41 protein-coding genes (1 of these 41 running past the window's edge) are annotated in these 57671 nt (G+C 72.9%); 20 read left to right on the top strand and 21 right to left on the bottom strand.

The window, feature by feature from the left end:
- Window positions 1-100: 100 nt before the first annotated feature.
- Complete coding sequence (locus tag WMF33_RS29370; RefSeq protein ID WP_437331733.1) at window positions 101-565, bottom strand: cupin domain-containing protein; 465 nt, start codon at window positions 563-565, stop codon at window positions 101-103.
- Here WMF33_RS29370 and WMF33_RS29365 point away from each other — a divergent pair.
- Window positions 564-1334, top strand: a complete 771-nt coding sequence (locus tag WMF33_RS29365) for a TetR/AcrR family transcriptional regulator (protein ID WP_437331732.1) — start codon at window positions 564-566, stop codon at window positions 1332-1334. The genes WMF33_RS29370 and WMF33_RS29365 overlap by 2 nt on opposite strands.
- 88 nt (window positions 1335-1422) lie before the next feature.
- Here the strand turns inward: WMF33_RS29365 and WMF33_RS29360 are convergent, their stop codons facing one another.
- Both WMF33_RS29360 and WMF33_RS29355 read right to left on the bottom strand, forming a co-directional pair.
- On the bottom strand, window positions 1423-2262 hold the full coding sequence (locus WMF33_RS29360) for an inositol oxygenase family protein (protein ID WP_437331731.1): 840 nt from the start codon (window positions 2260-2262) through the stop codon (window positions 1423-1425).
- Window positions 2263-2349: 87 nt separating this feature from the next.
- Window positions 2350-3168 carry an aminoglycoside N(3)-acetyltransferase gene (locus tag WMF33_RS29355; protein ID WP_437331730.1) on the bottom strand — a complete coding sequence of 273 codons (819 nt, stop codon included), beginning with the start codon at window positions 3166-3168 and terminating at the stop codon, window positions 2350-2352.
- Window positions 3169-3482: 314 nt separating this feature from the next.
- On the opposite strand from WMF33_RS29355, the gene WMF33_RS29350 reads away from it, so the two are divergent.
- Entirely contained in the window at window positions 3483-5684 is a 2202-nt protein-coding gene (locus WMF33_RS29350; RefSeq protein WP_437339532.1) for a 5'-nucleotidase C-terminal domain-containing protein, read from the top strand.
- Between the two features lie 9 nt (window positions 5685-5693).
- On the opposite strand, the gene WMF33_RS29345 is transcribed toward WMF33_RS29350, so the two are convergent.
- Window positions 5694-6683: a hypothetical protein gene (locus tag WMF33_RS29345; RefSeq protein WP_437331729.1), complete on the bottom strand. Its 990-nt coding sequence runs from the start codon at window positions 6681-6683 to the stop codon at window positions 5694-5696.
- Complete coding sequence (locus WMF33_RS29340) at window positions 6680-7234, bottom strand: hypothetical protein (RefSeq protein ID WP_437331728.1); 555 nt, start codon at window positions 7232-7234, stop codon at window positions 6680-6682. The genes WMF33_RS29345 and WMF33_RS29340 overlap by 4 nt, the downstream gene beginning before the upstream one ends.
- Window positions 7235-7433: 199 nt before the next feature.
- Between WMF33_RS29340 and WMF33_RS29335 the strand changes: the two genes are divergently transcribed.
- Window positions 7434-7838, top strand: coding sequence for a hypothetical protein (locus WMF33_RS29335; RefSeq protein WP_437331727.1), 405 nt, complete (start codon window positions 7434-7436; stop codon window positions 7836-7838).
- A gap of 168 nt (window positions 7839-8006) precedes the next feature.
- On the opposite strand, the gene WMF33_RS29330 is transcribed toward WMF33_RS29335, so the two are convergent.
- Together WMF33_RS29330 and WMF33_RS29325 are read right to left on the bottom strand one after the other, a co-directional pair.
- Entirely contained in the window at window positions 8007-9191 is a 1185-nt protein-coding gene (locus tag WMF33_RS29330) for a serine hydrolase domain-containing protein (RefSeq protein ID WP_437331726.1), read from the bottom strand.
- A gap of 256 nt (window positions 9192-9447) precedes the next feature.
- Window positions 9448-10530 (bottom strand): phosphotransferase, encoded by a 1083-nt coding sequence (locus WMF33_RS29325; RefSeq protein WP_437331725.1) that lies wholly within the window; start codon window positions 10528-10530, stop codon window positions 9448-9450.
- 49 nt (window positions 10531-10579) lie between these two features.
- On the opposite strand from WMF33_RS29325, the gene WMF33_RS29320 reads away from it, so the two are divergent.
- Window positions 10580-11779 carry an acyl-CoA dehydrogenase family protein gene (locus WMF33_RS29320; protein WP_437331724.1) on the top strand — a complete coding sequence of 400 codons (1200 nt, stop codon included), beginning with the start codon at window positions 10580-10582 and terminating at the stop codon, window positions 11777-11779.
- Window positions 11780-11864: 85 nt separating this feature from the next.
- Here the strand turns inward: WMF33_RS29320 and WMF33_RS29315 are convergent, their stop codons facing one another.
- Both WMF33_RS29315 and WMF33_RS29310 read right to left on the bottom strand, forming a co-directional pair.
- Window positions 11865-12728 (bottom strand): N-acyl homoserine lactonase family protein, encoded by an 864-nt coding sequence (locus WMF33_RS29315; RefSeq protein WP_437331723.1) that lies wholly within the window; start codon window positions 12726-12728, stop codon window positions 11865-11867.
- 58 nt (window positions 12729-12786) lie between these two features.
- Entirely contained in the window at window positions 12787-13776 is a 990-nt protein-coding gene (locus WMF33_RS29310; protein WP_437331722.1) for an AraC family transcriptional regulator, read from the bottom strand.
- A gap of 69 nt (window positions 13777-13845) precedes the next feature.
- On the opposite strand from WMF33_RS29310, the gene WMF33_RS29305 reads away from it, so the two are divergent.
- From WMF33_RS29305 to WMF33_RS29290, 4 genes are all read left to right on the top strand, one after another.
- Entirely contained in the window at window positions 13846-14772 is a 927-nt protein-coding gene (locus WMF33_RS29305) for a zinc-binding dehydrogenase (protein ID WP_437331721.1), read from the top strand.
- Window positions 14769-15485: an SDR family oxidoreductase gene (locus WMF33_RS29300; protein WP_437331720.1), complete on the top strand. Its 717-nt coding sequence runs from the start codon at window positions 14769-14771 to the stop codon at window positions 15483-15485. Before WMF33_RS29305 ends, WMF33_RS29300 begins: the two co-directional genes overlap by 4 nt.
- 8 nt (window positions 15486-15493) lie before the next feature.
- Entirely contained in the window at window positions 15494-16246 is a 753-nt protein-coding gene (locus WMF33_RS29295; RefSeq protein ID WP_437331719.1) for an SDR family oxidoreductase, read from the top strand.
- A 473-nt stretch (window positions 16247-16719) separates the two neighbouring features.
- A complete protein-coding gene (locus WMF33_RS29290) occupies window positions 16720-17154 on the top strand; it encodes a YciI family protein (RefSeq protein ID WP_437331718.1) in 435 nt (144 codons plus the stop codon).
- A gap of 154 nt (window positions 17155-17308) precedes the next feature.
- Here WMF33_RS29290 and WMF33_RS29285 read toward each other — a convergent pair whose 3' ends face one another.
- The 5 genes from WMF33_RS29285 to WMF33_RS29265 form a co-directional block, all read right to left on the bottom strand.
- Window positions 17309-18880, bottom strand: coding sequence for a glycoside hydrolase family 5 protein (locus tag WMF33_RS29285; RefSeq protein ID WP_437331717.1), 1572 nt, complete (start codon window positions 18878-18880; stop codon window positions 17309-17311).
- A 367-nt stretch (window positions 18881-19247) separates the two neighbouring features.
- On the bottom strand, window positions 19248-19445 hold the full coding sequence (locus tag WMF33_RS29280) for a hypothetical protein (RefSeq protein ID WP_437331716.1): 198 nt from the start codon (window positions 19443-19445) through the stop codon (window positions 19248-19250).
- Window positions 19442-20416 carry a GAF domain-containing protein gene (locus WMF33_RS29275; RefSeq protein ID WP_437331715.1) on the bottom strand — a complete coding sequence of 325 codons (975 nt, stop codon included), beginning with the start codon at window positions 20414-20416 and terminating at the stop codon, window positions 19442-19444. Before WMF33_RS29275 ends, WMF33_RS29280 begins: the two co-directional genes overlap by 4 nt.
- A gap of 212 nt (window positions 20417-20628) precedes the next feature.
- Window positions 20629-22200 (bottom strand): PAS domain-containing protein, encoded by a 1572-nt coding sequence (locus tag WMF33_RS29270; RefSeq protein WP_437331714.1) that lies wholly within the window; start codon window positions 22198-22200, stop codon window positions 20629-20631.
- Window positions 22201-22569: 369 nt separating this feature from the next.
- Window positions 22570-23157 carry a superoxide dismutase gene (locus tag WMF33_RS29265; protein ID WP_437331713.1) on the bottom strand — a complete coding sequence of 196 codons (588 nt, stop codon included), beginning with the start codon at window positions 23155-23157 and terminating at the stop codon, window positions 22570-22572.
- 446 nt (window positions 23158-23603) lie between these two features.
- On the opposite strand from WMF33_RS29265, the gene WMF33_RS29260 reads away from it, so the two are divergent.
- Complete coding sequence (locus WMF33_RS29260; RefSeq protein ID WP_437331712.1) at window positions 23604-25439, top strand: sialidase family protein; 1836 nt, start codon at window positions 23604-23606, stop codon at window positions 25437-25439.
- A 39-nt stretch (window positions 25440-25478) separates the two neighbouring features.
- Here the strand turns inward: WMF33_RS29260 and WMF33_RS29255 are convergent, their stop codons facing one another.
- On the bottom strand, window positions 25479-26048 hold the full coding sequence (locus WMF33_RS29255; protein WP_437331711.1) for a MarR family winged helix-turn-helix transcriptional regulator: 570 nt from the start codon (window positions 26046-26048) through the stop codon (window positions 25479-25481).
- A gap of 401 nt (window positions 26049-26449) precedes the next feature.
- Between WMF33_RS29255 and WMF33_RS29250 the strand changes: the two genes are divergently transcribed.
- The 4 genes from WMF33_RS29250 (at window position 26450) to WMF33_RS29235 (ending at window position 37168) form a co-directional block, all read left to right on the top strand.
- Entirely contained in the window at window positions 26450-33277 is a 6828-nt protein-coding gene (locus WMF33_RS29250; protein ID WP_437331710.1) for an SDR family NAD(P)-dependent oxidoreductase, read from the top strand.
- A complete protein-coding gene (locus tag WMF33_RS29245; protein ID WP_437331709.1) occupies window positions 33274-34008 on the top strand; it encodes a 4'-phosphopantetheinyl transferase superfamily protein in 735 nt (244 codons plus the stop codon). Before WMF33_RS29250 ends, WMF33_RS29245 begins: the two co-directional genes overlap by 4 nt.
- Before the next feature lie 30 nt (window positions 34009-34038).
- On the top strand, window positions 34039-35607 hold the full coding sequence (locus WMF33_RS29240) for an SDR family oxidoreductase (RefSeq protein WP_437331708.1): 1569 nt from the start codon (window positions 34039-34041) through the stop codon (window positions 35605-35607).
- An 85-nt stretch (window positions 35608-35692) separates the two neighbouring features.
- Window positions 35693-37168, top strand: coding sequence for a cytochrome P450 (locus WMF33_RS29235; protein ID WP_437331707.1), 1476 nt, complete (start codon window positions 35693-35695; stop codon window positions 37166-37168).
- Between the two features lie 52 nt (window positions 37169-37220).
- Here the strand turns inward: WMF33_RS29235 and WMF33_RS29230 are convergent, their stop codons facing one another.
- The 3 genes from WMF33_RS29230 to WMF33_RS29220 form a co-directional block, all read right to left on the bottom strand.
- A complete protein-coding gene (locus WMF33_RS29230; RefSeq protein WP_437331706.1) occupies window positions 37221-38060 on the bottom strand; it encodes a GNAT family N-acetyltransferase in 840 nt (279 codons plus the stop codon).
- A 157-nt stretch (window positions 38061-38217) separates the two neighbouring features.
- Window positions 38218-38658: a hypothetical protein gene (locus tag WMF33_RS29225; RefSeq protein ID WP_437331705.1), complete on the bottom strand. Its 441-nt coding sequence runs from the start codon at window positions 38656-38658 to the stop codon at window positions 38218-38220.
- Window positions 38659-38864: 206 nt separating this feature from the next.
- Window positions 38865-39806 carry an AraC family transcriptional regulator N-terminal domain-containing protein gene (locus WMF33_RS29220; protein ID WP_437331704.1) on the bottom strand — a complete coding sequence of 314 codons (942 nt, stop codon included), beginning with the start codon at window positions 39804-39806 and terminating at the stop codon, window positions 38865-38867.
- Between the two features lie 172 nt (window positions 39807-39978).
- Between WMF33_RS29220 and WMF33_RS29215 the strand changes: the two genes are divergently transcribed.
- From WMF33_RS29215 to WMF33_RS29205, 3 genes are all read left to right on the top strand, one after another.
- Window positions 39979-40752, top strand: a complete 774-nt coding sequence (locus WMF33_RS29215) for an SDR family oxidoreductase (protein ID WP_437331703.1) — start codon at window positions 39979-39981, stop codon at window positions 40750-40752.
- Between the two features lie 156 nt (window positions 40753-40908).
- Complete coding sequence (locus WMF33_RS29210) at window positions 40909-42720, top strand: hypothetical protein (RefSeq protein WP_437331702.1); 1812 nt, start codon at window positions 40909-40911, stop codon at window positions 42718-42720.
- Window positions 42721-42956: 236 nt separating this feature from the next.
- Window positions 42957-44780, top strand: a complete 1824-nt coding sequence (locus WMF33_RS29205; protein ID WP_437331701.1) for a hybrid sensor histidine kinase/response regulator — start codon at window positions 42957-42959, stop codon at window positions 44778-44780.
- 61 nt (window positions 44781-44841) lie between these two features.
- Here WMF33_RS29205 and WMF33_RS29200 read toward each other — a convergent pair whose 3' ends face one another.
- A complete protein-coding gene (locus WMF33_RS29200) occupies window positions 44842-46389 on the bottom strand; it encodes an ATP-binding protein (protein ID WP_437331700.1) in 1548 nt (515 codons plus the stop codon).
- Between the two features lie 112 nt (window positions 46390-46501).
- Between WMF33_RS29200 and WMF33_RS29195 the strand changes: the two genes are divergently transcribed.
- Window positions 46502-47530: a LamG-like jellyroll fold domain-containing protein gene (locus WMF33_RS29195; RefSeq protein ID WP_437331699.1), complete on the top strand. Its 1029-nt coding sequence runs from the start codon at window positions 46502-46504 to the stop codon at window positions 47528-47530.
- Between the two features lie 112 nt (window positions 47531-47642).
- Here WMF33_RS29195 and leuA read toward each other — a convergent pair whose 3' ends face one another.
- Window positions 47643-49334, bottom strand: coding sequence for a 2-isopropylmalate synthase (gene leuA / locus WMF33_RS29190; RefSeq protein WP_437331698.1), 1692 nt, complete (start codon window positions 49332-49334; stop codon window positions 47643-47645).
- A gap of 250 nt (window positions 49335-49584) precedes the next feature.
- On the opposite strand from leuA, the gene WMF33_RS29185 reads away from it, so the two are divergent.
- From WMF33_RS29185 to WMF33_RS29175, 3 genes are all read left to right on the top strand, one after another.
- Window positions 49585-54573 (top strand): SIR2 family protein, encoded by a 4989-nt coding sequence (locus tag WMF33_RS29185; protein WP_437331697.1) that lies wholly within the window; start codon window positions 49585-49587, stop codon window positions 54571-54573.
- Window positions 54574-54917: 344 nt separating this feature from the next.
- A complete protein-coding gene (locus WMF33_RS29180; RefSeq protein WP_437331696.1) occupies window positions 54918-55478 on the top strand; it encodes a hypothetical protein in 561 nt (186 codons plus the stop codon).
- A 216-nt stretch (window positions 55479-55694) separates the two neighbouring features.
- Entirely contained in the window at window positions 55695-56423 is a 729-nt protein-coding gene (locus WMF33_RS29175; RefSeq protein ID WP_437339531.1) for an SGNH/GDSL hydrolase family protein, read from the top strand.
- 12 nt (window positions 56424-56435) lie between these two features.
- Here WMF33_RS29175 and WMF33_RS29170 read toward each other — a convergent pair whose 3' ends face one another.
- Window positions 56436-57671, bottom strand: the 3' portion of a protein-coding gene (locus WMF33_RS29170; RefSeq protein WP_437331695.1) for an alpha/beta hydrolase family protein. It continues 525 nt past the right edge of the window; 1236 of the gene's 1761 nt are visible here — the last part of the coding sequence; its start codon lies off the right edge, out of view — the gene reads right to left on this strand; it ends in the stop codon at window positions 56436-56438.

Raw genomic sequence — 57671 nt, 5'->3', positions numbered from 1 at the left:
TCCACGGCGTCGCCGTGGGCGACGAGCTCGGCGCCGTGGCTCCCGTCCCGCCCGTAGCCGTAGCGGCGCCGGCCATCCGATGTGCCGGCCAGCGAATCGCTCAACGTCGGCGGGCGCCTGCCTCCACGTCGCTCCAGACGGCGTTGCCGTCGCTCGGCGTCACGAAGAGCACGCACACATCGTCGGCGATGTGCCCCGAGTGCGCCGCGCCGCGCGGGATCAGCAGCGCTTGACCCGGACCGACCTCGGTCACCTCCGTCGTGCCGTCAGGCAGGTTGACCGTGAACGTCGCGCGCCCGCGGATGATCACGAGGAGCTCGTCGCCGCCGTCGTGTCGCTCCCAGGAGCCGTCGGTGCTGCCCGCCGCCTTCGTCACGACGCCGACCATGCAGGGGCCGCTGGCCGCGTACGACCCGAGGATGCGCGGCGCGCCTGGATGCGTCAGAGGGTCGATGGCGCCGGCGAGCTCGAAGGCGATCACGCCGCGCTTCCGCGCGCCGTCGCCGGCGTGAGCGCCGGTGACCGGCGCGGCGGGGCCGTGGGTCTCGAGAGTCGTGGTCTTCATGATGAACGTTGCCTCCTGCGTGGGGTTGAGTCAGTCTACGAATGTCGATTCGTGTTCGCTATTCGCGTTAATGGAGGCGCGCGCTGCGATGGGCACATACGAGACAAACCCGCGTAAGACACCGCGTCAGACGCGGTCGCGGGCGACCGTGGACGCGATCGTCGAGGCGACGATTCGCGTTCTGCTCGCCCGTGGGTACGACGGGACGACGACGATCGCGGTGGCGGCGCGCGCCGGCGTCAGCGTCGGGTCGCTCTATCAGTATTTCCCGAACAAGGAGGCGCTGGTCGCGACGCTCGTCGAGCGGCACGCCGCCGCGATCGTGGCGCGCGTCGAGGGCGCGCTGGCCGAGGCGGATCCGGCGGACCCGGAGGCGGCCGTGCGCGCCTTCGTGCGCGCCGGCCTCGATGCACAGCGGATCTCACCGGCGCTGCACAAGATCCTGATCGAGCAGGTGCCGCGCGTCGGCCGGCTCGCCGAGGCGGCGGAGACGAGCCGCAGGCTCGCGGTGTTGCTCGAACGCCACCTGGCGCCCCACCGCGCGCGCCTCGCGGTGCCCGACGTGCGGCTCGCTGCGTTCGTGGTGGAGACCGCTCTCGAGGCGCTCGGGCACCGCGTGATCATCGAGGAACCTCATCTGATCGGCACGGCCCGGCTCGAGGCAGAGGCCACGACCCTGGCGCTCGCCTACCTCTTCGGGCCCCGCGCACCGCGTCGGACGTCGGGCGCCCTGGCGGCGACGCGACCCAGGTCGACACGGCCTGTCTGACCCGGCTGAAGGGCGCGGCCCAGGTCGGAATCGCGCGCGATCCGACCCAGGTTGGGGGGCGCGGCGGTGGGGGACCTCGACCGCGCCCTTACCAGCGGAGCTCGGCCGGCAAGAACTCTGCGATCAGGTCCTTGTAGAAGGGCTTCAGCCGCTCCACGTCCGGCGGGGCGTCGGCCTTCGAGTAGAGATCGTACGGGTTGAACCGCCGCACCCACTCCATCATCCGCCGATCTTGCTCGTTCATCAGGTGCCCGTACGCGCCCTCGCGGTGCGCCGCGTAGAACGAGTGATAGCGGATCATGGTTAGCGCCTCGAGCGGCAGGTGGTCCTTCACCACATGATACAGATACTCATCGTGCCCCCACGACATGTGCACCCGGGAGAGCCCCGCGCCCTCCTCGTAAATCCCGCACGGCGTCTGGTACGCCGGGCTCGCCATGTCCGGGTTCCGCGCGAACAGCTCGGGGAAGACGACCCGGTCCGAGTACGCGCAGCCCACCGGGAAGGTGTCGCCCACCACGGCCCACTGAGGCTCGCCCCACGTGCACAGGATCTTCCCGGCGTCGTGGATCAGCGCGGTCAGCACGAACCACCGCGGCTGCCCGTCCCGCCGCGCCGCCTCCGCGGACTGGAGCGCATGCGCGATCTGCGACAGCTCCGTGTCCGGATCGCTGTCGTCGACCAGCCGATCGAGCAGCTCGAGCGCCTCCCACATGCCCATCCGGCGCCGGTCCAGGCCGAGGTACTGCCGCTGTTTTTCCTGCACGAAGGCGAGGGTCTGCCCCTCGTGGTTCAGCCGGTAAAGCTCCTTCACGCTCGGCCGCACCTCGGCGCGGTAATCGCGGAACGCCGACGCCCCCTGCTCTCCCGCTGGTCCGCGCGCGGCGCTCCCCTCCACCCCCGACGCCTGCTCCCGCTGCTCGCCCATCGCTCCGGCCATAGCGTACCACCCCGTCCAGCGCCAGCGGCCTCATCACCAGGGCCGCGCAGCGCGCTGGCCCATGCATGAGCTCGCCTACCCGCGATTCCGCGGCAGCCACCCGACCGCGTAATCCACGAGCGGCCGCTGCGGCATCAGCAGGGCGGTGGCGGCGCCCGCGCGGCCGCGGCGCACGAGGCCGGTATCCCGGTCGAAATCGGCGCCGAGGCGGTCGAAATCGCCGCTGTCGGTCGCCACGTCGTCGAAGCTGACCCGCCTTCGCGCGCCGTCGACGAGGATGGGCGCGTGGCGCACCTCAATCCGTTTGCCCGGGAAGTCGGTGCGGTACTCGGCGAGGTGGATCGAGGTGTTGTTGCCGTGGCCGACGCCGAGCAGCAGCACCCAGCCGTCGAGATCGTAGATGCGGGCCAGCGGCGAGCCCTCACCGAGGTCGTACGAGAGGCCGTGGTTCGCCGTGACCGTCTCGGCGTGCCGGCCCCAGGCGGCGAAGGACACGAGCGGGTGGGCGCTCCGCCGGACGCCGCGCTGCTTGCGGAACGCCTCGGGGATGGCGCCCATCTGCCGCGTCGGCGTCAGATCCGGATCGTAGGCCGGCATCGTCTCCCGGATCGTCTCCCACCACGCCTCGGGCACGGGCGGATCCTGCCAGAGCGCCGGATCGGACAGGCCTTCCGACTGCGTCGGCATCACCAGCGTGCCCTCGGGCGTCAAGACCTCTTCCAGGGCCAGGATCACCGCGACAGGACCGCCGCAGACCCAGCCGAGCTTGCTGAGCGACGAGTGGACCAGCAAGGTCATGCCGGGCCGAACGCCGAGGGCCGTGAGCTCCGCGACAAGCGATGGAACGGTCACGAGGGTGTCCGGGTGCGTCTTCAAGACCTGATGTTCGCTCATGCTGCGATCTCGGCCGCACCCGCGCCCGCGATTCCGTCCCATACCGCACGGACCGAGCGGGGGTGCGGCGCCGGGGTCATCCCAGAGGTGGTATCACGGGCGCGCCGAGCCGGTCCAGGCGAGCTCGCTGGTGGGACCCGTGGGGCGCATCGAGCCCTTGATCCGAGCGCGCAGCGATGCGACAACGTTGCTACACACATCCAATGGAACTGTAACCGCGCGAAGAGGCATCCGCCGCAGCAGCGCTCGACGAGGAGCTCACGATGAAAGATCGATTCGGACGGCATGCGGCGATTTCCTCGGTGATCCTGGCCATGAGCGCGCTCTTCGCGTTCGCGTGCGGGGATGACGAGGGCGGCCCGAGCTCGCCCTCCTCCAGCGCCTCGGGTTCGGGCGGCGCGGGGGGAGCGCCCGCGACCAGCGCCTCGGGTTCGGGCGGCGCGGGGGGAGCGCCCGAGACCCCGAGCGGGGCCACGGCCGAGCTCGCGTTGCTGGAGACCACCGATCTCCACAGCAACGTCCTCAGCTTCGATTACTTCAAGCTGGTCGCGGAGCCATCCATCGGCTTCGAGCGCACCGCGACGCTCATCCACCAGGCGCGGGCCGAGATCCCGAACCACCTCCTGATCGACAACGGCGACACCATCCAGGGCACCGTGCTCGCCGACTACCAGGCGCTGGTGGATCCGATCGCGTGCGGCGAGACGCTGGCCATCTACAAGGCCATGAACCACCTGCGGTTCGACGTCGCCGGGATCGGCAATCACGAGTTCAACTACGGTCTCCCGTTCCTCTCGCAGGTGACCCACACCCCGTTCGACGTCGAGGGGCTCGATCTCGCAGGCTCCGCGGCCTGCGAGGGCCCCGACTTCCCGCAGGTGAACTCCAACGTCTTCAGCCTCGAGACGAACGAGACGATCTTCCCGCCGTCCGTGCTCATCGCGAAGACCATCACGGCGACGGCGCCGGACGGCGGCACCATCGAGAGCACGCTCCACGTTGGCTTCATCGACATCACGCCGCCGACGATCATGAGCTGGGACAAGAAATGGCTCGACGGCAAGGTCTTCGCCAAGGGCGTGCAGGAGGTCGCGGCCCCGCTGATCGACGATCTCCGCGCGCGGGGGGCCGAGATCGTCGTCGCCATCGTCCACGGCGGCCTCGACGACGCGCCTTATGCGCCCACCCTCGAGAACCAGGCGTGGCACGTCGCCCATGTGCCCGGCGTCGACGCCATGCTCATGGGCCACTCGCACCAGATCTTCCCGAACGCGAGCAGCACCGTGCCCCAGTTCGACCTGCCGGAGGTCGACAAGGACGCGGGCACGGTCGCGGGCGTTCCCGCGGTCATGCCGGGCTTCTGGGGCCAGCACCTCGGCGTCATCAAGATGGGGCTCACCCACGACGGCGCGCGCTGGACGGTCGACACGGCGAAGACGGTCGTCGAGGCTCGGCCGATCTCCACGACCTGCCAGGGCGGGCTCCCCGCCGCGTGCGACGCGATGGAGCGCTGGCGCACGGGGGCGCCCTGCGCGTTCGCGACCCGCTGCGACGCGCAGCCGGACGCGACGAAGATCGTCGTCGAGGCCGATCCCGAGATCGCGTCGCTCCTCGACGCCGAGCACCAGGCGACGGTCGCCTATGTCCAGACGCCCATCGGGACCACCGATTTCGAGATGTCGTCGATGTTCGCCGACGTGGGGGATGTCAGCGCCATCCAGATCGTCAACCAGGCCCAGGCGGACTACGTCGCCCGTTACATCGAGGAGAACCTGCCGGAGCTCGCGCCGCTCCCGGTGCTCTCGGTGAGCGCGCCGTTCAAGTCCGGCTTCCAGGGAGGCAACGATTACACCGATGTGCCGGCGGGGGGCATCGCGATCAACAACGCGGCCGATCTCTACCTCTACGCGAACACGATCCAGGCGGTGAAGGTGACCGGCGCGGACATCCTCGACTGGCTGGAGCGGGCGGCGACGCGCTTCAACCAGATCGACCCGAGCGAGACGGCCCCGCAGCCGCTCATCAACACCTCGATGCCCGGGTACAACTTCGATATGTTCACGGACGAGCGGATCTCGTACGAGATCGACGTCACGCAGCCGCTCCCGCCGGCGGGGGTGAAGGCCAGCGGCCGCATCAAGAACCTGACGTGGAACGGGGAGCCGATGGATCCGGCCGCGGAGTTCATCGTGGCGACGAACAACTACCGCGCGAGCGGCGGCGGCGGGTTCCCCGGCCTCGACGGCTCGAAGACGATCTACGCCGCGCCGGACACGAACCGCGACGTGCTCATCGCCTACATCAAGGAGATCGAGGATCTCACGCGCGCCACGCACGGCTCGGACCGCAGCTGGCGCTTCGCCAGGGTCTCGACCATGGGCCTCGTGACCTTCACCTCGGCGCAGAACGCGCTGCCGAAGGCGGAGGCCGCCGGGCTAAACAACATCTCGCTCGTGGAGCAGGACGACGGCAGCGGGAAGATGCTGTCGGTGTACGCGATCGACCTGAGCCGGTGATGAACGCATTCACCCCGCGTTCGGATGAGCACACGCGCGCTCCAGCGCGGGATGCTCGCGCGGGCACGTCGCCGGGGCTGCGCGGTCCGCGCTCACCCCGAAGGCCGCGACCGTGAGCACCGCCATGAGGGCGCCGAACACCACGAGCCCCATGAAGACGGCGATGCCGAGGTGGAGCGCCAGCGTGGCCGCCACCCAGATCCGGCGGCTGCGCCGCGGCCAGATCAAGAACGCGTAGCCGGCCTCGACCAGGACCACGAGCCAGCCGGCGATCACCGCGATCCAGGGGTGGTCTGCGAGCCAGGAGAAATCGACCTGGCGATAGGCGGGCAGCATGACCGACCGCCAGATCGCCTCGCCGTTCCACCATTGCTCGCCGGAGGCCTTCCAGAGCCCGCTCGCGAGATAGGAGATACAGAGGTGCAGCTGGACGACGCGCAGCGAGAGCCGCGTGGTCGCCGGCGGGCCTATGGGCACGCGGGCGAGCCGACGGTCCAGCGAGAGCGCCGCCCCCGAGGGCATCCAGATGAGGTAGAAGAGAAAGATGTTGGCGTAGTTGTCCGCCCCGTAGTTCGTGCTGTCCGCCGTCATCATCAGCATCAGATGGGCGAGCCAGGCCAGCGCCGCCGCCGCCCTCGCCCGCCACCCGAGGAGGAGCGCGACGAGGGCGAGCGTGTAGAGCGCGCCGGCGCCCGTGACGATGGCCGCCTCGCCGACGCCCAGCGGGGCGAGGCGGTCGATGAGCGAGCCGATGCGGACGAGGTCGGTCCTGGCGAGGAGGTCGTTGAGCGGCCCCTGGAGGATGCCAGACCGCCCGTACAGCTCGAGGAGCGCGGGGCCGACCATCGCGGCCTGGACGAGGAGCACCGACGCGAGCCCGATCCGCAGCACCGCGAGGGGCACGGCGGAGGCAGGGGCCAGGGCGAAGCGATCGAGCCAGAGCCACGCGCGCGCGAGCGCCGCCCGGGCGGCGCGCCGAGGACCCGCGCGGCCGTTCACGGCGCCTCCTGGTCCGCCGCCCGGGCGGCGCGGAGCTTGGCCTGGGGGACGAGCTTCGCTTGATAGTGCAGATCGCACGTGAGCTCGTCCTGCCGGCGATACTCCCGCATCGGAGCGACCTCGCATTCCTCCACGCGCACGACGACGCTGGCGGCCGCAGGGTGCCTGGCGAACATCTTGCCTGCCCAGGAAGCGGCCATGATGCGCTTCAACGCCTGATCCTCCTCCAGCCAGAATCTATCGACGATGTTCCCGGCCCGCAGCCTCGCTTCTGCGTTTGCCCCAGACATGAGGCGGTCGATGGTCACCGCCCCCGTCGCGTCCATGACCTCGAACGTGGCCATGGGTGGCGAGCCGACGCCGGGAGCGAAGAAGGCATACCCGCTGTCGGCGCCGGAGAGCGTCCCGTAGGCGGCGACGGCGGCCGCCAGAGGGCCTCGGTCCCGGAGGTCGACTTGCAACGCTCCGACGATGATCACGAGGCCGAGGTGCCCCGCGGCCGCGGCCAGGAGGACGAGAGCGCGTCCCCGGCCGATCGTCTCTGTTCCCATGGCTTCTCCCTCACACCCGATTCCGGTCGCCGCACACGCCCTCCGGCGAGCTCGGGCGCGGCGGCCGGAGGAAGACGAGGAACCCGGGGCCCGCGTCCCGAGCCGCCGGCCCGTGAACGATCGGTCAGCGATTGTCCGCGAGGATCACGACGGGAGCCTGCACTGCTCCGTACGGAGCCGCTCCGGACAGCGAACGCCCGTGATGGTTGCCATGGTGATGGTGGCCGTGATGATGATGGCCGTGATGATGGTGGCCGTGATGATGGTGGCCGTGATGATGGTGGCCGTGATGATGGTGGCCGTGATGATGATGGCCGTGATGATGATGGCCATGGTGATGGTGGCCGTGGTGCGATTGGCGTCCCTTCACCCCCTCGGCGGGGACCTGGACGGGCACTTCCTCGACCAGCGCGAGATCCTCGACAGGCGTGGTGGTATCCGCCGCGGCGAGCTGCGCGCTGCCGAGCACCGCCGCGGCTGCCGCGAGGATGGCGATCAGGTCTATGTGCTTCATCGTCGACTCCTTCTACATGGCGCGCCCGAAGGGGGGCCACCGAGCCTGGCGATGCAAGCGGTACGCCGGTTTGGTCGGAACATTGGGTGACAGCGGCGCTGTCGGCATCAGGTTGACCCCGAGGCCGCTGACCCCGCGACAAGGCGTCCTGTTCGACCAGCGATTGCCCCCCCGCGTGGACAGCGAGGGGAATCTGGCGGGAGAGGGGCGCGCGGAACTCCTGGTGAACGACGGCGTCGTCGTGGAGTGCCGATCGACTCACGGCATCGTCAGGATGCGGGATAGATCGTCGACGATCTTCTCTGCGTCGCCGTCTTCGTGGTTGACCAGCACGGTGATGGCAGCATCGCGCTCGACCGCGTGGTACGACGCAGACACGAAGCCCCACATGCTGCCGCCATGCCCGTAGGTCGCGCCGGCCGGCGACGAGCGCTGGGCCAGCCCGAGGCCGTATTCCAGCAGGTCAGCCGACAGGGCGTCGACCCCGGTGGTCATCTCCGCGAGCTCGGCCGGGCCGAGCAGCCCGCCGTCGAGGAGCTGGACGAAGAACGCGGTGAGGTCGTCCGTGTTCGACACGAGGCCACCGGACGTCCACGCGGACGACGGATCCACGGCGGACGTCGTATCGACGAGCTCGCCGTCATACGACCCGTAGCCGCGCACGAGCCCCGGCACGGCGGGCTCCGCGCCGTCGAGGTAGGTGTGGGCGAGGCCCGCGGGCTCCAGGATGCGGGTGTGCAGCAGCTCGACGACGGGCTTCCCGGATACCGCCTCGAGGAGGAGGCCAGCGACGATGTAGTTGGTGTTGGAGTACTCGAAACCCCGCCCCGGCTCGAAGCACGGCGGCTCTCTGGCCGAGAAGGCGATGAGCTCCTCGGGGGCCCACACGCGGGTCGGGTCGGCCTCGACGGCGCTCAGGAAGCCGTGGGTTTCCGTGTAATTGAACAGACCGCTGGTGTGGTTCAGGATCTGACGTATCGTGATCCGATCGCCGCCGGGGACACCCGGCACGTACCTCGATACGTCATCATCGAGCGACAGGTCGCCGTCGGCGCGGAGCATCAAGACCAGCGTCGAGACGAACGTCTTGGTGATGCTCCCGGCGCGAAAGAGATCCCCTGGCTTCATCGGCGTCCCCGTCGCGACGTCCGCCATGCCCGCCGCGCCGCGAAAGGAGCATCCTCCGACGTCCACGGCCGCGGCGGCGCCGGGGAGCCGTTGCGCGCCGATCGCCGCGTCGAGCGCCGCCTGAAGCCTGACGGCGAGCCCGTCGCAGTCCGCCGCGCCGCTCCCCGAGCCCGGTGCGCCTCCGACTCCGCCGCTGTGGTCGCCGTCGACGCCGGCGAGAGCCACCGTGGAGCCGGAGGGGCCGGCCGCACAACCAGCGAGCGACGGGAGGATCGAACAAGCGATCCAGGTAAGCGGGTAACGGATACGACGCATCGACCAGATCTCCAGACCCCCCGCGGACGTTGGATACGGGACACCGAGGAGGCGTGACCCGGACAGGCACGGATGCTTCGCGCGTCGGGCGGCGGCAAAAGACGGAAGAGCGCCTTGGATGTCAACCGATTTTCACATGTATTGTGAATTCACGCACCGACGCGGGCGCTTCGAGGCGACGCCGGGCCGCGCCCGGGCGCCGACGAGCCCCTCGGCGTGGACAGCCGCGAGCTCGGCGTCCTCAGACCACTCGGCCCTAGCGCGGAGCGATCCCCGCGATCCCGCAGGCGAGCTCGGAGAGCACCGTCACGGCCGCGCCGTACCTGCCGGCGTCCTCGGAGCTGGCGTTGCCCTGGAGGCTCCGCCTGTAGACGCCCTGCGCGATGGCGGCGAGGCGGAAGACGCCGAATGCCATGAAGTACGGCCACGACGCGATGCCGTCTCGACCCGAGAGCGCGCAGTAGGAGGCGACCATCTCGTCCTCGGTCGGGATCCCGAGCGAGGCGACATCGACCCCGGCGAGCCCGCCGCGGCCGGGGAGGTTGATGCGGTAACCCATGCAGGCATACGCGAGGTCGCTCACCGGATGTCCGAGCGTCGAGAGCTCCCAGTCGAGCGTCGCGATCGCCTCGTGCGGAGGACCGGAGGAAAAGACGATGTTGTCGATCCGGTAGTCGCCATGGACGAGCGTCGTCTCGTCGTTCGACGGGACGTTGGCGGCCAGCCAGCGCATGAGCGCCTCCATCGCCGGGACCTCGCCCGTGCGCGAGGCCTGGTACTGCTTCGACCAGCGGTCGACCTGCCGCGCGACGAAGCCGCCCACCTTGCCGTAATCCGCGAGCCCCACGGCGGCGTAGTCGACGCGGTGGAGGGCCGCGAGGACACGGATGTAGTCTGCATAGATCGCGCGGCGCTCCCCGGCGGTCGCGACCTCGGGCAACGTCGGGTCCCAGAAGATCCGCCCGGCGGCGTACCGCATGACGAAGAACGGCGTGCCGATCACCGAGGCGTCCTCGCAGAGGGCGAGCGCGTCCGGAACGGGCACCTCCGTGTCGCGGAGCGCGCGCATGACCCGGTACTCGCGCTCGACGGCGTGCGCCGAGGGAAGGAGCTGGCCCGGCGGCTTCTTTCGCACGACGAGCTCGAGATCTCCGCCGTCCCCGCCGGCGACGCCCACCCAGTACGTCGGGTTCGACTGGCCGCCTTTGAACTGGGCGACCGTCACCGCGCCTCCCGCGCAGCCTTCGACGTGCTCGGCGAGCCAGCGACCGAGGGCCGCTTCGTCGAGCCGGTGCGCCTCGCGGGGCGCGCGGGTGTTGGTCGGCGGCGTGAGGGCCATCGCGCGTCCGACCCTATCACGCGGCCCTGCGGCTTCCTATACTGCCGCCGTGACGATCTCCTTCGATCTGCCCCCCGAGCTGGCCGAGCTCCGCGGCCGCGTGCGCGCGTTCGTCGACGCGCACGTCATCCCGAACGAGCGCGCGATCCTCGAGGAGGACCGCGCAGGGCGGAAGGACACGCTGACGGCGCTCCGCGAGCGCGCGCGCGCCGAGGGGCTCTTCGTGCCGCACCTGCCCGTGGAGCACGGCGGGCTCGGGCTCGGCGTCATGGGCATGTGCGCGCTCTTTCGCGAGATGGGCCGCTCTCCGCTCGGCGCGGCCTGCTTCAACTGCGACGCGCCGGATCAGGGCAACATGGATCTCCTGCTCAAGGCGGCCTCGCCCGCGATCCGCGCGAAATACCTCGCGCCGCTCGCGCGGGCCGAGATCACGAGCGCGTTCTCGATGACCGAGCCCGCCCCCGGCGCCGGCGCCGATCCGTCGAACCTGCGCACGACGGCGACCCGGATCGACGGCGGGTGGAAGATCGACGGCCACAAGTGGTACACGACCGGCGGCGGCGACGCGGCGTTCCTCATCGTGATGGCGCGGACGTCGGACGATCCGCGCACGGGCGCGACGATGTTCGTGGTCGATCGCCGCGCCGAGGGCGTCGAGCACGTGCGCGACATCCCCGTGATGAGCCCGCCGATGCTCGCGCACCGCGAGGCCGAGCTCCGCTTCCACGCCGTGCGCGTCGGCGACGACGCGGTCCTCGGCGGCGTCGGCGAGGGCTTCCTCCTCGCGCAGCGGCGCCTCGTGCCGGCGCGCCTCACGCACTGCATGCGCTGGCTCGGCTGGGCCGACCGCGCGCTCGCGATGTGCCGCGACTACGTCCTCACGCGGGAGAGCTTCGGCAAGACGCTGGCTCACCACCAGATGATCCAGCAGAAGTTCGCCGACGCGGCGTCCGGCATCCACGCCGGCAACCTGATGACGCTGCACTGCGCGGCGTTGCTCGAGCAAGGCAAGGAGAAGGAGGCGCGCCCCTACGCCTCGATGGCGAAGAACCACGTCGCGCGCCTCCTCTGCCAGGTGCTCGACGACGCGATCCAGATGCACGGCTCGCTCGGATACAGCGAGGATATGCCGTTCTCGCTCTGGTACCGCTTCGCCCGGTCCGCGCGCATCGCCGACGGCCCGGACGAGGTCCACGATGTCGTCGTCGCGCGCGACTTCCTGCGAGGCGCGTTGACGACGCTGATCTGAGAGGGAGCCCGACGGCCGTTCTACGCCGGGGCGGACAGGAGAGGCGCCTCCGCCGGCGCGCCGCGCTCTGGCGGACGCGCGGTGGTCAATCGAGGAAGGCGGGGAACCGAGGCAGGGCCGCGAGATCGTCGGGCTCGTGCTGCACCACGAAGCGGGCATGGGCGGCGCCGATCAGCGCGTCGAGGCGCTCCATCGAGCGGACGGACTCCTCGCGATCGGTGTTGAAGGGAGGCACCCGGCGATGCTGCCAGTTGGCGTGGGTATGGCAGACATCCCCCGAGATGACGAGCGTCCCCGCGCGCTTGAGCCGGAGCACGAGGCTCTGGTGGCCCGGCGTGTGCCCGGGCGTCGGCACGATCCTCACGGCGCCGTCGCCGAAGATGTCCGCCTCGCCGTCGAGGAGCTTCAGCTTCGCGCTGCGGTAGGCCGAGAAGAGCTCCGGCTCGACGGTCGGCGGCGGCGGGGTCGCCGTCGCCCACTCGAGCTCTCGGCGGTTCAGGATCCACGTCGACGAGGGGAACAGGTTGGCGTTGCCCGCGTGATCGACGTGCAGGTGCGAGAAGGCCACGTAGTCCACGTCGGCGGGCGAGAGGTTCAGCGCTCTCAGGTGCTCGCGCAGCGGCGTGTCGACGCGGAACCGGATCCCCGTGCGCTCGTGCACGACGCCGCCCTTCGTCTGGGCGATCGTGTCGTTGATCCCGGTGTCCCACACCAAGGTGCCGCGCGGGTGCCGGATGACGTAGCACGACGCGACGAGCTCCCTGGCCCGGGGCTCGTCCCCGAAGGCGCTCATGTCCGCGATCTCGGCGCGACCGCAGTCGAGCGCGTAGAGCCGCACGTCCTCGGGGGGCTCCGGCCCCGGCTGCGGCGGCGGGGGCGCCTTGGCGCCCGTGGCGCACGAGGGGAGGAGCACGAGGAACAGAGCGATCAACCAACGTTCAAGAGACATCCTGACTCTCCTCACGCCCGCTGGAGCGCGGGCCGTCGTGTCGTTCGTGCCTGCTTTTTCAGGGAGCCCTGGCGCGCGACGCCCGGGAGCCCTCGTCGCGGCCCTGCCGGCGCAGCGAGCTCGGCGGCACGCCCGAGAATCGCTTGAAGGCGCGGCTGAAGGCCGCCTCGGAGTCGTAGCCGAGCCGCACGGCCGCCTCGGCGACGGTCACGCGGTCGTCGCGCAGCCAGCCGCTCGCGACGTGCATGCGAAAGCGCGCGAGGTAGCGCGCGGGCGGCGCGCCGACCAGCGCCGCGAACCGCTCCGAGAAGATGGAGCGCGACATCTTCGCGACGTCCGCGAGCGACTCGACCGACCACGGGTCGCCGGGGCGCTGGTGGATCGCGGCGAGCGCGCGGCCGATCTGGGGATCTCGTATCGCGGCGAGCCAGCCGTCCGCGTCCTCTTTGCGGGACTCGACCCACGCGCGGACGACCCTCGTGATCACCACGTCGGCGAGGCGCGTCATCACGGTGGCGGCGCCGACGCGGCGCCTGAGCACCTCGTCGGCCATGGCGTCGAGGAGCACGGGCAACACCCCGTCTTCCGCGCCGCCGCCCCGCACGAGGAGCATCGGGGGCATCAGCTGGAGGAGCGGGTGCACGGCGGGCTGGGCGAAGGTCACGCTGCAGCACACGAGGATCGTCCGCGCGCCGGCGCCGCCGGCGCGCATCTCGTAGGCCCGGTCGCCGATCTCCTCGAGCGGCATCTCGTCGAGCGGCGTCACGCGCCCGCGCGCCCTGTCCGCGATCGCGTGGCCGGTCCCGCGCGGCAGGAGGGCGACGTCGCCGGCGTGGAGCAGGATCCAGCCGCGCTTCGGCGCGCGCAGCCAGCAGTCGCCGGAGACCACGAAGTGGAACCGCGCCTGCGCCACCGGCGGGAGATCGATGCCCCAGGGGCGCGTCAGCTCGCAGCGGCCGTAGGTGCCGTCCGAGAGCCGGAGGTCCTGGAGGACCTCGCTCAGCGCGTCGGGGGAGAGCGCCTCTTCGCCGGACGAACGGTCATGCATCGGCGACAAAGTAGCATGGAACGGCCGCGGCGGCGGCTCCACGCTGCGGGGCAGGAGGCATGAAACACGATGCGTGCACTTGTCTATGACCCCAGCCAGCCACGTGGCCTTCGCTTCGCGGACGTGCCGCCGCCGGAGCCGGCGCCCCCGCAGGCGCTCGTCGAGGTCCACGCGGTATCGCTGAACTTCGGAGAGGTGGCGTTCCTCGGCGAGATGCGCGAGCCCGGCGAGGTGCCGGGGTGGGACGCCGCGGGCGTGGTCGTCCGCGCCGCGGCGGACGGCTCTGGGCCGAAGGAGGGGACGCGCGTCGCGTCGTTCGGTCGGAGCGGGGCGTGGGCCGAGCTCCGCGCGGTCGACACGTCCGAGCTCGGCGTGGTGCCGGACGCGGTCGACCTCGGCTCGGCCAGCACGGTGCCGGTGGCGGGCGTCACGGCGCTGCGCGCGCTGCGCGCCCTCGGGCCGGTCGTGGGGCGGCGCGTGCTCGTCACGGGCGCGTCGGGGGGCGTGGGCCGCTACGCCGTCCAGCTCGCGCGCCGCGCCGGCGCGCACGTCGTGGCCGCGGTGGGGAGCGCCGCGCGCGCCGAGGGGCTGCGCGCGCTCGGCGCCGACGAGATCGTGGTCGACCTGGCGGAGGTGAGGGAGCCTGTCTTCGGCGTGCTCGAGAACGTCGGCGGCGCGCAGCTCGCCAAGGCGCTGAGCCTCGTCGGGCGCGGCGGCTCGGTGCAGAGCATCGGCATGGCGTCGCGCGAGCCGAGCACCATCGATTTCGAGCAGGAGCGGCGGCGCGCGGGGGACAGGCGCGTCGAGGTGTTCGTCGTGGGCGCCGGCTTCGGGCCCGACATCGCGTACCTCGCCTCGCTGCTCGAGCGCGGAGCGCTGGATCCGCAGATCGGGTTTCGCGGCGGCTGGGAGCGCGCGCCGGAGGCGGCGGCGGCGCTGCTCGATCGGCGGGTCGCGGGCAAGGCGGTGCTGGAGATCCGGAGGGAAGGACGATGAGCGAGCTGTCGAATCAGACGGTGGTGGTCGTGGGCGCGAGCTCGGGGATCGGGCTCGCGGCGGCGCGCGCGGCGGCGGCGCGGGGCGCCAGCGTGGTCATGCTCAGCCGATCGCGGTCGAGGCTCGACGAGGCGGCGGAGAGCGTCATCGGGACGAGGCGCGCCATCGCCATGGACATGCTGGATCCTGGCGCGGTCGATCGCGTGATCGGGTCGATCGAGGCCGTGGATCACCTCGTGCTCACGGCGGTTGCGGACGAGCTCGCGAGCCGAGCGCCGATAGGCGCGATGACCGGCGAGCAGGTCGAGCGCAGCTTCGACAAGCTGCGCGGGTTCGTGAACGTCCTGCGGGCTGCGGCGCCGCGCCTGCGCGAGCGCGGCTCGGTCACGCTCGTGGCCGGGGCGTCGGCGGTGAAGCCGCCGCGCGAGGGGTTCTCGGTGCTGGCGGCGGCGAGCGGGGCGATCCTGAGCTTCGGAAAGGCGCTTTCGCTGGAGCTCGCGCCGATCCGCGTCAACGTGCTGATGTCGGGGGTGGTCGACACGGCGATCCACGCTGGGCGGCGCGAGCAGATGAAGGCGTGGGCCGAGAAGGACCTCCTGGTCCGGCGCTTCGGCCAGCCGGAGGACATCGCGCATGCCATCGAGTTCTTGATGACCAACCCGTATATGACGGGCCACACGCTCACCGTCGACGGTGGCTTCGTGGCGATCTGAGGAGGATCATGGAAGCGAAAGGACATGAGGGCTCGCTCGAGGGCCGACGTGTCGTGATCGTCGGCGGCACGAGCGGGATGGGGCTCGGCGCGGCGAGGGCTTCGGCGCGGGCGGGAGCGGAGGTGATCGCCGCGGGGCGGCGGCCGAGGGCGGAGCGCGCGGCGGGGGCGCCGGGGGACGCGCGCGTCGGGCACGAGACGGTGGATGTGACGGACGAGGGCTCGGTGAAGGCGATGTTCGAGCGGATTGGAGCGCTCGATCATCTCTTGATCAGCGCCGCGCCGGAGCCTGGCTCGTGGGGGGCGTTCCTCGAGCAGGACGTCGCGGGTGCGCAGCGGTACATGAACGCGAAGTTCTTCGGGAGCTGGGCCTGCGCCCGTTACGCGGCGCCGAGGATGCGCGCCGGCGGTTCGATCACGTTCCTGACGGGCGGTGCGGCGGTTCGACCCCGCGCGGGGGCGTCGATGGTGTCGGCGACGTTCGCGGCGATCGAGACGCTCGCTCGCGGGCTGGCGATCGAGCTTGGCCCGCTGCGCGTCAACGTGATCCGTCCGGGGTACACCGACAGCGAGATGTGGAGCTTTCTCGACGATGCGGCGCGCGAGCAGCTCCGGGAGCGGGTGAGGGCGGCCATGCCTGTCCGGCGCATGGGGACGGTGGAGGACATCGGGCACGCGGCGGTGTTCTTGATGACCAACCCGCAGGTGACCGGCTCGGTGTTGGACATCACGGGGGGCGAGACGCTCGTGGATGGGTTGTAGCGGGCCGACGACCGGGGCCGACCCGGGTTGAGGTGGCCGGCCGGACCCGGGTTGAGGTGGCCGGACCCGACCCGGGTTGAGGTGGCCGGACCCCGACCCGGGTTGAGGTGGCCGTGACCCGACCCGGGTTGGGTTGAGGTGGCCGTGACCCGACCCGGGTTGAGGTGGCCGGCCGAACCCGACCCAGGTTGAGGTGGCCGCAGGTTGAGGTGGCCGACCCAGGTTGAGGTGGCCGACCCAGGTTGAGGTGGCCGACCCAGGTTGAGGTGGCCGGACCCGACCCAGGTTGAGGTGACCTGAGTCGCCAACAGTGTCGCAGTAAAATTCTTTCGCTGCGCTATTCTGTCGACGCCGAGCAAAACCTCGCCCGCCCTGTCGATCGCGCGTCCTCTGGTTCGTCGTGACGGCAGTGGCACGGCTCAGCCGGTCGAGATCGCCCGGGCGCCTGCGCCCCATCGGAAGGAGACACGACGATGCGATTCATCATCACCGCAGCACCGGGCACCAACGAAACCAAGGCGGACGCGGATGGCCCTCCGGACGAGGAGCTCTTCGCCGCGTACATGAAATTCAACGAGGAAATGATGAAGGCCGGCGTGCTGATCGCCTCCGAGGGGCTCAACCCCGGCGGAGCCCGCGCCCGCGTCGGGATCTCCGGGGGGAAGCGCACCGTCCTCGACGGTCCCTTCGTCGAGACGAAGGAGCTGGTCGGCGGCTTCTACCTGATCGAGGTGAGCTCCAAGGAGGAGGCGATCGCATGGGCCTTGCGCTGCCCTGTCGGGTTCGGGAGCGACGAGGTGCTCACGATCCAGCAAATGACCGAGCTCTCGGACATCCCCCCGCGGTTCAGGGAGATCATCGCCGACGTGGCGCCGACCTGGAGCGCATCGTTCTCGAGGGCGCGGTAGGCTCAGCGGCCGCATCCTCGCCCACGCGGACGTCGCCGCGAGCGCGCCCCGGGAGCTCCAGCGCCCGCCGGCCATCGGCCGCCGCGCGATCCGCATCAGCACGGCCATCGGCGGAGCGCTCTCGTCGGAGCGACGCTCCGCTCCGCCACCCGGGTCAAGGCGCCCGGAGCTTCTCCTTGACCCACCGCCCCGACTCGGTCAGCTGCCCATCCGACCACGGGCCGCCCGCGCTCGCCCCGGGCCTCAGCGCGGCGCAGGACTCGTTCTTGTCGACGATGGACCAGTTGAGCCAGCTGATCTGGTGGCTGTCCAGGAAGTCGAGCCACCGCTGCGCCTCGCCGAGATCCAGCGAGCCACTGCCGGTGTTCTGGCAGGTGCCCCACTCGGTCACGAACAGCGGCAGGCCCGCGGCCAGCGCGTTCGACGCCTTGGTGCGCAGCGCATCTCGGTGCGACGTGGCATAGAAGTGCAGCGTGTAAGCGACGTTGTCGTCGCTCGTGATCCGGTTCCTGGCGGCCACGTCCACGTCCTGCGACCAGGTCGGCGTCCCCACGATCACGAGGTTGTCGGAGCCGGCGGTGCGGATCACGCCGATCACCTCCTCCGCATAGGACTTCACCTCTGCCCAGCTCTCGTAGTCCGGCTCGTTGAAGATCTCGAAGATCACCGCGGGCTCGTCTCCGTACTCCGCGGCCATCTCTCCGAAGAAGCGCTTGGCTGCGTCCTTGTTCCGGATCGCTTCGTGATCGTGCCAGTCGATGATCACGTAGATCCCTTTGGCGATCGCGGCGTTCACGATCGCTCGGACCTTGTTCTTCTCGGCCTCCGGGTTGTGGACGTAGCCGAGCCCCTCCGCGCTGGCGGCCATCGCGGCGCGGACGATGGTCACATCCCAGTCGTCCACGAGCGTGTTGACGGCGGAAGCGTTGTAGAACTTCTCTCCCTCCCAGATGCTCCAGAACATGCTCATGCCCTTGAGCTGGAGCCCTTCCCCGTACTCGTCGACGACCCGGTTGCCCATCACCTTCAGGCGGCCGTGCCGCTCGACAAGCGTTCCCGTGGCGGGTCCCGTCCCGGTCGACGTCGTCGAGGTCACGGCGCTCGAGGTGGACGTCACGCTCGAGGTGGACGCGTCGCCGCCGCCCATGCCGCCGGCGCCGCCGCCCGAGGAGGCCGACGCGGAGGTCACGGCCGACGTCGACGAATCGCCGCCGCCCATGCCGCCGGCGCCGCCCATGCCGCCGGCGCCGCCGCCCGAGGAGGCCGATGCGGAGGTCACGGCGGACGTCGACGAATCGCCGCTGCCCGAGGAGGCCGACGTGGACGCGGCGGTGGAAGCGTCGCCGCCGCCCGCGCCGCCGGAGCCGCCGCCCGACGAGGCCGACGTCGACGCGTCGCCGCCGGAGCCGCCCGATCCACCGCCGGAGGAGGCCGATGTGGACGCGGCGGTTGACGCATCGCCGCCGCCGGCGCCGCCGCCCGAGGAGGCCGACGCGGACGTGTCGCCGCCCGTGCCGCCAGCGCCGCCGGTGCCACCAGCGCCGCCGGTGCCACCAGCGCCGCCCATGCCACCAGCGCCGCCCGTGCCGCCGTCGCCGCCCGTGCCGCCCATGCCGTTCCCCGAGGAGGCCGACGTGGACGCCGAGGTCGACGTCGGCGCGTCGTCGCCGCCCCCCGAGGACGTCGATGCCGTCGAGTTGCCGCCCCCTGAGGCCAAGTCTCCCAACGAGCCATCACAGCCGAGCAGCATCATCGCCGGCAACGCAAGATGCAGAAAGCCGCGCGTCCACCTCGGCCCAGCAAACAACCCAGTCGTCACGTCGTGGCTCATGGTCCTCTCCAAGGAAGGCATCTCGACCGATGCACCCGGCGTCGAGCCATGGGCATCAAGCAGGCGCATCAGCGACGAAGAATGGCTCCGCTGCATAGCAGGACCGCCCCGAAGGGTGAAGGCGAAAGTAGGAGATTCGTCGACTCGGTCGCACAGGCCGCACAGGCCGCACAGGCCGCACAGGCCGCACAGGCCCGCACACGCCTCCCACGCTCGGTCCCCGCGCCCTGCCCGGCCCCGCGCGGCGCGAGCGCCCGCGCCCCTACGCGCGGCGGAGGATCTCCTCCAGCGCGTGCTCCAGCCGCCGCTCGACCTCGGGGTCGTCGAGCGCGGGCGTGATCTCCTCGGGCACCACGCGCGCGCGCATGATGATCCGCGCATAGATGAACGCATTGCGCGCGCTCGGAGGGTCCTTGTCGCCGAGACACGAACGGAGCAGCTGGTACGCTCTGCCCTTCACCACACCTCCGTTGCGCGGGCGCGCTCGACCGTGGCGATGATCCGGCGAACCGCGGCGGACGCGGTCTCGTGCGCCGCGAACGCGTCCCGCACGACGTGCGCCGCCCTGGCGGCGACCCCCTCGCCGAGCGTGCCCTGCAGCACGCCCTCGGCCAGCCGGACGAGCGGGCCGATCTCGACCATGTCCCGCGCCAGCGAGCGCGTCGCCAGGGCGATCTCCGAGGCCGTCTCGGCCGGGAACGAGCGCGAAATCAGCATCGCGTCCTCGGCCAGCTCCGTCGCGATCGCGAACATGTCCCGATAGCAGTCGACCGCCGCGCGCAGGTCGTCCAGGCTCAGCGCCGCCGGCGGCGCCTCCGCCAGCGTCGCCGCGGCGCTCTGCGCCTCGGCGAGCACCGGAGCGATCGCCCCGAGCGCGTGCTCCAGCAGGCGCGCGCTCTGCTCGAACCGCGCGAGCCGCTCCTTCAAGGTGCGGCTCGGCGGCGGCGCGTCGCTCTCCATCGCCTCGATCCGCGCGCCGACCTCGGCGGCGAGCTGCTTCAGGCCCTCGATCACGCGCGGCCCGAACCCGCGGGGCACGACGTCGAGCACGCAGAACGAGCCGACCACGTGCTGGCGCACCCGGATGGGCACCCCGGCGTAGGCGCGGATGCCATACCGCTCGACGAGCTCCTTGGGCACGCGCTCGTCCACCAGGGCGTCCTCGACGACGAGCGGCGCCTCGTGGCGGACCACGAGCTGACAGAACGAGTTGCTCCGCGAGGTGGCGCAGCTCACGCACAGCTCCGGCGGCAAGCCGCGGTGCGCGCGGAACAGCTGGATGTGGCGGACGATCAAGCTCACCAGCGCCATCGGCGTCTGCGCGAGCTCGGTCGCCCGCTGGACGCAGGTGTCGAGGATGGCGTCCGCGTCGTCGCGCAGCAGCACCTGGTGCAGCTCGGCGAGGCGCGCAGGATCGTTCAAATCGGCCATGAAGAGTGCTCTTGCCGGGGCGAGAGGGCAGATTCTGGCTCGAGCGCCGCCAGGAAGCAGCCGCGCCTTGGGCGCAGCTTACCGCAACCGAGCGCCGGGGGCCGCACCCACGGGGCCGCGGCCGGCGAGCTCGACCGATGTGCGCTTCAGGAGGCATGACGCGCCGCCGAGCTCCGGGTCGCCCGGGCCTCGCGCGCCGGGCGCGCCGCGGCTCACGCGCGCGCCCGGACGACCGAGACCCCGAGCTGGCCGAGCACGTGGCGGAGCGCGGCGCGCAGCGTGCTGAACGTGCGCAGCTCGCCGAGCTCGACGCCGAGGCCCACCAGCGTCCCGCTCACCGCCGGCGAGATGCCGGAGAGCGCGCACGTGGTCCCGAGCAGGCGCGCGGCCCGCACCAGCTTGAGCAGGTGGTTCGCGGTCGCCGTGTCCACGACGTCGACCCCGGTGAGATCCACGATGGCGAACCGCGCCCGGTTCGCGCTGACGGCCTCGAGGAGCGCGGTCATCATCTCGGCCGCGCGGACGCTGTCGACCACGCCGATGATCGGCATCGTGAGCACCCCGTCCCAGATCTCGATGATCGGCGTCACCAGGGCCTGGATGGTCCGCCGCTGGCGCTCGATGAGGTGCCGCTGCTCCTTCAGCGCCAGCTCGTGCCGCTGCCGCTCCCGCTCGGCCGTGATGTCGGCCTGGATGGCCACGAAGCTCGTCACCTGCCCCGACGTGTCGCGCACCGGGGTGAGCGCCATGCGCATCCAGGCGCGCGCGCCGCCGTCGCGCTCCGCCGGGAACTCGACCGAGACCTCGCGGCGCTCGGCGACCGCGCGCGCGAGCTGCTCGGCCGCGGCCGCGTCGGCGATGCCGCCCACGAGCCGCAGGAACGAGGCGCCCAGGAGCTCGGCCACCGGCCGCCCGGACAGGCGCGCGAAGGCGGCGTTCACGTACGTGACGGGCAGCTCCTCGGCGGCGCTCGCCGCGACGAGGATGCCCTGGGAGGCCGCGCCGATGGCCTGCGCCAGCAGCTCCCGGTCCCGCTCGACGCGCCGGCTGTCCGTGATGTCCCGCGAGACGCCGACCGTGCCGATCACCCGGCCTCCCTCGCCCCGCAGGGCCGATTTGACCGTGGTCAGCGTCCGGATCGCGCCGTCGTGGCGCGCGGCCGGCTCCTCGTCGATGACCAGCCGGCTCTCGGTCTCGAACACGTACAGGTCGTCTCTCACGTACTGCTGCGTGAAGTCCGGCTCGCTGCGCGGAGAGTCGATGAGGCCGTGGAGCTCGGCGTTGGTCATGCCGTAGAGCTCGCGGAACGCCTTGTTGGCCCAGAGCACCCTCGACTTCGGGCCCTTGACGAGGACCATGTCCTCGATGGCATCGAGGATCTGTTGATACACCTCCTCCGCGAGGAGGGGCCCGGCCGCGCGGCGCGGCCTGCCGGTGATGTCCTCGAAGACACCGTACGCGAGGTCGCCGCGATCGTACGTCGAGGCGCGGAGGGCGAGCAGGCGCGTCGAGCCGTCGCTGCCGAGCACGCGACACTCGAGATCCGCGGTCGAGGGGCCGGGGAAGAGGCCGCCGAGCGTCGAGCGCACCTGCGCGCGATCGGTCTCGACCACGATCTCGTCGAGCGGCTTGCCGGTGAGATCAGGGGCGGACCGGCCGAGCGCCCGCGCGCACGCCGCGTTCCACTTCACCAGGCGGCCCTCGGCCGTCACGACGCAGAAGGGGTGCTGGCAGGCCTCGAAGAACAACTCGAAAGAAGGCTGCGCGGTCGCTTGCGTGTTCATAGACCTCGCTCGCTGGGGAGACTCACCCACAGGGCTGTGCTGTAGAGCTGCGCATCGATCTCCGCAGGCCCCCCTGGGCTCGACGCGCCTGTCTCTGTTTATACCAGCTGGCCCTGTTTCGATAGAGCCATGGAGAACGCGGGGAGATACGTTCTCGCCGTCATCGCCGATCAGTTCTTGACGTAAAGCGCGGGCGCGAGCTGCGCCGGGGGCGCGCTCGTGCGCGAGCGCGGGGCGGGGCAGGGGGGGCCGAGCTCGTCGCGCGCCTCCGCGCGCTGCGCGGCGGCGTCGCGGCGGCGGGCGCCGCGAGCGCGAGCGGCGGCTGGCGCGGGGGCCGCCCGCGCGCTGGGCTCGAGCGACGGCGCCCTGCTACGACGCGGCGCGGAGGTTCCTGGCGACGGCGTCCCAGCTCACGAGCCTGTCGAGGAACACCTCCAGGAAGCGCTGTCGGTTGTTGCGGTGATCGAGGTAATACGCATGCTCCCAGACATCGCACGTGAGGAGCGGCGCCGCGCCGGTCGTGAGCGGGGTCTCTGCGTTCGGCGTGTCGACGATCCTGCCCTTGCCGCCGTCGAGCACGAGCCACGCATACCCCGAGCCGAAGCGCGCGACGCCGGCGGCGATGAAGTCGCCGCGGAACTTCTCCCAGCCGCCGAGCCCCGCGATGAGATCGCCCACGTCCCCCGAGGGCGGTGGGCCGCCGCCGTCCGGCCTCATGCCCTCCCAGAAGAAGGTGTGATTCCAGACCTGAGCTGCGTTGTTGAACACCGCGCCAGAGCTCGCGCGCACGAGATCGACGAGGCTCGCGTTCGCCTCGGGCTTGCCCTCGATCAGGCTCTTGAGCTTCGACATGTAGCCCTTGTGGTGCTTCTCGTAATGAAACTCGAGCGTCTCCCGGCTCATGGCGGGCTCCAGCGCGTCCTTGGGGTAGGGGAGCGGTGCCACCTCGAAGTCCATGGTGTCCTCCTTCTCTCGTTCGTGCGCGCTCCGGCGAGGTTTGCGCCCTTCGACTCTCGAACCCGCGGCGCTGCCCGTCAATCCGCGCTGGCGCCGATGCGCCCCGGGCGGCGATGGAGGCGTCCGCCCGCTCCGGCGCGGCGCGCGCCAGCGCGCGGAGCGAGCTCCTGAGTCGGTTCATCTCGTGCGGCGGCGCTTCAGAGGGCGTCCGAATCAAACGTGGAGTTCGTGGGTTCTGCGAGTTGCACCACCCTTGGTGGACAGGTAGTATGAAGAACTCTCCGCGATCTCGAGATCGCTCGGCCGGGCGAGGGAGCCGCCGCGCCGGGCGCAGGTCGTCGCGGAGCGCTCTCTTCAGCGGCAGCTCCTGGCTGCCGCTCCGACGCGGACGATGAGCGCGAGCGCGAGCGTGTGCTCGACGGAGTCGTCCGGTCCAAGGAGGTCTCATGCGTTCCTCACGATCGAACATCGTTCATCTCGCGCTGCTCCTCGCGGCGCTGCCCGCGCTCCCGGCGTGCTCGCAAGAGCCGGAGCGCGACGAGGCGCCGCTCGCCGAGAGCCACGATCTCGCGCTCGGCACCGTGATGAAGAACGGCGTTCCGCTGTCCACGCGCGACGCGAGCCTCAACGCGCCCACGACGCTCGCCGGCCGCGAGCGCGCGACGATCGCCGAGCGAGCGGTCCGGTATCACTGGCCGGAATATCCGCCGTCGATCCGGACGATCGGAGAGAACGTTCAGGTCAACGACCCGGCGCTCGACCAGATTCACGTGCTCCGGACCGACCCACCAACACGCCCCTTCGTCAACGTGACCCAGAGCGAGACCTCGATCGCCGCGCATGAGCGCAACATCGTCGTCGCCTACAACACGTCCGCCGGCGTGGAGCCGGTCGTGGAGGGCGGCGCGGTCGTGTTCCAGAGGATGTTCTTCTCCGGCTTCTCGACCTCGAACGACGGCGGCGTGACCTGGGAGAGCGGCTTCATCCCCCCGCTGCCCGGGAGCACGAGGACGCTCGGCGATCCCGTCGTGCGCTCGGATCGCCGTGGGATATTCCATTTCGTCGGGCTCACCGAGGACGCGGAGGGCCAGGGGGGCGTGCAGGCCAACCGATCGACCGACGGCGGCCGCACGTGGACCGATGCGGTGTTCGTGGCCCAGGACGACGGGGCCGACAAGAGCTGGCTGGCCGTGGGCCCCGATCCGGTCCGCCGGCGCCGCGACAACCTGTACGTGACCTGGACCAGCTTCCAGCCCCCGGAGGCGCCCGTCCGGAGCGAGCTCCGCTTCGCGCGCTCGACCGACGGCGGCGTGACCTGGACATCGAAGGTCGTCTTCGTTCCCGAAGTGGAGACGGAGCCCGCGCCCCTGCTGGACGCGATCCAGTTCACGAACCCCTTCGTGGATCCCGACGACGGCACGCTCTACCTGCCGTTCCTTCAATTCAGCGGCATGGACGCCGATTTCATACGGATGCTGGTGTCCCGTGACGCCGGCGAGACGTTCGAGTTCGTGGAGTTCAATCTCCCGGGAGCCCCGGACCCGACCCTCCTGCCCGTGGTCCAGCCCGGCGAGCGCATCGATTGCGGCGATGACGGCGGTGTCCGCCTGGCCATCACCGACGGGCCGCGCCGCGCGGGGCGGGGCGGTTTGCCCACGTATGTGCACGCCTCGCGCCTCATCGTCCAGCCGACGCTCGCGGCGCGCGGCGGGGTCGTCTACCTGGCCTGGTCAGCGTCCACCAGCGAGACCGTCGGCGAGGCGGACTCGGGCTCGAACATCTTCCTCCTCCGCTCGGACGACCGCGGGCGGACGTGGACGCGGCCGATCCCCGTCACCTCCACGGCCGGGGAGAACATCCATCACGTGCTCCCGGCCGTGACCGTCGGCAACGACCCGAGCCACGTGCACATCGTTTACTACACGCAGAACCGCGACAGGTCCGTCGACGTGGAGATGGCGAGCTCGTTCGAGCGCGGGGCGTCGTTCGGCGACGGCGACAGGCAGCACGTCACGGACACCTCCTTCCGCCTCGCGCCGACGAACATCCCGCTGGACCCGCCTGTCGATGACGACTTCCCGACGACGAACTTCGATAGGGTCGTGCGGCCGTGTTACTGCCTCGGCGAGTATCTCGACGTCACGTCGGAGCGAAGAAAGCTCTATTCGGCCTGGGGCGACCTGCGCAATCTGATCAGGGAGCCACGCCACCCCAAAAACCCGATCTCGGGTCAGAGGCACTCGCAGGCCGACGTCTTCTTCCAGGCCTTCCGGGAGCGCTGAGCGCTCCTCGCACGCTGCTGCGGCGGCGCCGCGCCGTCGTTATCGCGCCTCCGGCGATCGTCGCTTCGCCTTGCGCTTGGCCGGCTTGGCCGGCCGTTCCCGCGCCGGCGCCTTCGCCGGCCGCGCCGGCCTCTCCGACGCGGGCGCCTTCTCGGGGCGCGCGGCCAGGGCCACGACGCGGCCGAGCTCCTCGCGGAGCGCGTCGGCCTCGCTGGGGCCGAGCCGCTCGCGGACGTGCTTCTGGGTCCGCTCCCACAGCGGGAACGCCGCCTCGATGGCGCGCTCTCCCTGGCGCGTCAGGAAGATGAGGCGGACGCGCGCGTCGTCGGGCGCGCGCGCGACGCGGAGCAGGCCCGCCCTCTCCAGCGGCGCGAGGTTCCTCGTGAGCGTCGTGCGATCCATGACGAGGCCGTCGGCGAGCGCGCCGAGCTTCACGCCCCCGTCGCCGCACGTCGCGACCGCGACGAGCATCGTGAGCTGCGTCGCCTGGAGCCCCGACGGCCGCAGCGCCTCGTCGTAGAGCCGCGTCAGCGCGCGCGACGCGCGGCGCACGCGCACGAGGGCGCACTGGCTCGCGATGATCTCGGAGGCACGGGCAAAATCAACCACAAGTGTATCTACACCGTTTCGGGGCGAGCCGCCATCTGGGACGTCCCGAACTGCTTGACATCCGTACAGGTGCAGGTACACCTATCCCTACGATGCGGGGCGGCATTCCCCGCTCCATCGCTGGCTCGTCGCCGGGTCCTGGAGGCCCCGGCGCGCGCTGACCGATCCGTCGGTCGATCGCTCGATATTGGCTGCCCGGGCCGCGACGGCGCCGAGGCGCGCGCCCGCGGCTCGGGTGCGCGGCCGGCGGCCGTGGGCCCGCGTCGCGCATTTTAGGTGTAGGTACACTTATTTCGACAGCCCGGACCGCGGGGCGGCGAGGGACGCACGGAGCATCGGCTGGCACGCGGTGCCAGGCGTGCGTCGACGCCGCGCGCGAGCGGGCTGCGTGGAGAGGATCCATGGGCGAGTTCTTCGTCGTTCCGTACTGCGTGAAGTTCGAGGACAGCATGGCTTACGGGAGCCATCACTACCTCACCAACTTCCGCTTCCAGTGCATCGCGCGCGAGACGCTCTACTTCGCCGAGGCCGCGGACGGCTCGCTCCCGCACGAGGACGATCGCGCCGCGATCCGGCTGCTCACCACCGAGGGCTACAGCCGGAACCTCTCGCCGGTCCGCGTGGGCGAGCGCGTCGCGATCTTCATGACCCTCGGCGCCGTGACGCGCTCGAGCGCGTACGGGTACTTCCGCACGGTCCGCTTCGACGGCGAGCCCGTGGCGTGCGGCTACCAGCGGATCGTCGCCGTCGGGGCGACGAGCGACGAGCTCGCGCCGCTGCCCGGATCCGTGACGATGCACGTCGGGGCGCTCGACGAAGAGGTGCCGCACCAGCGCTTCGTCGAGCTCGCCCTGCGCGGCGGCTCCGCGCTGCGCGAGCTCTTCCCCGAGCGCCTCCTCCGGCACGCCGTCGAGGTCGCGCGCGCTCCGCTGCACGCGTCGCGCCCGCACCGCACGCAGTGGAGCGCGGCGGGCGCGGCGGGCGCTGCGGACGAGCCCGCGCCAGGGGAAGCGCCCGCGCGGGCGGGCCGCGGAGGCGCCGCGAAGGTCGCCCTGCTCCTGCCCGGCCAGGGCTCGTTCGACCTCCGGCTCCTGCGCGCGCTCCACGCGCGCTTCGACGCCGCGCGCGCGGCCGTCGCCGAGGCCGAGCCCGCGGCGCGGGCGCTGCTCGGCGCGTCGCTCGCGGCGCTCGTGGCCGCCGGCGAGGCGGAGGCGCGGGCCGCCCTCGACGCGTGCGCCGACCTCGATCAGCTCGGCATCCTCGTCCAGGACTACGTCGCCGTCGCGCTGCTCCGGTCCGCCGGGCTCGAGCCGGACGTCGTGGCGGGGCACAGCCTCGGGGAGATCGCGGCGCTGGCCGCCGCGGGGGCCTTCTCGCTCGCGACGGCCGCGGAGCTCGTGGGCCGGCGGGTGCTCGCCCTGCGCGGCGCGCCGCCCGGCCGCATGCTCGCGGCGCACACCGGCGCCGAGCGGCTGCGCGACGAGGTGCGGGCGCTCGGCCGGGACGACGTGTTCGTCTCGGTGATCAACGCGGCCGACCAGGCGGTCGCCTCGGGCACGGCGGACGGCATCGCGGCGCTCGAGCGGCGGCTCGAGGCCGCCGGCGTGCGGGCGACCGTGCTCGCGAGCCGCTACGCCTTCCACTCGCCCCTGCTCGCGCCGGCGGTCGGCCCGTTCGCGAGCGCCGCCCTGCGCGCGGGCGCGGCGCGGTCGGCGCTGGCCACGTACTCGCCGATCGATCGCGTCCACTACGGCGAGGGCGCGCTCGCGCCCGCGCGCCTGCTCCCCATGCACCTCGTGACGCCGCTCGACTTCGGAGCGGCCGTGCGCGACCTGCACGCGGCGGGCTGCCGCACCTTCGTCGAGTGCGGCGGCGGCAGCGCCCTGACCGCCCTCGTACGACGGAGCGCGCCGCCGGGGCCCGACCTGCGCGTGATCGCGACGTTCCGCGCCGGAGAGGACGTGGTGGCCGAGCACCGGCGCGCGGTCGAGGCGCTGCGCGCCGCCGGCCACGCGCTGACGGCGGTCGCGGCGCTCCCCGGGGAAGAGCGGGACGACCGCCGCCCGCGCGAGGGCGCCGCGCCGGCGAGCGCCGTCGCGCCGGCGAGCGCCGCGGTGCCGGCGAGCGCCGTCGCGCCCGCGAGCCCCGCCGCGCCCGAGGCGAGCCCCCACGACGACCCCGCCGCGCCGGCGGGCGCCGCGCCGATCGCCATCGTCGGGATGGGCGCGGTGCTGCCGGGGTCCGGCGGTGTCGACGCCTACCTCGCGCAGCTGCGGTCGGGGACGTGCGGCATCGCCGACACCGGCGCTCGACACCCGGAGCTCGCGACCGACTTCCTGAGCCCCGGCCGCGCCGCCGACAAGACGTACAGCCTCCTCGTCGGCACGGTCGACGCGCTCGGGCCGTACGCCGAGCGCACCGGGTACGACGCGCGCACCCTCGAGCGGCTGCCCAAGACGGCCCGCATGCTGGCGTGCGCGCTCGCCGAGGCAAAGGCGCAGGCGGCCGTGCTCCGCGACGGCGCGCCGCTCCGGATCGCGTGCCTACTCGGGTCGACGGCGGACGGCTCGATCGAGCACGACGAGGCGACGCTGCTGCTCGGCGTCGAGCGCGCGCTCGCCGGCGTCGCCGCGGACCCGGCGGACCGCGCGGCCGTCGCGGAGGCCGTGGCGGGCGAGCTCGGGCTCGACGCGGAGCGCCGCGCGGCGTGCCGCGGTCACGTCGAGCCGCTCGCGCGCGTCGTGCGCGACGTCGTGCGCGAGGGCGTGCGCACCGTGGTCGTCGACGCGGCGTGCGCGTCGTCGATGCACGCGGTGCACCTCGGCGCCGCGATGCTGCGCCGCGGCCTCGCCGACGTCGTGATCGCCGGCGGCGCCTACCAGCCCGGCCCGACCAACGCCTGCCAGTTCTCGCAGTTCGGCGGGCTCTCCGCGACCGGCAGCCGTCCGTTCGACGCGTCGGCCGACGGGGTGGTGTTCGGCGAGGGCGCCGCCGTGGTCGTGCTCGAGCGGCTCGACGACGCCCGCGCGCGGGGCGATCGCGTCGACGCGGTGCTGCTCGGCAGCGGCGTGTCGAGCGACGGCCCGAGCCCGTCGGTCACCGTGCCGCAGAGCCGCGGGCAGAGCCTGGCCATGCGGCGCGCCTACGCGGCCGCCGGCGTGACGCCGCGATCGGTGCAGTACGTCGAGGCGCACGCCACCGCGACGCCCGTCGGCGACGCGACCGAGCACACGGCGCTCGCCGAGGTGTTCGCCGGCGAGGACGGCGCGCCGCGCATCGCCCTCGGCAGCGTCAAGTCGCTGCTCGGCCACACGGGCTGGACCGCGGGGGTCGCGTCGCTCATCAAGGTCGTGCTCGCGATCCGCGAGCGCACCATCTTCGCGCAGCACGGGTTCCGTGCGCCGAGCGGGCGCATCGACCTCGCGCGCTCGCCGTTCGCCATCCCGACGGCGGCCGCCCCGTGGACCGCCGACGGCGGCGCGCCGCTGCGCGCCGGGCTCGACAGCTTCGGCTTCGGCGGCACCAACGCCCACCTCGTCGTCGAGGAGCACCGGCCGGGCCGCCACGCCCCGCGCCCGCGCCCGCGCGGCGAGGCCCGCGCCCTGTGCGTCGTCGGGCTGGGGGCCGTGTTCCCCGGCGAGGGCGGCGCGCCCGCGGACGCGCCCTCGGACGCGCTCGCGTTCGACGAGCGCGCGCTGCGGCTGCCGGCCCGCGCGCCGGTCCTCCCGGACGCGCTCGAGGCGATGGACCCGACGCAGCTGCTCGCGGCGATGGCCGCGGAGAGGGCGCTCGCGGCGCTGCCCGCGCGCGAGCTCGGCGAGCGCATCGGCGTCGTCGTCGGTCACGAGGGCAAGACGCGCCGCGGCGCGCGCGCGAACGAGCGGATCTTCGCCGATCGCGTGGCGCGGGCGCTCCGCGCGCGCGGCGTGAGCCCGGCGCTGGCCTCCGCGACGGTCGACGCGCTCCGCGCGGGCTCGCCCGCGACGGGGCCGTACACGCAGCCGGGCAACATGCCCAACGTCATCTCCGGGCGCGTCGCCAACGTCTTCGGCCTGCGCGGGCCGAACTTCGTCGTCGACACGTCCGAGGCCTCGCTGCTCGACGCGCTCGCGGCCGCCGATCTCGTGCTCGACGAGGACTGCGAGGTCGTGCTGGCGGGCGCCGTCAACGCGTTCAGCGACGCCGTCGCGCGCGGCGCGTCGGCGACCCGCGATCCGCGGCCGGTGGGCGAGGGGGCGCTGCTCGTCGCGCTGTGCACCGAGGAGACCGCGGCGCGCCACGCCTTTCCGGTGCTCGCGTGCCTCCGCGTCGCGCCCGCCGCCGCGGCGGGGGCGGCGGAGGGCGTTCTCGCCGGCCGCGAGCTCGTGGTCAGCGGGCCGGGCCGCCCGCGCGCGCGGCTGCGCGGGGCCGAGGGCGCGGTCGAGCTCCTCGAGGCGATCCGCGGCGCGGGCGCGCACGGCGCCGCCGCCGCCGTGCGATGGCCCTCGGACACCCGCGCGGTCGAGGTCGCGCCCCCCGAGGGCGTGCGCGCGGCGCCGCCGTCTCGCGTCGCGCCGGCGCCCGGCGTCGCGCCGGCGCCCAGCGTCGCGCCGGCGCCCGGCGTCGCGCCGGCGCCAGCGCCCTCGGGGTTCGCGACGGGCACGCCGATCCACTGCTACGTCCCCGAGATCGCGCGCGTGCCGGCCGCAGGTCCCGCGGCGCGCGTCCCGTCCCGCGTCCTCTACGTCTGCGCCGACGCGGCCCTGGCCGCGGACGTGCGGCGCGCCGCACGCTCCGCCGAGGAGCGCGCGCGCGTCCTCGAGCTCGCCGGCGACGCGGCGCTCGACGCCGCGCGCGGGCTCGCGGCGCCGGCGTCCGAGGCCGCCGGCGGCGGCGGGCCGTCGATCGACGCCAGCGACGAGCAGCGGCTGAGCGCGTCCCTCCGGGCCCTCGCGCCCGATGACGTCGACGCGGTCGTCGTGCTCACCCGCGCCGAGGACGCGCGCGCGTTCGTCGACGGCGCGCCGGGCTCGTACCGGCCGGCGCTGCGCGCGCTGTTCGGCGCGGCGCGCCGCTACTACGACGCCGTGGCGCGCGGCGACGTGGCCTTCGCCGCGGTCGTCGTCGGCGCGGTGGACCCGGCCGGGCGGCTCGCGCCGGCGAGCGGCGCCGTCGGCGGCTTCGTGAAGTCGCTGGCGCGCGAGCTGCCGGGCGGCGACGTGCGCGTCGTCCACACGGACGCGCTGGACGCCGCGGCGGCGCTCGGCGCGCTGTTCGAGGAGTGGCGGCGCGCCAGGCCGGCCACCCCCGAGGAGGTGGTCGATCTCGGCGGCGTGCGGCACGTGGTGCAGCTCGCCCGCCCGTCCTCGGCGCCGCCCGCGCGCGCGGCCTCGCCGCTCGGCCCCGACGCGGTCGCGCTCGTGACGGGCGGCGCGCGGGGCATCACGGCGCAGTTCGTCGAGGCCTTGCTCGATCGCTTCGGCTGCCGCGCCGTGCTCCTCGGCCGATCGCGGCTGGAGGACGCCCCCCCGCGCACGCTCGCGATGACCGACGCGGAGCTCGACGCGTACGAGCGGGACTTCTACGCCGAGGCGCTGCGCGAGGGCCGCGGCGTGCGGATGGCCGCGCTGCGCGAGCGCTACGGCCGCATCCGGGCGGCGCGCGAGGCGCACCGCGTCCTGACCCACCTGCGCGCGCGCGGCGGGAGCGTCGATTACCACGCCGCCGACGTCACGAGCGCCGCGGACGTCGAGCGCGCCGTGGCCGCGGTCGCGGCGGCCTACGGCCGCGTCGACCTGATCGTGCACGGCGCGGGCATCCAGGTGTCGAGCCGGCTCACGTCGAAATCGCTGGAGCTCTTCGAGCGGATCGTCGACACGAAGCTCGCGGGCCTCGGCCACCTCCGGCGCGCGCTCGCGCGCCACCTGCCCGCCGCCCGGCCGCACGTCCACCTCGTCACGTCGGCGTTCAGCGTGCTCGGCAACGACGGGCAGCCCGACTACGGCGCGGCCAACGAGGCGATGAACCGCGCCGCCGCGTGCTTCGCGGCCGAGGCGGACGCCGGCCCGTGGTCCAGCATCGCGTGGCTCGGCTGGAACGGCGTCGGCATGACCGCCGGGTCCGAGTACAGCGCGCTCGGCGCGGCGCGCGCGCTCCGGGGCATCGAGCCGGAGGAGGGGCGGCAGATCTTCCTCGACCTCGCGGCCGAGCGCCCCGTCGGCGCGGCCCAGGTGCTGCTCACGGACAGCGAGATCGAGCGCTTCGCCCCGCGCATCGCGGCGTCCGGCCCGCGCGCCGCCGCGTCCGGCCCGCGCGCCGCGGCGGCGGGCGCGCCGGGGGGCCCAGAGGAGCGCGCGTGGACGCTCGATCCGCGCGTCGATCCGTGGCTCTCCGACCACCGGGCGCGCTCTTCCGCGGTCGCGGCCGGCGCCTTCCTCGTCGAGCTGGCCGTCCGGCACGCGCTCGCGGCGGCCGACGCCGGCGCGGTGGTCCACGAGGTGCGCGACGTGCGCTTCCTCGAGCTCCTGCGCCTGCCCGACGACGCGGCCCGCGAGGTGCGCACGGTGACGACCCGGAGCGAGCGGCTCGACGGCGGCCGCGTCGCATGCGCCGTCGAGGTGCGCGGCGACTTCGTCCACCGGTCGGGCCTGGTCCTCCGCGCCGGCGTGCCCTTCGCGACCTGCGTCGTCGAGCTCGGCGCGATCGACGCCCGCCGCGACGTCCTCGCCCCGCGCCACGCCGGGCGCGTCGACGGGCCGGCGTTCCGCGATCCCTACGCGAGCCCCGGCGCGCCGCTCCGGCACGCGGGCTGGTTCGACCACCTCGGCACCTTCGTGCTCGGCGCCGCGCTCACGTCGGCCCGGTTCCGCCCCCCGAAGGACCGCGCCCTCTCGCGCCTGCGCGCGGCCGCCACGCCGTTCCTCCTGCTCGACGCCCTCCTGACGCTCGGCGTCCTGCGCCGCGACGAGGCGGGCGCGTTCCCGGTGTGCGCCGCGGGTGGCGTCGACCGGATCCGCTTCGGCGCGGCCGCGAACGACCTCGCGATCCGCGACGCGGGCGGCCCGGTCCGGCTCGTCGCCGCGGCCCCGACCGCCGCGGGCGACCGCGTCCTCGGCGCGTGGGCGCAGGCGCTCGACCCGGCGGGCGGCGTGCTCCTCGACCTCGAGGGGCTCGTGGGGCTCGCGGTGGGCCGCGTGGCCGCCGACGCGCGCCCGGCCGCGCCGGCGTCGCTGCCGCTGGGGGCGCCGTGACGCCGCCGCTCGCGATCGCGGTCGTCCGGGCCGACGAGGCCGCGGCGGCGCGCCTCGAGCCTTACCTGACGGCCGGCGAGCGCCGCGCGTGCGCCGGCCAGCGCGCCGCCGCCCGCCGGGCGCAGTCTGCGTGCGCGCGCGTCGCGGCGAAGTGGCTCCGGCTGGAGCTCGCCGCCGGCCGCCGCGCCCCGCTGGTCGCGCTCGACGCGGCCGCGCTCGAGGCGCACCCGCGGGCGGACTACCTCGCCTGCGCCGTCACGGGGCCCGGCGGCGGCCCTCCGCGCTTCGAGGACGGCGCGCTCGCGCTGTCGCTCTCCCACGCGGGCGACCTCGCGGCGGCGGCGGTCACCACGGCGCGCGCCGTCGGCGTGGACGTCGAGCAGGTCGAGGCGCGCGCGGCCGCCTTCGCCGACGAGCACTTCACGCCGCGCGAGCGCGAGGGGCTCGCGCGCGGCGCCGCGGCGGGCGCCCCGCGCGCCGCGCTCGAGACGTTGCTCTGGAGCGCGAAGGAGGCGCTCTACAAGACGGGGGCGCTCGATCTGCCCGCCCGGTTCTCCTTCCGGGACATCGACGTCGCGTTCCCGCCGGGAGGCGCGCGCCTCGCGCCGCCCTCCGTCCGCGCCTTCGCGCTGACCGCGCGCGGCGGGCAGTTCTTCGGCCGGGCCGTGCTGACCGGCGCGTTCGCGCTCTTCGCGACCGTGCCGGTCCCTCCGGCCACCGCTCTTGGATGAATGGCTCTCAACAACCACGAGGTTTCGACGATGCAGGCTCAAGATCTCCTCGAACACGTTCGCTCCGTCTTCGTGCGCATGACGCGCTACCCGGACGAGGTCGTCGTCCCCGACGCCGACCTGGAGCAGGACCTCGGCATCGACTCCGTGAAGCGCGGAGAGATCCTCGCGACGCTGCGCGCGGATTTCGGCCTCTCGGACGCGCTCAAGGCGACGCCCGACGAGCTGCGCACGGTGGCCCGCGTGAGCGACCTCCTCTCGCGCACGCTCACGGCGCGCTCCGACGTCGCGCCGTGGGCCGACGTCGCGGGGGGCGGATGGCACGCGAACGGCCATGTGGAGCCCGCCGGACAGATCGGCGGGCACGTGGAGCCCGCCGGGCGGGCCAACGGCCACGCGGAGCCCGCCGGACAGGTCGGGGGCCTCGCGGAGCCCGCCGGACAGGTCGGGGGCCTCGCGGAGCCCGCCGGGCGGGCCAACCGCCACGCGGAGCCGGCCAGCAGATCCACCGCGAGCAACGGCGCGGCGAGCGCCGCCGCTGCGGGCGAGGCGCTCCGCGCCGTGGTCCAGGCGCTCTCGGACGCGACGCGCCACCCGGCCGAGCTGCTCGTCCCCGACGCGCGGCTCGAGGAGGACCTCGGGATCGACCGCCGCCGCCGCGACGAGGTCCGCGCGCTCCTCCGGCAGCGCGGCGCCCTGCCGGACGGCCTCGCGGGGGCCCTCGACGAGGCCCGCACGGTCGGCGACCTCGCGCGCCTCCTCGGCGCGCCGCCGCCCGCCCAGGCCGCCTCGGCGCGCGCGCCGGCGGCGCCCGCCGCGCGGCGCGCGACCCCGGCGCCCGGGGCCGCGCTCGCGGGCAAGACGATCCTCGTGACCGGATCGAGCCGCGGGCTCGGGCGCGCCATCGCGACGAAGCTCGGGCGCGCCGGCGCGCGGGTCGTCGTCAACAGCTTCCACTCGCGCGACGACGGCGACGCGGTCGCCGACGAGATCCGCGGCGCCGGCGGCGACGCGGTGCACGTCTGGGGCTCGGTCGCCAACCCCGCGCACGTCGACAAGCTCTTCGAGGCGATCGCGCGCGACGTCGGCGAGCTGCACCACTTCGTCAGCAACGCGTCGAACGGCCGGTTCGGTCCCCTCGAGCAGACGACCCCGGAGCACTGGGAGCTCGCGTTCCGCACGAACGTCATCGGCTACCACCAGTGCGCCCTGCGCGCGGCGCGCCTGATGGAGCGCCACGGCGGCGGGCGCATCGTCGCGCTGTCGTCGAACGGATCGTCGCGGTACCTCGAGCACTTCGGCGCCATGGGCGCGGTGAAGGCCGCGGTGGAGTCGCTCACGCGCGCGCTCGCCGTCGAGCTCGCCCCGCGCAACGTGCAGGTCAACTGCGTCTCCGCCGGGCCGATCTACGGCCACGTGACGAGCAACTACCCGGATCACGAGCGGATCCTCCCGTACTGGGAGTCGCGCACGCCGGGCGGACGGCTCTGCACCGAGGAGGACGTCGCCGACGCCGTGCTGCTGCTCCTGTCGGACGGGGCGCGGATGATCAACGGCGCGACCCTCACGGTCGACGGCGGGGGCTCGCTGTGCATCTGACGGCCAGCGCCGGGCTGCGCTCGGCCCGCGTCGGCGCGCGCCGGCTCGCGTCGGCTTCCTTTCAGCTCGTGGAGAAGGAGGACTCATGAGTGCCAATCTCGATCGGCAGCCCCCGGGCCCCGGCCCGCTCGCCAGCCTGCGGTACCTGGCGAATTTCAGGACCGGCGACATGCGCCATTACGAGGACCTCTTCGCGAGGTACGGCGACGTCGTGCGCCTGCGCGCGCCCGGAGCCGAGGACTTCATCATGGCGTTTCACCCAAACGACATCGCGCATGTCCTTCGCGCGAACATCCGGAACTACCCCAAGGGCAAGCGGTATCACGAGCTCGCCCACGTGCTCGGCTGGGGCCTCGTGAACAGCGAGGGCGAGCTCTGGCGGCGCCAGCGCCGGCACGTGCAGCCGCAGTTCAACCACGCGAACACGCTCAAGTTCGTGCCCATCATCGTCGACCACATGGAAGCGGTGCTGCGGCGCTGGGACGCCCATCCGGGGGAGTTCGAGCGCGACATCAACGACGACATGATGGACGTGACGTTCGGTATCGCGGGCGAGGCGTTCTTCGGCGCCGCGCTGCAGGCCCACACGGACACCGTCCGCGAGGCGTTCAAGTACGCGCTGTCGATCGCGCTCAAGCGGATGTACTCGCTGGTCAACCCGCCCTTGTCGTGGCCTCTGCCCAGCCACGTGCGCTTTCAACGGGCCATGCACCGCGTGCACACCGTGATCGACGACATCATCGACGGCTACCAGCGCGGCGCGGGCGACGCGGACAACGTGCTCGTGCGCCTCATGAACTCGGTCGACCCCGAGACCGGCGCCAAGATGGATCGCGCGCAGCTGCGGGACGAGATCAAGACCATCCTGATGGTCGGGCACGAGACCTCGAGCGTCACCGCCTCCTGGGCGCTCTACCAGATCGCGCGGCGCCCGGAGGTGTGCGCCCGGCTCACCGACGAGATCGACCGCGTCCTCGGCGGCAGGGCCCCGACGGCCAAGGACTTCGAGTCGATGCCGTACCTCGCGATGGTCTTCAACGAGTGCCTCCGGCTCCTGCCCTCCGTGCCGTTCATCCTGCGCAGCCCGCTGGAGGACGACGTCCTCGGCGGCTACCGCGTCGCCGCGGGGTCGACGGTGGCCATCGTCCCGTGGGTCACCCACCGGCACCCGGAGTTCTGGAGCGATCCTCTGGAGTTCAAGCCCGAGCGCTTCGCGAACCACCGGCGGAGCGCGGACGACAAGCTCGCCTACATCCCGTTCGGCGCCGGACAGCGGATCTGCCTGGGCGAGTTCATGGGGCAGCTCGAGGGCAAGATCATGGTGGCGATGGCGCTCCAGCGGTATCGGCTCCGGCTGGTGCCGGGCTTCGACCCGCGTTGCCGCGGCTTCATCTCGCTGCAGCCGGTGAACGGGATGCGCATGATCCTGAAGCGCCGGGAGCCGGTGAGGACGGCGCGCCCGGCGCCGGCGGGGCGGGCGGAAGCAGCGGAACCGGCGGCGGCCGAGCCCCTCGCGGCCGCGATGCGGGCCGGCGGCTGCCCCTTCGCCGCCCGGGCCTGACGGCGCATCGACGAGGCGCCCCTGAGCCCCCCTCTTCCCCCGAGGCCAGCGCTCACGCGAAGGGCTTGCTGAGCTCCGCCTGCGAGTACACGGCCACGAGGCCCGCGCGCTCCAGGTTGCGTTGCGAGGTGCTCCCCGCCTGCGCCACCGAGTAGGCGAGGTCGCACCCGGCGTCGCGCGCGTACGCGAGGCGGGCGTCGATCAGGGCGCGCTGCACACCCCGGCCGCGGTGGGCCTCGAGCGTGCCGCCCGCGTACAGGAGCGCGACGCGCTCGTGCATGTAGACCGCGCCGACGCCGGCGACCGCGCCGTCGGTCGACGACGCGAAGAAGTACGCCGACCCGGGGTCGTGGAAGCACGCGTCGAAGATGTCGCCTCGATCGGGCTGCGGCCCGCCCGCCGTGGCGAACGCGGCGAGCGAGGCCGCGACCCACGCCGAGCCTTCGTCGCGCGCCGCGCGCCGCGCGACCACGCCGCCGCGCGCGGCCGGCTCCGGCCCGTGGATCTCGGCGTCCGGGGCGAGGGGGCGCACGAGCACCGCGTCGAGCGAGTCCAGGCGGAAGCCCCGCTCCCCGAGCCGCGCGAGCAGCGAAGGGTGGGCAAACGGCGAGACCAGGATGCGCGCCGCCGTGCCGCGCGAGGCGTAGAAGTCCTCGAGGGCCTCGACGTCGCGCGCCTCGACCGGGCCGCTCATGCCGAGGCCGGCGGCGCGCGAGAGCCGGATGTGCGGGGCGACGAACGCGGCGCGGCCGCCCGCGATGACGGCGACGGCGGCGCGCCGCGCCGGGAGCCGCGCGGCGACCTCGAGCGCGGCGGCCTCGACCTTCGCGGCCTCGGCGGCCTCGATGCGGGCGGACAGGGCGCGATCGACGAAGACTGGCCGGGGTGTCACGCGGGAAGCGTAGCGCGAGAGACGGCGGCGCGGACGCTCCCTGTCGTTCTCGCGGCGCCGCGGCGCTGGTCCTGGGTGGAGCGCATGGTGACGACGGGAGCGCCCGCCCAAGCTCCGGTCCCGTTGACCGTACGCCGCGGAGCGTTCCGCGCGCCCCTCAGGGGATCTCGACCTCTGCGGAGCCGATCTTCACGGGATCGTTCGGCTCGTTGAGGTTGTCCCAGCGGCGGTAGAGCTCGACCGCGGCGGCTCCCTTGCCCAGGCCCTTGACCGTCATGCCGATGTCGTACCGGCAGTCGCACCCGGCGACGCCGCTCGGGTCCATGTCGACCGGCTGTACGAGCACGTCGACCTTGCCCCCAGCGATCCGGACGAAGCCTTCGACCTCCTGCGCGCAGCGGAAATGCGCGGCGCCGTAATCGACGTGAACGGCCCCGCGCTCGGGCGTCGCCGCGAGCGTCTCCTTCACCGTCGTGTCGTACGCGCTCGCCGTGCACTCGCTCTGGGTGAGCCCCTCGATCGCCTCCGCGTCCTCCCAGCCCTCGGGCAGGTCCGCCCCGCATCCGACCGCCAGGAGCATGCCGGCTCCCATCATCATGTTCCGCATCTCGTCCCTCCGGCCGGCGACCGACGCAAAGCGCGTTCCAGCGAGCGCAGCAGCGATCTCGCGCTGCGGCGGCCGGCGCGTCGCGACACCGCGGTCGCGGGTGTGCCACCCCGGGCGCCAGCGCGTCGCGCCGGCCCTGGCGCCGGACCAGCGCAGGGCTCACGACGGATCCAGGACGAGCTTTCCCAGCGCAGGGCTCACGACGGATCCAGGACGAGCTTTCCTCCCGCCCCGTCCGCCTCTCGCGGGGCGCGACGTGCGCGCGGCGCTGCGTGCGAGTCCGCAGACGGCGGCCAGCCGAAGAACCGGCGGTACTCCCGGCTGAACTGTGACTCGCTCTCGTAACCCACGTCGTGCGCGACGGTCTTCACCATGCCCCCGGCATGGAGCATCTGGCGTGCGCGCGTCAACCGGAGCGCCTTCATGTACTGCAGCGGCGAGGAACCGGTCATCGCCTTGAAGCGTTGATGGAACGTCGGGACGCTCATGTGCGCCAGCTGCGCGAGGTCGCCGATCGTCATCCGCTCTGCGAATCGCGCATTCATATGGCGGAGGACGTGGGCGAGCTGGCTCACCGGGCCCTCCGCGAGCGCCCGGAGCGAATCGCCATACGGCCCGTCGAGCACGAGAAAGAGCATCTCGCGGATGGTCTGCCGCGCGAGCGCTCGCGTACGCCGCTCATCGGTCAAGCAAGCCAGCAAGCGGGCGCCGGCGTCCTCGAGGTCGCGCCGGAGCGGCGCGCGAAACACGCTGCGCGAGGGGCGCGCCGGCTGGGGCGCGGGCGGCGCGTCCTCCTCGAGGAGCAGCTCGCGCAGGAGGGCGAGCTCGATCTCGACAACCACGGTGAGCACGGGCTCGGCGGCCGACGCGACGGTCCTGCAGAGCATCGGCAGCGGTGAGGTGACCACGAGGTAGTGGCCGGCGTTGTACGCGAACGTCTTGTCGCCCAGGATTGCCTGTTTCTCTCCCGCGCCCACGAGGATCAAGCTGGACGGGTAGAGGGTGGGCGTGGGCGGCTCCGCGGCGGTGAAGCGGTAGACGACGACGCCTGGATAGCGCGTGCCGTTGCAGCCCTCGTGGCGCGCCAGCGCGGCGATTCCAGCAGCCAACGAGTTGCCCGATCGAGCGGCTCTCGACATCCCCTCATCCTACCCACCTGGCCGAGAGGGCGCCAGGAGCTTCGTCGCCTCGCTCATAGGATCGAGCATGCCTTTGATAGTTCCGTGTCTTCCGTTTCCGGCCGTCGCGGCTATCTATTGTCGCGTCGACGGGCCGCGCAGGTGAGCGCGGCCCCAACGAGAGGAGTGAGACATGGTTCAGCAGGCCCAGGGCGCGCTCGCGGGACGGGTCGCCGTCATCACAGGCGCATCGAGCGGGATCGGGGAAGCGGCGGCGAAGGCGCTCGCCGCCCGCGGCGCGCGCGTGGCGTTGCTCGCTCGCCGGAAGGAGAGGCTCGATGCGCTCGTCGACGCCATCCGGAAGGGCGGTGGTGAGTCCGCCGCATGGCAGGTCGACGTGACCGATCGGAGCGCGGTCGAGCGCGTGGCCTCCGAGGTCATCGAGAGGCACGGGCGCGTGGACATCGTCGTGAACAACGCCGGCGTCATGCTGCCGAACCCGATCGAGGCCAGGCGTGTCGAGCAGTGGCAGCAGCAGATCGATCTCAACATCACGGGCCTCATGAACGTCATCGGCGCGTTCACGTCGGCGCTCGTGCAGGCTGGCTCCGGCCCGGGGCCGGCGGATCTCGTGAACATCTCGTCGATCGCCGCCAAGAACATCTTTCCGGCCTTCGCGGTGTACAGCGGGACGAAGGCGTTCGTGACCCACCTGTCGATCCACCTCCGCGCGGAGCTGGGCTCCAAGGGGGTGCGCGTGACGTCCATCGAGCCAGGCATCGTCGGCACGGAGCTGCAGAGCCACGTCGACTTCCACGGCGCGCGCGACTGGCTCGAGGGGTCGAAGTCGCAGATGGAGTGGCTCACCCCCGAGGACGTGGCCGAGGCCATCGCGTTCACCGTGAGCTTGCCGAAGCGCGTCAACCTCCAGCAGGTCACGATCATGCCGACCGGCCAGCCCTCGTAGGTCGGGTCCACGCGGGCCGTCGGTTCGAGGTGCGGTGAACGACCTGGGTCGGGTCGCGGCGGACCGCGGCCGGTCGCGTCGCCGTGACGCTGCGCGGTCCGACCCGGGTTGCGCCGCAGGGCGCAGGGCAGCCTCGCTGCTGGTACAACCGTCGTCGTGAGACGCCTCGTCCCGCTCGCCGCCCTCGCCCTGTCGCTGTGCTCGTGCGCGGCGAGCTCGACCGTCGGCGCGCCCCGCTGCCTCACCGGCCCCGCGCCGAGGGTGGGGCGGCCGGCGGCGGACGAGATGCTCGCGCTGATGCGGCGCGAGCGGGAGCGGGCCGAGCGGGCCCCCTCTCCGCTGGTCCGCGCCCGCATCCTCGAGGCCATCCCCGGGCTCTTCCCGGACATGAGCGGCCTCGCCCGCGCGCCCCGCTGCGGCGACGAGCTCGCCGACGAGAGCGCGGCCGCGCTCCGCGGCGAGCCCCTCGTGTTCTCGCGCCTCCTCGTCGCCCGCCTCCGCACCGCGCGCGACCCCCGCGCCCTCCTGCCGCTCGTCACGCGCCGCGAGGAGAGCATCACCGCGTACCAGCTCGGCCCGGAGGAGCCGGGGCCGGCGCCGCCGCGATCGCTCGTCAGGTCGCTCGCCCTGGCGAGCCTCCCCGCGCCGTGGCTCATGAGCCACCACCCGGAGGGCCGCCAGCTCCTGCTCGACCGGCTCCGCGACGGCGGCGACGCGCGCGAGCAGCTCCTCCTCCACGGCGCCGCGGCCGCGCTGCTCCAGGAGGCGGCGCGGGGCGATCCGGCGCGCGCGCAGGGCGGCGCGGGGCCGTCGCTGCTGCGCGCCTGGGTGCCCGACCTCGCGCGGCGCCTGGAGGGCCCGGCGGACCGGATCTCGCTGGAGCTCGCGATCCGCCGGCTCGCCGACGTGGGGGCCTACGGAGCGCGCTTCGGCGTCGGGCCCGAGGCCAGGGCGCTCGTGGACCGGGTCCTCGCGGCGCGCGGCGAGCTCCCGATCGCGCGCGGGATCGCCGGGGCGGCGCGGGATCTGGCCGAGGTGGCGCGCGGGGCGCTCCACGACCTCGAGGTCCCGCGGCGATCGGCCGCGCCGGCCGACCTCCCGCCGCCCCGGCGCGACCGCCTCCGGGTCTTCGGCGACTGGCTCGACGCCGAGCCCGCGGGCGGGAAGGTCGCGGCCGCCGACGCGCTCGCGCGCGTGCGCGACCTCGACGGCGAGCTCGCGATCCTGCGCTTCAACCCGTCGCGGTGCCGCGTGCTCGAGGAGCTCGGGCTGTGGCTCCCGCCGGACGAGGCGTCCCGGCGCTTCGACGCGCTCGTCGCCCCCGTCTTCGACGGCGAGCGCGTCCGCCTGAGCACCGAGGCCCTCTGCCGGATGCGCGTGGCGCTCCGCCTCGACGGCGTGGACGAGGCGCGGCGGGTGAAGCTCCTGCTCCGGCTGCTCTCCGCGACGCCCGCGCAGATCGGCCCGCCCGACACGCGCGGCGACGAGCCGCACCCCGCGCTCGCGACGCCCATCGACGCGGCGTCCGTCGCGGCGGAGGCCGCGCGCGCGCTCGACCGGAACCTCGGCTGGATCGACCGCCACGCGGACCTGCGCGCATGGCTCGAGGCGCAGGCCCTCGCGCCGGTCCCGCCCGGCGGGCCGGCCGCAGCGCGGTGGCGCCTCCTCCAGCCCGCCTTCGAGCGCGTGGTCGCCCTGCACGCGTCCGGCGGCCCGGCGGCGCGGCCGGAGGCGGCGCGCGCGATCTTGCGCGCGTGGATGGATTCGGTCCGCGCGGCGGAGGCCCAGCAGCGCGTGGCCGACGCGCGCGTGGCCGACGCTCCCGCCGGCGAGGGGGTGAAGGCCCGCCTCCGGGCGCTCGGCGAGCACGGGCAGCGCGCCGGCCTCGCCGAGGAGGTCGGCGCGTTCCTCGACGAGCGAAGCAGCGAGCGGGCGGCGGTGGTGGCGTCCTATTTGCTCTCGCTCTAGCGAGCCCGGCGCGTCGCGGGCGTCCGCCTTGCCGTTCGTGCGGCGGAGAAATCCTCGCGCGCGGATTTCGCGTCGTCGAATCGCGCGCTGCCGGGCGACGCCGGCGTGCCAGGCGGACCGCGCCGCCTGCGTCGCCGGGGGCGGCGCGCCGCGGATCCTTTTTCATGCGCGGCGCCGATCGGAGCGGCGTGCTTGCGGTCCGGCCTGCGCTACGCTCGTCGGCGCCCGGAGCCTCCATGCAATCCTTCGATGGGCAGCCCACCTCCGCAGGGTCCGTCTCCGAGTCCGCCTCGCGCCGCCACGAGCGAGTGGTGGAGCGGCTCCTGCGCTTGCAGCGCATCACCGCGGCGCTCGCGGGGGCCCGCACCCTGACCGAGATCGCGAGCACCATCATCGATCAAGGCATGCCCGCGCTCGACGCCGAGGTGGGCGTCGTCGCGATCCTGTCCGCCGACGGCGCCTCGCTCCGCAACCTCGGCTTCAAGGGCGTCCCTGTCGACACCGAGGAGGCCTGGGCCGAGGTTCCGGTCGATTCTCCCGTGCCGGTCGCCGAGGCGGCGCGCACGGGCGCGCCCATCATCGTGCCCACGCGCGAGGAGCGGAACGCGCGCTATCCGGTCCTCGCCCGCGTCCACGGCGTGGAGCACGGGGGCGCCGTGGCCGCGTTCCCGCTCGTCCTCGAGTCGAGGACGGTCGGCTCGCTCGGGTTCTGCTTTCCGGCCGCGCGCGCGTTCGACGACGACGATTACGCATTTGTCCTCTCCATTGCCCAGCAATGCGCGCTCGCGGTCGAGCGGGTGCGCTGGCACGAGGTCGCCGAGCAGGAGATCGCGCACCGCCGGGCGTCCGAGGAGGCGCTGCGCGTGCGCGAGCGGGAGCTCACGGCCCTCGTGGCCGAGCTCCGGCAGACCCAGGAGGCGCTCCGGGAGGCGGATCGGCGCAAGGACGATTTCCTGGCGATGCTCGCCCACGAGCTGCGCAACCCGCTCGCGCCCCTCTTGAACGCCGTCGAGCTGATCAAGGCGGCGGGCCCGCCGACGCCGATCGTCGAGCGCGCGCGCACCATCATGGATCGTCAGATCGGGCACATGTCCCGGCTGGTCGACGATCTGCTCGACATCTCCCGCATCTCTCGGGGCAAGATCACGCTGTCCATCGAGCGCGTCGATCTTGTCGAGCTCGCCCGCGCCACGGCGCTCGATTATCGATCGCTGCTCGACGCGCGCGGCGTGCGCTTCGAGCTCGCGCTGCCGCCCGCGCCGGTATGGCTGCAGGCCGACCCGACCCGGCTCGCCCAGGCGATCGGCAACCTGCTCCAGAACGCGAACAAGTTCACGGACGACGGCGGCTCCGTCCGGCTCTCGATCGCGCCGTCCCATCCCGCGCGCGGGGTCGTCTCCGTCGAGGTCGCGGACACCGGCATCGGCATGGAACCGGCTGTCCTGGAGCGGATCTTCGAGCCGTTCGCCCAGGCCGACCAGAGCCTCGCCCGCAGCCGCGGGGGCCTCGGGCTCGGGCTCGCGCTGGTCAAGGGCGTGGTCGAGCTGCACGGCGGCAGCGTGCGCGCCGCGAGCGCTGGCCTCGGCCGTGGCGCGGCGATCACGATCACGCTGCCGCTGGGCGCGGCGGCCCCGCGCGCGGCGGACGCGCGGCGCGCGGCGGCGAGCGCGAGCGCGAGCGCGCGGCGCATCCTGATCATCGAGGACAACGTCGACGCGGCCGACAGCCTGCGCATGCTGCTCGAGCGCCGCGGCCACGCCGTCTCCGTGGCGCACAGCGGCGACGACGGCGTGGCCGCCGCGCGCATGGCGCCGCCGGACGTGATCCTCTGCGATATCGGCCTCCCTGGGGCGATGAACGGCTATGGCGTGGCGCGGCTCCTGCGCGCCGAGAGCGCGATGAGAAAGACGCTCCTGGTCGCGCTCACCGGCTATGGCCAGGACGACGATCGGAAGCTCGCCCGCGCGGCGGGGTTCGACGCGCACCTGACGAAGCCGGTGGCCCAGGCCATGCTGGAGCGGCTCCTCGCCGAGCTCGCGCCTTTGCCCGAGTCGGCGTGAGCGGGCGCGCTGCCGGCGAGGCGCGGCGGCCCGGGGCGGCGGCGCGCGCGCGTGCGCTGGCTCAGGCTCGGACGACGGTGATCTGCCGCCCTCCCGGCGTCATCGCCGGCGCGGCCGAGAGGCGCTGCGCGAGCGGCGGCGCGTCCGGCCTTCGATCGAAGATCAAGAGCCAGCCGGTCGTGAGACCGAGGCCGGCCAGGTAGCCGTCGATCTGGACCAGGCCTTCCTTGAGGGGGTCCGGCTCCGCCGGTCGCCACACCTTGATCTCGATGGCCAGCGTCTCGCCCCGATACCGCACACAGAGGTCCATCCGCCCGCGTCCGACGGCGTATTCGCGCTCGATGGAGCCCCCGTTCACGACCCGGTGCAGGAAGGCCATGAGGACGAGGTGCGGTGCGATCTCGTGATACGGCGCCGTCGCGAGCAGGGGTTCCCCGTGCTGCCGCCAGAAATCGAGGAACGCGCGCAGGAGAGCCTCTCTGTCGAGGCGACCGTCGGGCGTGAGCCATGTGGCCGGTATCTGCGGCAAGGCGTCGCGCGTCCCGCCGGCGAGGGCCCGCACGATGATCTCCCGGTAGATCGGGTTTGCCACGGTGAGCCCCCCGAGCTCGGAGCGGCGCAACAGGCCGAGATCCACGACGAAACTGCGGTCGTCCTCCGGCACGTTGCCGGGCGTGCCGCCAGCGAGCATCGGCTCGACGATCGCGCGCACCCGGGGCTCCTGCAGCCGGTCCATGAGGCTGTCGAGATGCGTATCCTGCCGTCGAATCAGGATCTCCTTGGCCTGCTCGACGTGATCGGCCGTGATCGGCTGCGCCGGATCCTGTACCAGCACCTCGGTGAGCTGCTGGGCCAGCGCGTTGACGAGCCAGGGCTGGCCCTGCGTCAGGTAGAAGGCGCGGTCCACCGCCTCGGGGAGGAACACCTGGCCTGTCTCGCGGGTGTGCTGGCCGTAGAGCTCCGCCACCTCGCCCCTCGTGAAGTTGCGCATCGTGAGCGACTCGGCCTTGATGTTGAACGGGCTCGCCGTGCCCAGGCGCCCGGCGCTGCCGGACGCGACCTTGTAGTCGCGCACGTCGCGCAGGCCGATAAGCGCCAGCGACCAGGGGAAATGCCCCGGGCGCGTGGGGTACCCGGCGCGGATCTGCCGCAGGGCCGAGATGAGCGCGTTGTCCTGGAGGGCGTCGATCTCGTCGAGGAAGACGACGAGCGGCCGGGGCGCCGTCTCGGCCCAGGCGCGCAGCGCTGCGCTGAGGCGGCTGCCGGCGGGCGCGTCCGGCCATGGCGGCGGCTGGAGCTCCGGCGGGAGCCATGCGGCCGTCCACCCGCGCCACGACTCGAGGATGGCCAGCTCCGCGGCGCCGAGATCGTCGGGGAAGGGGGCGCCCTGCTCCATCGGGAGCAGGATCGACACGTACCGGCCCTCGGCCGTCAGCTCACGCCCCAGGCTGAGCAGGGTCGTCGTCTTGCCGACCTGCCGCGGCGCGTGCAGGACGAAATAGCGCTTCTTCTGGATCAGCCTCCGCACGTCCGGCAGGCGAGCCATCACGGGCAGGGTGTAGTGGTCGGCGGGATCGTTGGGGCCGGCCGTGTTGAAGGAGCGCGTCACGGGCGAAGCTTTCGGCCGGAGGGCGCCGGCGGTCAAGCCAGGCCGGGGCCGTGGCTGTTCCCGGGGCGCCGCCTTCCTCCTGGTGTGCGCGTGGCGTTAGGATGCGGCGCACATGAGGGCGCGCCTTCGGATTGCCTTGCTCCCGTTCATCGTAGCGTGCGCCCCCGAGCTGCGGCTCGGCGAACTCCCCGGCTCGGCCTCGGGCGCCGGCGGCGGCGGGAGCAGCGCAGACGGCGGCGGCGCTCGCGCCGGCTCGGGCGCGGGCAGCGGCGGGGGCGGCGCGGCGGGCGGGGGAGCCGCTGGCGCCGGCGCGGCGGCTGGCGGCGGGGAGGGCGGCTCGGCCGGCGGAGGTGCCGGAGGGCTCGATTGCGCGCTCGACGCGTCCTGCCTCGCCGACGACGGCCTCGTCGTGCGGTATTTCCTCGACGAGGCGGCGACCGGGAGCGCGCCCGCGCAGGTCGAGGACGCCGCAGCGGCGCCGATGCCGCTCGCGCTGACGTACGGGCCGGAGATGAGCTTCGCCGTCGACGGCGCGGCGCACCGCGGGCTCTCCTGGACAGCGGCCGGCGGCGACGGCCGTGCTTCCGCCCTGATCGACGGCACCAAGATCCAGAGCGCGCTGCAAGGGACCACCGCCGGCACGATCGAGGCCGTGCTCCGCATCGCGGAGGTGGTCGAGGGGGGCTCGCGCATCGTGCATATCGGCGTGGACGCGGAGGGCGGCCGCCTCACGCTCCGATCGGAGACGCCCGGCCAGATCGTGCTCTGGTGGAACGGCGACTTTTGCGGCGGCGCCTGGGAGGCAGAGCTCCCGGAGCGCGCGGTGATGCACGGCGTGTTCGATTCGACCGTCCAGGAGCCCGCGGCGGATCGGGTCCGGCTCTACATCAACGGGGTGCCGGCCCGGCGGCGCAATTCGGTCGGCGGCTATTGCGGGATGCACGTGAGCGTCCCCCCGCTGGGCGCGACGCTCGATTTCCCCGACGGGCGCCACCTCGTCCTCGGCAACCGCGAGCTCGGCGGGCGCACCTTCTCGGGCGCCCTGTATTACGCGGCGCTCTACGCCAGGGCGCTGACGGCGGCGGAGATCGAGCGCCACGCCGCCGCGCTGCTCCACAGCGACGACCGCCTGGCGCCGTGACCGGCGATGGGGCGGCTCGCCTCGTGTCCGGCAGGGGACCTCGCCCGCTCGATCGGCGGAGCGCGAAGGCCCGGCGCGCTCCGCCTCACGAAGAGGCGCCGGCCGCGCCCGCTCACTCGGCCGAGAGCGCGAGCCGCGCCGGCTCCGCCGGCCGCGCGCGGTTCCACGCGGAGGCGACCGCCGCGAGCGACGCCATGACGGCGTCCGGGTGCGTCCCCGCCCCGAAGCTGCGCTTGCGCCCGATCGAGAGGGCCACGTACGCCGCGGACTCGGCGCCTGCGCCCCGCGCGAACGCGTGCGCCGCGTGCTCCTCCACCGCGATCGCGATCCCCGCGTGACGCGAGAGCGCGCTCGCGAAGGCGTGGGCGGGGCTCTGGCCGGCGGCGCTCATCGCGTGGGGGACCCCGCGTATCTGCACCTGGAACTCGTGTCGTTCCCCCGCGCCCTGGCCGCTCGTCCTGTGCCCGACGACCCGGAGCGGCCCGCCGCGGTTCACGTACTCGCGCTCGAAGATCGCGAGGATCTCGGCCTTTTGCACCTCGCCCTCGGTCCGCTCCGCCCTGCGCTGCACCGCCTGGCTCAGCTCGATCGCGAGATCCTTCGGCACCGCATAGCCGTACTCGCGCTCGAGCAGGTAGGCCACGCCGCTCTTGCCCGACTGGCTGTTCACGCGGATCACCGCCTCGTAGCTGCGCCCCACGTCCTGCGGATCGATGGGGAGATACGGCACCTCCCACGTCGCGCCCCCGCCCTCGCGCAGCGCCTTGAACCCCTTCTTGATCGCGTCCTGGTGCGAGCCCGAGAAGGCGGTGTACACGAGCTCTCCGACGTAGGGGTGGCGCGGGTGCACCGGCAGCCGGTTGCAGTGCTCTGCCGTCTCCTTGATCGCCTGGACGTCGTGGATCTCGAGCTCCGGATCGACCCCCTGGGAGAACAGGTTGAGCGCCAGCGTGACGAGATCGACGTTCCCGGTGCGCTCGCCGTTCCCGAACAGCGTGCCCTCGACGCGGTCGGCGCCCGCCATGACGGCGAGCTCCGCCGCGGCCACCGCGGTGCCGCGGTCGTTGTGCGGGTGAACGCTCAGCACGATAGCGTCGCGCTGCTTCAGGTTCCGGTGCATCCACTCGATCTGATCCGCGTAGACGTTGGGCGTGGCCATCTCCACGGTGGCCGGCAGGTTCAGGATGATCTTCCGTGACGGGCTGGGCTGCCACACGTCCATCACGGCCTCGCAGATCTCCTTGGCGAAGTCGAGCTCTGTGCCCGTGAAGCTCTCGGGCGAGTACTCGAGCACGACCTCGGTCTCGGGCATGCGCGCCGCGAGCTCCTTCACGAGCCTCGCCCCGCGCACGGCGATGTCGACGATGCCCGCGCGGTCCAGGCCGAACACCACCCGTCGCTGGAGCGTCGACGTGGAGTTGTAGAGGTGCACGACGGCGCGCCGGGCCCCGCGGATCGCCTCGAAGGTCCGCTCGATCAGCTCGGCGCGCGCCTGCGTCAGCACCTGGATGGTCACGTCGTCCGGGATCAGCCGCTCGTCGATGATCCGGCGCACGAAGTCGAAGTCGGGCTGCGACGCGCTGGGGAAGCCGACCTCGATCTCCTTGAACCCCATCCGCAGGAGCTCGTGCCACATGCGGAGCTTGCGCTCGTGGCCCATGGGCTCGACGAGGGCCTGGTTGCCGTCGCGCAGGTCCACGCTGCACCAGCGCGGCGCGCTCTCGATCACACGGCTGGGCCAGCGCCGATCGGGCAGGTGGATGGGCTGAAACGGCTTGTACTTGTGGACGGGCATCGTGGACATGACAGGACTCCCTGAAAGCTGAAGATGGGAGTCGTCGCGACGACGATGCGAGGACCCCCACCGGGACAAGGAACCGACGGGGGCCGAGCTGCGAAGATGGACGTCGTCAGCAGCGCGCGCAGAGCCCCCGAGGCCGTAGGCCTAGGCAGGGGCGAAGGGCGCGCGCGGGCAGGACAGACATCGCGGAGCAATCTAGCGAACATCGTCTTGCTTGTCCAGCGGCTCGGCGCGGGCGATGGTGGTGGCCTCGATGACGATGCTTCCGGAGCCAGGGAATCGTGAGCACGACGAGACAATCGATCCGGCGCTCCACGACCTTCGCAAGGCCTACGAGAGCGGGCAGCTCGTCGTGTTCGTCGGGGCCGGCGTCTCGGCCGCGGTCGGGCTCCCCGACTGGCGGAGCCTCACCGAGCAGATGACGGAGCGCCTCACGGCGCGCGGGGCAGGGGCGGGCGTCCTCGCCGAGATCGAGGAGCTCGCGCAGAAGCGCCAGTACATCGAGGCGCTCTCGGCGGTGAAGCTCGCGCTCGGAGCGCCGGAGTTCTGCGCCGCCGTCGAGCAGGCCCTCGACGACGGCGGCCGCGACGTGCCCGAGGTCGCGCGCGTCATCGCCTCGATGAGGCCCAGGCTGCGGGCCGTGCTCACGACGAGCCTCGATCGCCTCCTCGACCGGGCGTTCGAAGGGGAGTGGGACGTCCTCGCGCGCGCCCCGGCCGACATCGCGTCGCGCCGCAGGTACATCCTCAAGCTCCACGGCGCGCTCCGCGAGCGCGACACATGGGTGTTCACCCGCGAGCAGTACGACCGGGCGATCTTCGCTTCGCCGGGCCTCCAGTCCGCCGTGAGGGCGCTCTTTCACGCGTGCCCGATCCTCTTCGTCGGCTTCGGCTTCGCCGACGACAACCTCGATCAGGCGCTCGGCGAGGTCCGCGCCCTGGCCGGCGAGCAGCCTCCGCCGCACTTCGCGCTCCTCGTGAACGACGCCCTGACGCCGTTCAGGCGGCGCAAGCTCGAGGCCGCGGGGATCAGGGTCATTCCCTACGAGAACCCGGACGGCGCGCACGCCCGCGTGCCCGCGATCTTGCGCTGGGTCGCCCAGGGCGAAGGCGACAGCACGGCCGCGGCGATCGGCGCCCGCGGCATCGAGCATAGCGACTTCCTCGCGCGCGTGGAGCGCGTCTGTCGTCTGAAGGAGCCGGAGGACGCGACGATCGAGCGGCTGCCTGCGCCCGCGCCCTTCGGCGCGCTCCTGCGCGTGTCGGCGCGCCGCGGGCGCATCGTGCGGACCTACCCTGTCGCCGCCATCGAGCAGCGGGTGACCGACGAGATCCTGAAGGCCTTTCTGGAGCGCGTCGACGCGCCGTACCGGCGGGACGACCCGGGGCTGATCTCCACGCTCGTCTACCGCGGCAGCAGCGCGCCGGAGGCGCTCGTCCGCGCGGCGGAGCGGGCCCGGGTCAGCGTGGAGAGCTTCATCGAGTATCAGGGGCTGCTCGACTTCACGCACTACCTCGAGCGGCAGACGCAGCGGCTCGCGAGCGATCCGGTCTATCCGCCCTCGCTCTACGTCGATCAGCGCCTCACCTTCAAGGTGGGGATCGACGAGGCCGAGGAGGGGGACGCGCTCTCGACGGTCTCGGAGTGGCTGGATTCGCCGCGCGGTCGCTTCATCGTCATCCTGGGCGACTTCGGCACCGGCAAGACGTTCCTGCTCCACGAACTCGCGCGGCGCATGGGGGGCGCGGGCGGACCGGTCGTGCCGGTGCTCGTCGAGATGCGCTCGCTCGAGAAGGGCCGCACGCTCGAGGAGCTCCTGGCGCAGCATTTCGCGAGGGCGCGGTTCGAGCGGTTCCAGATGGAGTCGTTCCTCTACATGCTCTCCGAGGGGCGGATCGCGCTCCTGTTCGACGGCTTCGACGAGCTCGCGCTGCGCGTGAGCTTCGACCGGGCCGAGGAGCACTTCGACACGCTCCTCCAGGCGGCGAGCGGGAACGCGAAGGTCGTCGTCACGAGCCGCACCCAGCACTTCCTGTCGGACCGGCGCGTCGAGACGGCGCTCGCCCGGCGCGCGGGCTCGATCCCCGGCTACCGGATCGCGAAGCTCTCGCCGTTCACCGAGGACCAGATCCGCCGCTTCCTCCTGAACCGCCTCGGCGGCGAGGCCGTCGCGGAGCGGCGCTTCTCGCTGCTCGGCGGGGTGAAGGACCTGCTCGGGCTCTCGCGGAACCCGCGCATGCTGGGCTTCATCGCGGGCATCGACGAGGGCAAGCTGAAGGAGGCCGGGGCCAGCGAGGGGGAGGTCACGTCGGCGGAGCTCTACCGGCTGCTGCTCGACCAGTGGCTGCGCAAGGAGGACGAGCGGGCGCACCCGAGGGGCGCGCAGGTCGGCCTCACGCTGGAGCAGCGGTCGAGGGCCGTCACCGAGCTCGCCGTGCAGCTCTGGCAGCGGGGCGAGCGCGCGGCGGACGTGAGCGCGCTGCCCTCCGAGATCCTGGCGGCTGCGCAGGAGCTCGCGAAGAGCAAGCTGGATCCCGGCGTCGTCGCGCACGAGATCGGCGCGGGGACGCTGCTCGTCCGGGACGAGGAGGGGAGCTTTTCGTTTATCCATCAATCGGTGCCGGAGTGGCTCGTCGCGCGGCGCGCGGCGGAAGAGGTCGCGGCCGGGGGTGAGCCCACGCCGCTCGGCGTGCGCGAAATGTCGGAGCTGATGGCCGACTTCTTCGCGGCGCAGGCCGGCGCGGACGCGGCGGTGAGGTGGGCCCGGGCGGCGCTCGCCTCGGGCTCGAACGAGGCCGCGAAGAAGAACGCGCTGCTCGTCCTCAAGCGGCTCGGGGTCGAGGCGCGCGTGGGGGTGAACCTGGCCGGTCACGACCTCAGGGGGCGCGATCTATCGCGGCAGGACCTGCGGGGCGCTGACCTCACCGGCGCCGACCTGACCGGCGCGCGGCTGGTCGAGGCCGATCTGCGGGGCGCGTCGCTCGAGCGCGCGGTGCTCCTCAGGGCGGACCTCTCGCGCGCGCGCCTCGGGGGAGCGAACCTCCGGAGCGCCGAGCTCTCGTTCGCTCGCCTCCTCGGCGCCGAGCTCCGCGACGCCTCGCTCGCGGGCGCGCGCCTGCGCGCCGCGGAGCTCGTCGGTGCCGAGATCAGCCCGGGCGCGCTGGACGGCTGCCTCACGACCGGCGCTGCCATGCCGGAGCCGGAGCACGTCGAGCCGATGATCGCGCCGGCCTCCGACGGCCATGCCGTGGCCTTCAGCCCAGACGGCGAGTTCCTCGCTTCGGGTCACGCCAACGGCACGGTCCGGATCTGGGACCTCGCGACCGGCGTCGTGCGGGTGGTCCTGGTCAGCCATGAGGGGAACGTCCACAGCCTGGCGTGGAGCGCGGACAGCAGGACGCTCGCCTCGGGCTCCGGCGACGCCACGGTTCGTCTGTGGGACATCGCGAGCGGCACTGTCCGGCGCGTGCTCCGGGATCACTGGGGCACGGTGACCAGCGTCGCGTTCAGCCCCGATGGCTCGATGCTCGCCTCGGGCTCGGAAGACGCGACCCTCCGGCTCTGGGATACGGCCAGCGGCGGCGCCCGGCGCGTCATCGATTGTCGTCCGGGCGCGGTGTCGGACGTCGCGTGGAGCCCGGACGGGACGACCCTCGCCTCCGCCCACGAAGACGGCTCGGTCCGGCTCTGGGATGCCGTGAGCGGCGCCGCTCGGGGCGTCCTCGCCGGTCACCAGCGCCGCGTGCAGAGCGTCGCGTGGAGCCCCGACGGCGCGACGCTCGCCTCGGGCGCGTACGACTCGACCATCCGGCTCTGGGATGCTGCGACCGGGGCTGTCCGGCTTGTCCTCAGGGATCATCGGAGTTGGGTCGTGACGCTCGCATGGCGGCCGGACGGAACGACGCTCGCCTCTGGCTCGTACGACTCGACGGTCCGGTTGTGGGACGTCTCCACCGGCGCGGCTCGGCTCGTGCTGCGGGGCCACGGGGGGCTCGTCGCGGGCGCGGCGTGGAGCGTCGACGGCGCGACGCTCGCCTCCACGTCCCGCGACGGGACGATCCGGCTGTGGGATGCCTCCACCGGCGCGAGCCGGCTCACGTTGAAGAGCCTCTCGGACGTCGTCTGGTGTGTCGCGCTCGACCCTGCGGGGGAGACGCTCGCTGCGGGCTCGCAGGCGTCAGGTATCTGGCTGTTCGACCCGGTGGCCGGCACGGTCCGTCGCCGGATCGAGGTGCCCACGCGCCTCTGGAGCCTCGCCTTCAGCCCGGACGGCGCGACGCTCGCCTCGCGCTCCGAGGCCGCCACGGTCCGGCTGTGGGACGTCGCTACGGGCGCCGCGCGGCTTACCCTCCAGGGCGGCGGCAGCATCGCCTTGAGCATGGCCTTCAGTCCAGATGGAGCGACGCTCGCCACCGGCTGGCAGGGATCGGACCTCTGGCTGTGGGACACAGTCACCGGGGAGCGCCGGCTGACGTTCAAGGGCCACAAGGCCGAGATCTGGAGCGTGGCCTTCAGCCGCGACGGCGCGACGCTCGCCTCCGGATCGAGCGACGCGACCATTCGGTTATGGGACGTCGCGACCGCCGCTGTACGGCACGTGCTCGCGGAGCACACCAACCTGGTCCGCAGCGTCGCATGGAGCCCTGACGGAGCGACGCTCGCGTCCGGCTCTTTCGACTCGACCGTCCGGCTGTGGGATGCGTCGAGCGGGGCTTGTTTGCTCGTCATCGCGCAGCATCATGGCTGGGTCATGAGCGTGGCCTTCAGCCCCGACGGCGCGCTGCTCGCCTCCGGCTCGGGCGACTGCACGGTGCGGCTATGGGATCCGGCGACGGGCGCCTGCCGCCGTGTCCTCAAAGGACATCAGAGCGGCGTCACCAGCGTCGCCTTCAGCGCGGATGGGCGCATTCTCGTCTCCGGATCGGCCGACTCCACGGTGCGGCTCTGGGACGTGGCGACGGGGGCGTGCCTCGTTGTCCTCCTGTGCATGCCGGAGGGCTGGGTCGCGTTCACGGGCGACGGGCGCTACAAGCTCGGCGGCGACACGGGGCGCGCGTTCTGGTACGCGATCGGGCTCTGCCGGTTCGAACCCGGCGAGCTCGATCCTTATTGGCTCTCTCTCGAGCGCCTCCACGAGGGCGAGCCGTTCTATGGTCCGGCGAGCGGCGATTTCTTCTCCGACAGCGATAACACACTCCCCACCGACATGAGCGGCTCGTTCACGAATCCGGGCGACTCGTGAGGTGCTGCGCGTTCTTGGGCTCGCGTCGGCTCATGTGTTCCTCGGCGGAGCACGGCGGCTACCACGAAGCGTCGAGCAGCGCGTTCTGCCGGTGCTTGCCGTTCCCACGACATGGACGGCGCGTGTACGTGGGAGCGCACACCTGCGCTCTGGCGTGCCCCGCGCGACGCGGACGTCCGCGCGAATGTTGAGGCCGCGGTCGGCCCCTCCTCGTGTACGATCGCCAGTCGGGCACTCCAGGCACGAGGGGATGGAGCATGCGAGAGCGCGCGCGAGGACGGGCGGAAGGTTCGAATCGGCGGTCGCTTGAACGATGGTCGCTGGCTGTCGCGGCCGGGACGACCATGGCCGTCTCCGGCTCCGGACAGGCATGGGCCGACGACGCCTCGCCGCCCGCTCCGCCGCTCTCGCAGGAGCAGCCCCCGCCTGCGCCGCAGGCGCTTCCGCCGCCCGGCTTCTACGGCGGCCCCGCCGCTCCGGCAGCGGGCCCGAAGGTGCTCCCCTGGAGGGAGGGGGAGCCGGTGCCGCCCGGCTATCACCCGGAGACGCGCGTCCGCAAGGGGCTCGTGATCAGCGGCGCGATCGTCTTCGGGACCGTCTACCTGTTCACCGCGATCGGCGGCGGCGACGCGGTCTACCGCGGCTCCTCGGGTTATGCGGCGCTGTTCGTGCCGTGCGCGGGCCCGTTCCTCACCCTGGCCACGACCCAGCAGGACGACCTCGAGACCATGGCCCTCGTCCTCGACGGGCTCGTCCAGATCACGGGCGCCGCCTTGCTCTTGCCTGGCCTCTTCGTGCCGAAAACGGTGCTGGTCCGCGACGACGTCAGCAAGCCCATCGTGCTCCCGGCGCCCATGGCGTTCGGTCCGAGCAGCGCCGGCCTCGGGCTCGTCGGTCGCTTCTGAGCCGCCCGGTCCGTCGACCAGGTTTGACCAGGACGAGTAAGCCGGGGCAACGTGTGCGTGAAACCGCGGGTGACGTCGCAGCCAGGTTCGGATCGATGGCGCGTCGTGAATCGACGAGTCGTCCACGGCATCATGACTCTCGGCGGAGCCCATGGTCAGCCCGCGAGGAGCGACTCGAAGGAGACCCAGCTCGGCGATCGAATGCTATCCTTCGTGATGCGCTCGATCCGCTCATTTCTCCTGCTCGTCTCGCTCCTGCTCGGCGGGATTCTCCTGCTCGTCTTGCCTCTGCTCGGTGGCTGTCAACGGAGCGCGCCCGCCGGTGCCAGCGAGGATGCCGCACAGACGCGCGGGGGCGAGGAGATCCGCTATCTGGCGCTCGGCGACTCATTCACGGCAGGGACCGGGAACCAGCCGGACGACGCGTTCCCCTCGCGTCTCGCCTCGCTTTGGCGCGCGGACGGCCGCCGGGTGACGCTCAAGAACGTGGCGGTCAACGGCTACACCACCGAAGACGTGAAAGAGCAGGAGCTCCCGGAGGTGGCGCCATTTCGCCCCACGCTGGTGACGCTCGCGGTGGGCGCCAACGACTACCTGCATGGCTGGAGCGCGGACGTGTACCGATCGCAGCTGCGGGTGCTCTTCCGAGCGATCATGGATGCTGGCGTCGCGCCGAGTCGGATCGTGGCGCTCCCGCAGCCGGATTGGTCGCTCTCTCCGGTCGCCGCTTCGTTCGGAGATCCGCGGCAGATCGGCGCGGACATCGTCGCCTTCAACACCATCCTGCGCGACGAGGCGCGCGCCGCCGGCGCGCGTTACGTCGACCTGTATCCGCTCATGCACAAGCAGGCGGAGGCGAACATGCTCGCCAGCGACGGCCTGCACCCCTCGGCGCGCGCGCACGCCGAGTGGGCGGCGGCGCTCTACGAACACGTGGAGCCCTGAGGTCGCGGGCCGCTACCGCTTCCCGTTCTTCTCGCGGTTCACCAGGTCGAGGAGCTGCACGGCGACGGCCTTATCCACCCGGAGCGGCATGACCCCGAAGCTCTCTGCCACCGCGTCCTGCTCGAACAAGAAGCGCCGCAGCACGTCGCTCGGATAGTCTTCGAACGGCAGCGCAAACGCTCCGTGCGGCTCGCCGTTGAGCGCCAGCGCGTGGTGCGACCGTGCGCCGACGCCACGGAGTTCGTGGCACGTGATGCACCCTTGTTCGCCGAGCAGCGCCTCGCGCAGTCCGCCGGTGAGCGAGCGCAACGGCGCGAGCGGATCGTCTCTTACCCAGTGAAAGCTCGCCGCGTCGAGCCCGAATGCCGCGAGCGTCCCGCTCCGCAGGTCCGCCGGCAGCGGCATCCGGAAGTGCAGGAACGCGCCGAGCGGCCGGATCATCATCGGCAATCGCTCGTCGCTCTTGATCCACGAGTAGGCGCGCTTCATCCGGTAGAAGTCGACGAGGCGGTAGAGATTGTCCTCGTCGTCGAGCCCGACCACGATGACCGGCTGAGTCCTCTCCAGCACCTCGCGCGGGAAGTACAGTTGCTCGCCCCGGAGGTTCGAGACCACCAGCCAGTCCCCTTCGCCGACCTCGGACCTCGGCCGCTGGGCCAGGTAGCCGAGCAGATCGATGGCCTGATAGGTCTTGCCGGGCAAGGGGGAGCGCTCGAGGCCCGCCTCGCCGAGGAGAACCATCATCGTCTCCCGCAGCGCGTCGTCGACCGGGTAGGTGGCGATGGCCCGAGGATCCTTGCGGAACTCCGACGCGTCGAGCGGCGGCCGTGCACCCCAGCGGTGGAGCACGCCGAAGGGGTCGTCGATGGAGAGCTCGTCGAGGCTCGAGGTGATGAAGGTGAGCACCAGATCGCCAACCGGGTTTCCCCTCCCGCCCCAGTCCAAGATGCTGTGCGCGTCGCGCATGGGCACGATGAAGTAGTCGATGTCGCGCGCGCCCGCATTCAGGAGCGCGCGCGCGAAGGGGCGAGCCTTACGCGCCCAGCCGACGTCGTCCTCCTCGCCGAACAGCATCAAGAACGGTGGCGCGTCGGACCGCGCGTACGTGATGGGCGAGGACTCCCTGAGATCTTCGACCGAGCCCGCGAAGAACGTCGCGTCGGGGTCCCCCTCGAGCACCGCCCCGCCGAGGTCGTAGGTGCCACGCAAGACGATGACACCGTCGACGCGTTCGGGATCCATGCCGGC

It is taken from the genome of Sorangium sp. So ce394 (genome assembly GCF_051474665.1).
Taxonomy (GTDB): domain Bacteria; phylum Myxococcota_A; class Polyangia; order Polyangiales; family Polyangiaceae; genus Sorangium; species Sorangium cellulosum_D.
This window is presented reverse-complemented; position numbering and strand designations above follow the sequence as displayed.

Coding starts and splice junctions, on each gene's coding strand:
- WMF33_RS29365 (WP_437331732.1), top strand. CDS start 564: ATGATGAACGTTGCCTCCTGCGTGGGGTTGAGTCAGTCTACGAATGTC.
- WMF33_RS29370 (WP_437331733.1), bottom strand. CDS start 565: ATGAAGACCACGACTCTCGAGACCCACGGCCCCGCCGCGCCGGTCACC.
- WMF33_RS29360 (WP_437331731.1), bottom strand. CDS start 2,262: ATGGGCGAGCAGCGGGAGCAGGCGTCGGGGGTGGAGGGGAGCGCCGCG.
- WMF33_RS29355 (WP_437331730.1), bottom strand. CDS start 3,168: ATGAGCGAACATCAGGTCTTGAAGACGCACCCGGACACCCTCGTGACC.
- WMF33_RS29350 (WP_437339532.1), top strand. CDS start 3,483: ATGAGCGCGCTCTTCGCGTTCGCGTGCGGGGATGACGAGGGCGGCCCG.
- WMF33_RS29340 (WP_437331728.1), bottom strand. CDS start 7,234: ATGGGAACAGAGACGATCGGCCGGGGACGCGCTCTCGTCCTCCTGGCC.
- WMF33_RS29330 (WP_437331726.1), bottom strand. CDS start 9,191: ATGCGTCGTATCCGTTACCCGCTTACCTGGATCGCTTGTTCGATCCTC.
- WMF33_RS29325 (WP_437331725.1), bottom strand. CDS start 10,530: ATGGCCCTCACGCCGCCGACCAACACCCGCGCGCCCCGCGAGGCGCAC.
- WMF33_RS29315 (WP_437331723.1), bottom strand. CDS start 12,728: ATGTCTCTTGAACGTTGGTTGATCGCTCTGTTCCTCGTGCTCCTCCCC.
- WMF33_RS29310 (WP_437331722.1), bottom strand. CDS start 13,776: ATGCATGACCGTTCGTCCGGCGAAGAGGCGCTCTCCCCCGACGCGCTG.
- WMF33_RS29305 (WP_437331721.1), top strand. CDS start 13,846: ATGCGTGCACTTGTCTATGACCCCAGCCAGCCACGTGGCCTTCGCTTC.
- WMF33_RS29300 (WP_437331720.1), top strand. CDS start 14,769: ATGAGCGAGCTGTCGAATCAGACGGTGGTGGTCGTGGGCGCGAGCTCG.
- WMF33_RS29295 (WP_437331719.1), top strand. CDS start 15,494: ATGGAAGCGAAAGGACATGAGGGCTCGCTCGAGGGCCGACGTGTCGTG.
- WMF33_RS29290 (WP_437331718.1), top strand. CDS start 16,720: ATGCGATTCATCATCACCGCAGCACCGGGCACCAACGAAACCAAGGCG.
- WMF33_RS29275 (WP_437331715.1), bottom strand. CDS start 20,416: ATGGCCGATTTGAACGATCCTGCGCGCCTCGCCGAGCTGCACCAGGTG.
- WMF33_RS29270 (WP_437331714.1), bottom strand. CDS start 22,200: ATGAACACGCAAGCGACCGCGCAGCCTTCTTTCGAGTTGTTCTTCGAG.
- WMF33_RS29265 (WP_437331713.1), bottom strand. CDS start 23,157: ATGGACTTCGAGGTGGCACCGCTCCCCTACCCCAAGGACGCGCTGGAG.
- WMF33_RS29260 (WP_437331712.1), top strand. CDS start 23,604: ATGCGTTCCTCACGATCGAACATCGTTCATCTCGCGCTGCTCCTCGCG.
- WMF33_RS29250 (WP_437331710.1), top strand. CDS start 26,450: ATGGGCGAGTTCTTCGTCGTTCCGTACTGCGTGAAGTTCGAGGACAGC.
- WMF33_RS29240 (WP_437331708.1), top strand. CDS start 34,039: ATGCAGGCTCAAGATCTCCTCGAACACGTTCGCTCCGTCTTCGTGCGC.
- WMF33_RS29235 (WP_437331707.1), top strand. CDS start 35,693: ATGAGTGCCAATCTCGATCGGCAGCCCCCGGGCCCCGGCCCGCTCGCC.
- WMF33_RS29225 (WP_437331705.1), bottom strand. CDS start 38,658: ATGATGATGGGAGCCGGCATGCTCCTGGCGGTCGGATGCGGGGCGGAC.
- WMF33_RS29220 (WP_437331704.1), bottom strand. CDS start 39,806: ATGTCGAGAGCCGCTCGATCGGGCAACTCGTTGGCTGCTGGAATCGCC.
- WMF33_RS29215 (WP_437331703.1), top strand. CDS start 39,979: ATGGTTCAGCAGGCCCAGGGCGCGCTCGCGGGACGGGTCGCCGTCATC.
- WMF33_RS29205 (WP_437331701.1), top strand. CDS start 42,957: ATGCAATCCTTCGATGGGCAGCCCACCTCCGCAGGGTCCGTCTCCGAG.
- WMF33_RS29195 (WP_437331699.1), top strand. CDS start 46,502: ATGAGGGCGCGCCTTCGGATTGCCTTGCTCCCGTTCATCGTAGCGTGC.
- leuA (WP_437331698.1), bottom strand. CDS start 49,334: ATGTCCACGATGCCCGTCCACAAGTACAAGCCGTTTCAGCCCATCCAC.
- WMF33_RS29185 (WP_437331697.1), top strand. CDS start 49,585: ATGACGATGCTTCCGGAGCCAGGGAATCGTGAGCACGACGAGACAATC.
- WMF33_RS29180 (WP_437331696.1), top strand. CDS start 54,918: ATGGCCGTCTCCGGCTCCGGACAGGCATGGGCCGACGACGCCTCGCCG.
- WMF33_RS29175 (WP_437339531.1), top strand. CDS start 55,695: ATGCGCTCGATCCGCTCATTTCTCCTGCTCGTCTCGCTCCTGCTCGGC.